Below are 57671 nucleotides of genomic sequence, written 5' to 3'. Positions count from 1 at the left end.
CCATGGGCGTCACCCGGTGGAACGTGATGGCGGGACTGTCCGGCATGTACCTGGTCCGTGACGAGGAGGAGGACGCCCTCGGCCTTCCCGGCGGGGCGTACGAGATTCCCCTGATGCTCGCGGACCGCAATCTGGAGACCGACAACGAGGGCCGCCTCACCGGCCGGCTGCTGCACAAGACGATCGTCGTGCACAGTGAACCCCTCGTGCAGATGCGGGCGTTCACCGGCCCGTTCACCACCGTCAACGGGGTGATCTGGCCGTATCTGCGGGTCGAGCCGCGCTGGTACCGCTTCCGGGTCGTCAACGCCGCCAACACCCGCCAGTACCGGCTGACGCTCACCGACGAGAACGGGCGTGCCGTGCCGTCCGGCAGCGTGTACCAGATCGGCACAGATCACGGACTGCTGGCGGAACCGGTGCCGGTGGACGGCACCGACGGGCTGACGCTGGGCTCCGCCGAGCGGGCCGACCTGCTGATCGACTTCTCGTCGTTCCGCGGTCGCCGGCTGCGGCTGACGAACACCAACCCCAATCCCGACCCCGGGCCGTGGCCGCAGGTGATGGAGTTCCGGGTGGACGAGCGTCCCGTCCACGACCCCTTCACCCTGCCGCGGCGGCTGAGCGACGGCTCCCTCGGGGACGACGGAACCGGCACCCCGGCCGCCCCTCGGTCGCCGACCGAGCGCCTGGTGGTGCTGACGCCGATGGGCCCCGGTCAGGCCCTGTGCTGGGAGATGGTGAAGACGGAGGCGCCGCCGGGTGGGCTTCCGGCCGACGGCATCGTGCAGATCAAGGAGGACGACGGCACCCTGACCACGTACCGCCGCGCGGCGGCGGACTTCCACGACCCGGTGCGCTTCTTCGTCCGTACCCGCGGCTGGGAGCGGTGGCGGTTCCTGCACGTGGCGCCGTCGGGCTGGCCGCATCCGATGCACATCCACGCCACGAGTTTCCGGGTGGTGAGCCGGGAGTCGTACGACGTCAGCGGGTTCACGCCGTTCCCGATGCCGGACGGCGGCATCGGCTGCGGCACCGCTGCCCCGCTGCGCCGGACCGGCGCCACGGCCGTGCCGCCCGGCGAACGGGGCTGGAAGGACACGGTGCGGGTCGCAGCGGGTGAACTGGTCACGGTGGACGGCTACTTCGGGGACTCCGCCGGCAGGTTCGTCTACCACTGCCACATGCTCGAACACGAGGACATGGGCATGATGCGCCAGTTCGTCGTCGTTCCCGGGCAGATCCAGGACATCGGCATGCCGTCGTCGGGTGAGCACTCCACGGAGACACACCAGTGAGCGACGGGGGCGGCCGGAAGGCCGGGGAAGCGGGCGGCCGGGGACTGGCGCTGCTGGTCGCCGGGGCCTTCTTCATGGAGTACCTGGACGGCACGATCATCTCGACGGCCGCCCCCGACATGGCCGCCTCCTTCGGGGTGCGGCCGGCCGACATCGGCGTCGCCATGACGGCGTACTTCGTCGCGCTGGCCGTGTTCATCCCGGTGAGCGGATGGGCCGCCGACCGCTACGGCGCACGCCGGGTCTTCGTCTGGGCGATCGCCGTGTTCACCCTCGCCTCGGCGCTCTGCGCGGCGGCGGACGGGTTGCCCGAGCTGGTCGTGACGCGCGTCGTGCAGGGCATCGGCGGGGCGATGATGGTGCCCGTCGGCAGGCTGGCGGTGCTGCGCACCACAAGGAAGTCCGATCTGCTGCGGGCGATCGCCTGGCTTACCTGGCCCGGTCTGCTGGCCCCGGTCCTGGCACCCGCGCTCGGCGGGCTGTTCACGACGTATGCCTCCTGGCACTGGATCTTCCTGGTGAACGTGCCGTTGGGCGTGCTGGCGCTGCCGTTCGCCCTGCGGCTCGTCCCCGATCTCCGGCAGCCGGAGCGACCACGGCTCGACTGGGTGGGCTTCGGGGCCGGCGGGGCAGGGCTGGCGGCGCTGGTGCTGGGCCTGGAGCGGCTCGGCGATGCGCCCGCCGCCTGGGGAGCAGGCGCGTCCTGGCTGACCGCGGGAGCCGTCCTCTGCCTGGTGACGGTACGTCACTTCCGGTGCAGCCGTCGTCCGTTGCTCGACCTCGGCGCCCTGAAGGTGGACACCTTCCGGGTGTCGACCGCGGGTGGCGCCCTGTTCCGCGCGGCGATCACCGCCGTTCCGTTCCTGCTGCCGCTGATGTTCCAGGAGGGCTTCGGCTGGAGTGCCGCGACCGCCGGCGTGGTGCTCATCGCGGTGTTCGCGGGCAACGTCGCCGTCAAGCCCTTCACCACCCCGCTGCTGCGCCGCTTCGGCTTCCGTACGGTGCTGATGGTGAACGGGGTCGCCACGGCGGTGACCTTCGTGCTGTGCGGGCTGCTCGGCCCGCACACCCCGCCGGCCGTGGTGGTGTCCGTGCTGTTCGTCAGCGGTGTGTGCCGGTCCGTCTCGCTCAGCGCGTACACGACGATCGGCTTCGCCGACATCGACCCGGACCGCACCAGCGACGCCAACGCGCTGTCCAGCACGGTGCAACAGCTCGCCACCGGCCTCGGAGTCGCCTTCGGCGCCCTCGCACTGCGCGCGGCGGGCCCGGTCGCGCCACTCCTCGGCCTGACGGGCCCCACGGCCCCCTACCGGGTGGCGTTCGCGCTGCTCGCCGTGCTTCCCCTGGTCGCGGAGGCGGCACGGCTACGGCGGGACGCCGGGGCGGTGGTCACCGGTGCGGCCCATGCACCTCACGCAGGAGCTGGTACAGCTGTTCGCTGAGGCCACGGGTTTCCGCCAGCCGCCGTGCCGCCACCGGATCGGGGGTCACGGTGCGGTGGGCGCGTGCGCGGAGCAACGGAGCCGTCAGCGAGGGCAGGGCGCCGAGCGCGTGCCGGGCGAGCAGCGCGGCGCCGAAGCCGGAGCCCGCGGTGTCGTCGGTGATCTCCAGCGGCATGTCGAGCGCGGCGGCGACGATCTCCGCCCACAAGGTGGAGCGCAGGGCGCCCCCGGTGGCCCGCACCGAGGTGATCGGGGCGTCGGCGGCCAGCAAGGAGTCACGTACCAGAGCGAGTTGCTGCCCCACTCCTTCGATCATGGCCCGGGTCATGTGGGCCCTGCCGTGGCCGCGGCGCAGTCCGATCAGGGCGCCGCGCGCGTCCGGGTCCCACCAGGGTGCGCGTTCCCCGAGCAGGTGCGGCAGGGCGATCAGCCCCTCGGCGCCGGGCTCGACCTCACGCGCCTCCTTCAGAAGGTCGCCCACGTCGACGCCGCCGAAGGACTCGGCCGCCCACTGCGCGACGACCCCGGCGTTGCTGACCGCCCCGCCGAGTACCCACAGCCCGTCCGCGAGGTGGTAGCAGAACACCCGGCAGCGTTCGTCCACGCCGGGCCGGTCGCGTACGACACGGAGGGCACCGCTGGTGCCGAGCGACAGCGCGGCCGTGGCCGGCGCGGTGGCTCCGACGGCGAGATTGGCGAGGGGGCCGTCCCCGGCGCCCGCCACCACGGGCAGCCCGGCGGGCAGTCCCAGGGCGGCGGCGACTTCGGGCAGCAGCGTGAACGCGGCGGTCGGCGGCACCAGTTCGGGCAGCCGGTCGGCGCTCACCCCTGCGATGTCGAGCGCCGGTCCGTGCCATCGGGTGGTGCGCATGTCCAGCAGGCCGGTGGCGGAGGCGCAGGACAGGTCGGTGACGAGGCTGCCGGTGAACCGCGAGAGGACGTAGTCCTTCAGGCCGCACCAGGTGGCCGTACGCCGGACGAGTTCCGGCTTGTGTGCCGTGAACCAGGCGAGTTTGGTGAGCGGGGCCATGGAGTGCACGGGGGTTCCGGTCGCCCTGTGCAGGGCGTCGGCGCTCCCGGCCGCCCGCAGGCCTCGGGCGATGCCGGCGGCCCGCGTGTCCGCCCAGCTCAGCGCCGGGGTCAGCGGTTCGCCGGAGGAGTCCAGGGCGAGCAGAGTGTGCAGGGCCGCGCTGAAGGACAGGGCGACGACCGTGAGACCGCGCCCGGCGCAGACACCGGCGCTCTCCCTGACCGCTTCGACCGCTCCCGCCAGCACCGTCTCCGGGTCGTGGACGGCCTCCCCGTGCCGTCCGGTGCGCAGAGGCGCGGGACGCTCGACGGTCGAGACCACGCGGTGGGCGCCGTCCACCGCGACCACCTTGGTCGCGGTGGTACCCAGGTCGATCGCGAGCACCACCTGGGCCTCGTCCTTCATCACTGTCTCCGTCTCCGTTTCCGTGGCTGTCCCGACTCGGCGTGCTGTCGCGTGGGTTCGGATGGATGCCGGCCCCGCGCCCAGGGGCAGGGGGGCAGGACGCGGGGCCGGCTGCCTGAGAGCCCGCCGTCCGGGGGCCGGGCCGCCGAAGGGCGGCCGCATCGCTCAGCGGGCGGGGTAACACGACGTACATCTGCGGATGCCGAGGACCGTAACAGCATGTGGGACTCAAGCCAATATGTTGCACACGCAAGCCTGCATATCCCCGAACAGTTGCACAGCATCATCATCGTGGTTCAGTATGTTGTTCTGCGTACAGTATTTGGTTCAGAAGGTAGGTCAACGTGTCAGGTCATCCGGAGGTGGGCGTCGCCGGCCTCGGAGTCATGGGTTCGGCCATCGCCCGCAGACTGCTGCGGCGTGAACGCACTGTGCGGGTCTACGACGTCCGCCAGGACGCGGTGGCGGAGCTCGTCGGGGACGGGGCGGCCCCGGCGGACTCGGCGGCGCAGCTCGCCTCGTCCTCCGCGGTGATCCTCTCCCTCAACACCGCCGACGTCGTCGAGCAGGTGGTCTTCGGCCCCGAGGGGGTCCTGACCGCCGCACCCGAGGGCGTACTCGTCATCGACATGTCCAGCATCGACCCCGGGCGCACCCGCGACTTCGCCGAACGCGCGGCGAAGCTCGGCGCCGGCTGGGTCGACGCTCCTCTGTCGGGCGGCGCGCCGGGCGTGGAACGCGGCGAGCTCACGCTGTTCCTCGGCGGCGAGGACGATCAGGTGGCACGGGCGCTGCCCGTACTCGGCGCCCTCTCCTCCCAGCTCACCCACCTCGGCCCGGCCGGCTCGGGACAGCTGGTCAAGTCCGTCAACCAGGTGCTGGTCGGCTGCGGATTCGCCGCCCTCGCCGAGGCCGCCGCGCTGACCCGGGCGGCCGGCCTGCCACCACGACAGGTACGGGCGGCGCTCAGCGGGGGCAGGGCCGACTCGGCGCTGCTCCAGGAGTTCTTCGTGAAGTTCGCCGAGATCGATCTCACGCCCACCGGACGGGTCAGCAACATGGTCAAGGACCTGGAGGCGGCCCGCGACTACGCGCGCTCGCAAGGAGTGCCGCTGCCGGTCACCACCGCCGTCTCCGAACTCCACCGCTGGCTGTCCGCGGCGGGCCACGCCGACGCCGACAACGCCGCGCTCATGCACTACTACGGAACCGACACCGAGAACGGAACCGGAAACGGTCCGAGGGAAGGCCAGTCATGACGGTTTCAGCCAAGGGGCCTTCCCTGTTCGACCTCTCCGGGCGGCTGGCCCTGGTGACCGGCTCCAGCAAGGGCATCGGATTCGCCCTGGCCGCGGGGCTGGCCGAGGCGGGCGCCGAACTCGTCCTCAACGGCCGCGACCCCGAGGCCCTGGAACGCGCTCGTGCCGCACTCGCCGAACGCACCGGAACCAAGGTGCACGCCGTGCCCTTCGACGTCACCGAAGAGACGGCCGTACAGGCGGCGGTCCAGGAGATCGAGAACGGGATCGGCCCGCTGGACATCCTGGTCAACAACACCGGCGTACAGCACCGCGAACCGCTCCTGGAGGTCTCCGCCGAGAACTTCGAGCGGGTCCTGCACACCAACCTCACCAGCGCCTTCCTGGTCGGCCGCACGGTGGCCGCGGGCATGGTCGGGCGCGGCCGCGGAAAGATCGTCAACATATGTTCCGTACAGACCTGGCTCGCCCGCCCCGGCATCGCCGCCTACGCGGCCTCCAAGGGCGGCCTCGCGATGCTGACCCGGGGCATGTGCGCGGAGTGGGCCGGATCGGGACTGTCGGTCAACGGGCTGGCACCCGGCTATGTGGTCACCGAGCTGACCCGCCCCCTCGTCGACGACCCCGCGTTCGGCTCCTGGATCCGGGGCCGCACCCCGGCCGGACGCTGGGCCTCGGTCGAGGATCTCGTCGGCACGCTGGTGTGGCTGTCCGCCCCCGCGTCGGACTTCGTCAACGGCCAGGTGATCGCCGTCGACGGCGGCCTGACCGCGGTCATCTGAGAAGGACCGAGAACATGAACGCAGCAACCTCATCGAGCTCGAACTCATCCAACTCGACCTCATCGACCTCATCGAACTCATCCACGATGCGAGCGGTCGTGGCTCACGCGGCGGGCGACCTGCGCCTGGAGGAGCGGCCGGTGCCGGATCCCGGCCCCGGCGAGGTGGCCGTCGACATCCGCTACGGCGGGATCTGCGGCTCCGACCTGCACTACTGGCGACACGGGGCGGTCGGCGAGTTCCGGCTGCGCGAACCACTGGTCCTCGGTCACGAGATCGTCGGCCGGGTACGCGCGGCAGGCCCCGGCACGCAGGCCCCACCGCCCGGCACCCCGGTGGCCGTGCACCCGTTGGCCTCCTGCGGCACGTGCCGGCAGTGCGCGGCGGGACGGCGCAACACCTGTCTGGACACCGGCTATCTCGGCAGCGCCGCCCGCAACCCCCACGTCCAGGGCGGATTCGCCGATGTCCTGGTCGTGCCCGCGGAACGGGTCCTGCCCCTGCCCGAGGGCCTTGACCTGCGGCTGGCCGCGGTCGCCGAGCCCGCGGCGGTCGCCTGGCACGCGGTACGGCAGGCCGGCGACGTACGCGGCAAGCGGGTCCTGGTCACCGGCGCCGGACCGATCGGCTGCCTGGTGGTCGCCGCCCTGCGCGCCGCCGGTGCCGGTGAGATCACCGTGACCGACGTCCACGAGGCGCCGCTGGCGGTCGCCAAGCAGGTGGGCGCCGACGCGACCGTCCGGATCGGCGGCACCTCGAGTGCCGTGGACGGGCTGGAAGAACTCGCGGCGGACATCGCCATCGAGTCCTCGGGCAACCCCGCCGGGCTGCGCACATGCGTGTACGGCGTGGACCGGGGCGGTCTGGTGGTGGGTCTCGGCCTGCTCCCGCCCGGGGACACCCCGGTCGCCGCGAACGCGGTGATCACGCGGGAGCTGCGGCTGGTCGGTTCCTTCCGCTTCGACACCGAACTCGGCGAGGTGCTCCATGCGCTGGCCGACGGCCGCCTCCCGGTCGACCCGGTGGTGACGTCCGTACTGCCCGTGACGCGCGTCGGCGAAGCGTTCGCACTGGCAGCCGACCCGGCGCGATCCTGCAAGGTGCTCCTGGACTTCGCGGATCCGACGACGCTCTGAGGGCGAGGCAGGCATGGGCCGGCCCGCGGGAAGTGACGACAGTGGGGCCCACCGCCCGGCGGCGGCCCCGCCCCTCCCGCGCCGGTTCCACGTCGCAGTCGGGCGAGGCGAGCGGACGCTCTGTCCCGCCGGGCCACCTCCTGGCCTGCCCGGACCGACTCCGCTTACCCGCCACCGCCCCTTCCCACCAAGGGAGTTCAGCATGTCCGACACCCCCGTCCCCGCTCCGCGCGTCGCCGTCAGCCGCGCCGGCCTGCCCGGGCCCGCCGTCCGGCGGCTCGCCTCGCGGTACGACGTCACCGCATGGGCGGGGACGGCACCGCCCACCCCCGCCGAGCTGGGCGCACTGGTCCAGGGCTGCGAAGGGCTGCTCGTCCTCGGCAGTGACCGGGTGGACGCCGCCCTGCTGGACGCGGCCGGCCCCGGCCTCCGTGTCGTGGCGCTGGCGTCGATGGGTTACGACGGCGTGGACGTCGACGCCGCGGTCGCGCGCGGCGTGGTGGTCACCCACACCCCCGACGTACTCGCCGAGACCACCGCCGACGTGGCGATGGCACTGATCCTGATGGCACGGCGACGCCTCGGGGCGAGCATGGACGCGTTGCGGCGCGGCGAGTGGGGCGCCTTCAGGATGGACGCCTTCCTGGGGCTGGACGTCCAGGGCGCGACGCTCGGGCTGATCGGCTACGGGCAGATCGCCAAGGCCCTCGCGCGCCGGGCGGCCGGATTCGGGATGCGGATCCAGCACCACCATCCGCGCCGCAAGGAGGACGACGAGCTGTCCCACTGGGTCACCTTCGAGGAACTGCTGCGGACCAGCGACGTGGTGTCCGTGCACACTCCGCTGACACCCGAGACCACCGGCATGATCGGCGCCCCGGAGCTCGCTCTGATGAAACCGACGGCGACGCTCGTCAACACCGGACGGGGCGGGGTCGTCGACGAGGCGGCCCTGCTCACCGCGCTGCGCGACGGGAGCCTGCACTCGGCGGGGCTGGACGTGATGACCAACGAGCCGCGAACGGACCCTGCCGATCCGTTGTTCGCCGAACCGCACCTGGTGGTGCTGCCGCACGTGGGCTCGGCAACGGAGGCCACGCGGGCGGCGATGGTGGAACTGGCGGCGCGCAACATCGAGGCCGTACTGGACGGGCAAGGGGCGTCGACCCCGCTGCCGGGGACCAGCGGGCGGCCCGCGCGATGAACAGCGCGGCCCGGCCCGTCGCCTGTCGGCGGTGAGGGGACCTGCGGGTAGGGGGTTGGCCGCGCGCCTCACGGGTACTCCGACGATCTTCCGATACGAGCCGTGGGGAAGAGGAAGGTGCCGGTGCCTGAGAAGAACGTGAACGATACGAAGAACATCTTTGTGATCGGCCTCGACGAGGCCAACCTGCCGACACTCCAAGCGGTGCCGGGTGCGAAGTCACTGCGTTACCACCCCTTGCTGTCGACGGAGGAGCTGCAGGGCGGCGAGGTGTCGGTGCCGGAACTGATCGACAAGGCGCAGGGGGTGCTGGACGCCTTCGACGGAAGCATCGACGCGATCGTCGGCTACTGGGACTTCCCGGTCAGCACGCTCGTACCCATCCTCAGCCGGCGCTACGGCACCCGCAGCACCAGCCTGGAGTCGGTGGTCAAGTGCGAGCACAAGTACTGGAGTCGACTCGAGCAGCAGAAGGCCACCGACAGGATTCCGCGGTTCGGCAAGGTCGATCTGGAGTCTGACGATCCGCGGCCTCCCGAGGGCGTGCGGTTCCCCATGTGGCTCAAGCCCGCCCTCTCGTACTCCTCCGAACTCGCCTTCGGCGTCAAGGACATGGACGAGTTCCGTGCCGCCGTGGCCGAGATCCGTGAGGGCATCGCCCGGGTCGGCCGGCCCTTCGAGTACATCCTCGACCGGATCGAGCTGCCGCCCGAGATGGACGGCGTCGGCGGCCAGGTCTGCCTCGCCGAGGAAGCGATGTCAGGGATCCAGGTCGCCGTCGAGGGCTATGTGCATCAGGGCGAGGTGACCGTCTACGGCACGTTGGACTCCATCAACTACCCCGACACCTCCTGCTTCCTGCGCCACCAGTACCCCTCGACGCTGCCGCCGCCGGTGATCGACCAGCTCCGCGACGTCACCGAGCGGGTGATGCGCCGGATCGGCTTCGACTCGGCCACCTTCAGCGTGGAGTATTTCTACGACCCGCAGACCCAGGAGGTCAGTCTCCTGGAGATCAACCCCCGGCACTCCCAGTCCCACGCCGAACTGTTCCAGTACGTCGACGGCGTACCGAACCACCACTGCATGGTCAGCCTCGCCCTCGGCGACGACCCGCACATGCCGCACCGTGAGGGCCCGTACGCGATGGCCGCGAAGTGGTACTACCGCTGGTTCACCGACGGTGTGGTGGGCCATGTGCCCTCGCCCGAGGACATCGCCCGCATCGAGCGTGAGACCGACGGCCTACGCGTGGACGTCACGCCCCACGAGGGGCAGCCCCTGTCGGGTCTGTCCCAACAGGACAGCTACAGCTTCGAGTTGGCCCACGTCTTCACCGGCGGCAACGGCGAGGAGGAGCTGCGGGAGAAGTACGACCACTGCGTGGCCGCACTGGGATTCACCTTCGACGAGAGCCCGCAAGAGTAAGGAGCGCGTCGGCCTTATGCGTTACGTGACCAACCTGCCGTACGCCACGAAGGAAGAGGAGCACGTCAGCATCCCCATGCCCGACGGCGTACAGCTGTCGGCACGCGTCTGGCGTCCCACGTCCTCGGACAACGAGCCCGTGCCCGCGGTGCTGGAGTACATCCCCTACCGCAAACGCGATCTCACCTCCGTTCGGGACTCCATCCACCACCCGTACATCGCCGGGCACGGCTATGCCTGCGTCCGCGTCGACGTGCGCGGCACCGGTGACTCGGAGGGGGTGCTGAAGGACGAGTACCTGGAACAGGAACAGGCCGACGCCGAAGAGGTCCTCGCCTGGCTGGCCGAGCAGCCCTGGTGTGACGGCACCACCGGCATGATGGGCATCTCCTGGGGTGCCTTCGCCGCTCTCCAGGTGGCCGCCCGGCGGCCGCCGAGCCTGCGCGCCATCGCCATCGCGTCCTTCACCGACGACCGGCACGCCGACGACATGCACTACATGGGCGGGGCCATGCTCTCGGACAACCTCGCCGAGGCGGGCACCATGTTCGCCTACGCCACGTGCCCGCCCGACCCCGCCGTGGTCGGCGACCGCTGGCGCGACATGTGGCACGAGCGCCTGGACAACACCGGCCCCTGGGTCCTTCCATGGCTGCGCCACCAGCGCCGCGACGACTACTGGCGGCACGCCTCGATCTCCGAGAACTACCAGGACGTGCGCTGTCCCGTCCTCGCCTCCAGCGGCTGGGCGGACGGCTACTCCAACGCCGTGACCCGCCTGCTCGGCAACCTGGACGTGCCCCGCAAGGGACTGATCGGCCCCTGGTCGCACAAGTTCCCCCACCTCGGAGAACCCGGGCCGGCCATCGGCTACCTCCAGGAAGTGGTGCGGTGGTGGGACCACTGGCTCAAGGGCGTCGACAACGGCGTCATGGACGGCCCCATGCTGCAGACGTGGATGCAGGACAGCGTTCCCCCGTCCACGTCGTACGAGGAGCGGCCGGGTCGTTGGGTGGCGGAACCCACGTGGCCGTCTCCGCAGATCCACCCGGTCACGTACCCGCTGACCCGGCACCGGATCGGCTCTCCGGGCGAGGACGGGGCGGTCGGCGAAGGGGACGGCGCCGCGATGACCGTGCGCTCCCCTCTGTCGGTCGGCCAGTTCGCGGGCAAGTGGGCCTCGTACAACGCACCCCCGGACCTGCCCTACGACCAGCGGGAAGAGGACGGCGGCTCACTTGTCTTCGAGACCGACGCCCTGACCGAACGGCTGGAGATCCTGGGCTCCCCGGCCGTGGAACTCGACATCTCGGCCGACGAGCCGGTCGCGATGGTGGCCGCGCGCCTGTCCGACGTAAGCCCCGATGGCGCCGCCACCCGAGTCACGTACGGTCTGCTCAATCTCACCCGGCGGGACAGCACCGAGGACCCCGAGCCGCTGGAGCCGGGCCGGCGCTACCGCGCGACCGTCCACCTCAACGCAGTGGCGCAGGCGTTCCCGCCCGGACACCGCATCCGCCTCTCCCTGTCCACGTCGTACTGGCCACTCGCCTGGCCGCCGCCCAAACCGGCCCTGCTGAGCGTCCACGAGGGCTCCAGCACCCTCATGCTCCCCGTCCGCCCGACGGACGAACCCGACGAGGTGCCCGCCAAGCCGTTCGAGGAGCCCGAAGGGACGCCGCCCCTGGCCGTGTCCCGGCTGACGCCCCCGGAGCAGCGGTGGGACGTGAAACGTGACCTGATCGGCTATCACGCCGAACTGGAGATCGTGAAGGACCAGGGTCTGGTCCGCTTCGACGAGATCGGCCTCGATGCCGGCCGTCGCGCCTACGAGCGCTACGCGACAGTCGCCGACGACTTCACGTCGGTGCGCGGCGAGTCCACGTGGACCATGCGGTTCCGGCGCGAGGACTGGGACGTTCGCGTGGTGACCCACACCCGGCTCAGTTGCGACGAGCGGGACTTCTTCGTGGACGCCACCCTGGACGGCTACGAGGGTGACCGCCGGGTGTTCTCCCGCACGTGGAACGAGACGGTGCCGCGCGACTTGCTCTAGGCGGGTCGACCTCTCGCGTGTCACGCGGCAGCCGGCGTGCTGCCGATAGGCCGGTCTTGACGGGGTATCCGGGAAACGACAGCGATGTCCCGTCGATGCCGAGGAGGTACGCGCCATGCGCGCTTTACAGCGCTGGCTCGACCGCAGTCTGACCGCGCAGACGATCGTGATCTTCCCGTTGGCGGTGGGGATCGCCGCCCTGTTCCGCCGGAACGAACATCCGGTCCTGTGGGTGGTTCATGGCGCGATCTACGCCGCCATCACCATCGCGTGCCTGGCCGTGCAGCGTCGCAGGGTCGGCCGGGCGGTCGGCACCGACCCGGGTGGAATCGCCGATCTGAACCGCAAGATCCGGCACCGCGAGGTGCCGACGGATCCCGAGGAGCGGGCGACCATGCGACGGCTGGTCGCCGAGCAGCTGGGGAAGATGGAGCGGGGAGGCCGGTGGCTGCCGTACTGGCTGGGCCTGATGGGCTTGATCGCGATCGGAATTCTTGCTCTCGGGGTGGCCGCCGACTCATTGACCTTTCCCTTGATCTTCGCGGTCGCCATGTCGGGGTTCTGTTACTGGGTCATCCGGATGCGTCGCCTCGCCATGGACCGTCATCGCCACATGCGGTCAGCCCTGCAGGGCGAGGGCGAACGGGTGTCGTAGGCCTGCTGCGCCCGGACACCCGTCGACGTATGCCGTCAGCGCATGGGAGGCAGGCCGGGCTCCGGTCGCACCTGCAGTGAGTTCAGAGTGAACGCCAGCAGGTGGTAGTGGCCCACCAGCATCGGCAGTTCGATCAGCTGACGCTCAGTAAGATGCCTGGCCAGCCCTTCCCACGTCGGCCGACTGATGCGTGCCCCGGAGCGCAACTCGTCCGTCGCCCGCAACAGCAGCGACTGCCGTTCCGTCCAGCCCTCAGCGTCGGGACCCGCCGTCACACGGTCCATGTCGTCCGGTGACAACCCGGCCTTCTCGGCGATCCTCACGTGCTGGCCCCACTCGTAGGGCGAATCGCAGTTGCGTGCCACCCGGAGAATCACCAACTCGCGGTCGGCGAACGGGAGTTCGCCCGCGAGCAGCAGTTGGCTGCTGAACGGAAGCCAGGCGGCGAACAACTCCGGATGACGGGCGATCGTGGCGAAGACATGTGCCTCGCCGAGCGAAGACACCCCGAGCCCGAGTGAGCCGATGTCGGCGGACAACGTCTCCCGCACGGACTCGTCCCACTCCTCGGCAGGCTGCGGAGGAATCCTGGGCGCGGCGGGCGACAGCGGCGACTCTGGCACGCGGCCACGCTACGCCACACACGGGCCGGAGGAAACGCCGACGACAAGCCACCTCGCCTGACGACAAGTGGCGTACGCGCGGGACTGGTTGGGTCCGGCGGTACGAGACGCGGATCGGCGACCGGCCCTCGGAGTCCGGCTGGATCGGCCCCGAATCGGGCCGACTCGTGCAGATGCATTGACCCCTGGCAGGCGGCGCGCTTTCATCGCCTGCATCCTCGTGAGTCCTCCGCGCAGGGCCGGGGCACGGGGGTAGTAGTGGGACGGCTGCGGCCGTCCCCGGCCGAAGGGGGAACCACCCGATGAGACCTTGCTTACGCCTCTCCACGACCGCCGCCCTGGCGGTCGCCCTCACCTGTCTCGTCCAGCCCGCGGGGGCGGCGAGCGACGATCAGGTCCCGCGTACGGAACGGATCAGTGTGGCCCCCGACGGCACCAGCGGCAACGGCCACTCGGTGGACCCGGTGGTCAGCGCGGACGGACGCGTCGTGGCCTTCCAGTCGTCGGCGACCAATCTGGTGCCCGGCACAGACGTGCGGAACAGCGTCTTCTACCGCACCGCTCCCGGCGCACCCTTGCAGCGTGTGGCGGTGCCGGGCGAGACGACGTCGACGCCCCAGCTGTCCGAGTCGGGGCGCTACCTGACCTTCACCTCGTACTCGGCCACGACCGGGACCTCCTCCGTGCACGTGACGGACCTGCGCACCGGGTCCACCGAACGTCTGGCGCCCGCGATGGACGAGGGCTACCACGTGTCGTACGGCATCGCGCCGATCAGCGCGAGTGGACGGTACGTCGCCTTCGTCGCCCGACCCACCGTCGACGAGAACGGCGCGTTCGCCTGCCGCGTCATGCTGCTGGANGTACGGCATCGCGCCGATCAGCGCGAGTGGACGGTACGTCGCCTTCGTCGCCCGACCCACCGTCGACGAGAACGGCGCGTTCGCCTGCCGCGTCATGCTGCTGGACCGACGGACCCAGCACGTACGGCGGGTCAGCCGGCCCTCGGACGGATCGAAGAACTTCCACCAGTGCCAGCAGATCTCCATAAGCGCCGACGGCCGCAAAGTCGCCTATCTGGAGGGCTACTCCGGGCCGGCCGCCGACGACCAGGGCGACATCCTGGTGTACGACCGGGTGACCGGGCACACCGTGCAGGCCGATGCCACTCATGACGATGCGCCGGCCGACATGTCGGCGATCGCCCCGGTGCTCAGTGCCGACGGCTCCAAGGTCGGCTTCAACTCGCAGGCCACCAACCTGGTCCCGGACGCCGATACGAACAACGGCTGGAACGCCTTCGTCCGTGATCTGCGCACCGGCACCCTGCGGCGGTACGAGGGCCACTCCCCCACGGATCTCACCCTGGTGTCGGACCTGTCGGTGAACGGCTCGAAACTGCTCCTCAACACGGCGGACGCGGACCGCAGGACACTGGGGCTGATCCTGCGCGATCTGCGCACCGGCGACGAGCAGTTGCTGTCACCGGGACAGGACGGCAAACCCGTCACCGTGGGGCGAGCGGCACTGAGCGCCGACGAGTCGACGGCCGTCTTCGACTCCTACTACCCCGGCCTGGTGCCCGACGACACGAACCTGATCGGGGACGTGTTCGTCCGCACCTTGCGCTGAGCCGCCGGGCCGCAAGGGGGACGGCTACGGCCACAGCGGCGACCTCGGCCGGTGACCGGGTCTGCGGTATCGCCGGTGGTACCGCGGACCGGTCGCGTCGTCTGCGTACGTCCGGCATGGTTCGGCCGGGACCGCCCCACCCGCCGACAACCCGTGCCGTCTTGGCACGGTGGAACGACGCACCGATCCTTCAGACTGTCGGCATCGGCGGGACCGTCGGAGCAAGAGGAGGCGTGCAGCGCTTGGATCACGACGCCATCGCGGAGGTGCTGCGGCAGCGGATCCTGCACGGGGAGCTCGCCCCGGGAGACCGGCTGCCCACCCAGGCGCAGCTGTCCGAGGAGTTCGGGGCGGAGCGCGGCACGGTGCGCAAAGCCGTGGACCTGCTGAGGGAAGAGGGGCTCCTGACCCGGGCCACCAGAGGCTCCCAGCCCTACATCGCCGAGCAGCCTGGACCCGGGCAGCCGGGCCAGGCACCCTCCACGACCAGGCTGAACGGTCCCCTCATGGCCGCCTTCGAGGCGCCGCACGTCACGGTGGAGGCGTTCACGCTCACCGGGGAATCGCTCAGCCCGCACCTGTCGCTGTGCGCCGAGCGTTTCAGAAACGGGACGATGCCACCCCCTCGTTCGGTCACCGTACGGATCCTGCTGCCCGTCGTCGCGGACAGCCTCCCCCTGTTGCGGGCCGTCGGCGCCCCGCGGGACGCGCGCCCCAGACAACGACTGGCCGAGCTGAGGCGCCGCCAAGCCGCCCACCTACAGGGCACCGTGTCCGGCATTCGGGACGACGGCCTGACCGAGTCCGCGACCTTCGAGGTCCGACAGGCGCCGATCGCGCCCTTCCAAAAGCTCTACATCCTGAACGAGTCGGAAGCACTGTCCGGCCATTACCAGGCCGTCCGCCGCCCGTACGAGTTCGGAGACGACGACGTCCTCGATGTGCACGACCTCATGCGACTCGGGGCAACCCTGTTCCATCACACCGCGGGAAGTCCCTTCGTCGAGAAGGCACGTGACTGGTTCGCCTACCACTGGTCGAGCACCGATACCGTCCCGTTCGAGACCCCTGCCTGATCTCCACGCTATCGTCGGATACCGGAAGTGCCGTACAGGCAAAGGGTGGTGGGGGATTGCGCATCCTGTTCGTCCACGGGACCGGTGTACGACGCGAGCGCTTCGACGCCCTGTGCGCTCTCATCGGCGACCGTCTCGCACCGCTCCTTCCCGACGCCGAACTGGTCCCCGCCTACTGGGGCGACGATCACGGCGCCAACCTCACCGGCGTGCGGTCCCTGCCGGGCACGCTGACGACCAGGGGCGCCCCACTGCCGGACCCGCTCGCACAGGACGTGGCCCAGTGGGCCCTTCTCCTCGCGGACCCACTGTGCGAACTACGCGCCGTCGCGACCGCCCTCGACCCCGAGGACGGACTCGGCACGCCCGGGGTGCAGGCGCAGGGCCGGACCGTCGCCGACCTCCTCGCCTACGGGCCCTCGTCTGAGGAGCTGTCGGATCTGCTCCGCGCGACGGAACTGATCGAGCACTACCCGGGCGCCGTTCACCTCGTGGCGCAGGCCGATGAGTTCCAGGAGGCCTGCACCCGCGCCCGCCACGCGTACGACGCGCGCGAGGTGGCGGAGTGCGCCGCGCGTGCGGTGGTCGCCCGCATGCTCGACTCCTCGGGCGAGGCCGCCTTGTGCACGGGCGACGAGCGCGACCGCGTGGTGGTCCTCCTCACCGCACTGCTCGGCGGCACGGCCCGAGTGCCCGGCGGCAGGGCGACTGCCGCCCTCGGCACCCTGGCGCTGCGCCTGTTCACGCAACCCGCCCTGAACCATTGGCGCCGGCCTCTCACCACCGGATCCTTACCGGCCGTCGGTGACATCCTCCGCTACCAGGCGCGCGGGGCGGCCCTGCGCACCTTCCTGCACCAGCAGGTGACCCTCAGCAGCGAGCCGACCGTCCTGATCGGGCACAGCCTCGGTGGCATCGCCCTGGTCGATCTGCTCGCGCTGACCGCCGGGCGTGGTGAACGCCTCTCGCAGGTACGCCTGTTGGTGACCGTCGGCTCGCAGGCACCGTTCCTGCACGAGATCGGGGCGCTGACCGGGCTACCACCCGGCGCCCCGCTCCCGGAGGGCTTCCCGGCCTGGCTGAACCTCTACGACCGCCACGACCTGCTCGCGTTCCGCGCCACGCCCGTCTTCCCGGACGACACCCGGGTGAGCGATCACGAAATCGGCAGCCGCCAGCCCTTCCCGGTCTCCCACAGCGCGTACTGGAAGCTGCCCGCCACCTACGAGCGGATCGCGGCCGCCGTGCGGTCGTCTGTCGGCGCTTCGGAGGTACTTGAGTGAGCGCGGACACCACCCCTTTGTCCGTCGTCTCGCCCACCAGGACATACGCCTTGATCGTGGGCATCGAGAGCTACGAGGTGGCCTCGTCCTGGGACCTGCCGGGAGCGGCTCGCGACGCCGTGCGCATCGCCGACTGGCTGACCGGTCCTGGCGGGGTCCCTCAGGGCAACGTGCACCTGTTCACCTCGCCGATCGAGGCCGGCCGACACCGTTGCCGCGTTCCGGGCAAGGCGGCCACGGCGCAGAACATCCAGCGGGCCCTCTTCGACGAACTGCCCGAATGTGACGGGGACCTGCTCTGGATCTTCTGGGCCGGCCACGGCTACCAGGACGGCGCGAGCCAGCTCCTGCTGCCCTACAGCGACGCCACCGCCCGAAGAACCGTGCATCTCAATCTCGACGCCGCACTGCGCTGGCTGAACGGACTGCCGGGCGGCTGCTTCCGCCACCAGATCGCCATCGCCGACGCCTGCCGGGTGGACGAACGCCTCGCCCGGGGACTGACGCTGGGATCCGTCGACTACGGCAGCAGTGCGGCCCGCTCCGACCGCAGGCAGTTCCGGCTGTACGCGGCCAGACCCGGAGAGGCCGCGCAGAACCTGGCGGATCGCGGGGCCGGTCTGTTCACCGAGCACCTCCTGGAGGAACTCTCCGAGTTGACGGCGGGGCAGGGCGCGGAGCAGCTGCCCCACCTCGCCCGCCGCCTGCGGGGAAGGTTCCTGAGGCTCAAAGCGGACCAGCGTGCCTGGCAAGTGCCACAGTTCATCATCGACCGCGACTGGGACGGCTCGTCCCTCTTCGGCAACCACTGGGGCGATGCCCCGGCCGAGCGTGTCCCCCGCCTCGACGACGCCGCTTGGCGCGAGCTGGCCACGCTGGCCGCCGAACAGGACCTGCCCGCCTACACCTACGACGCGATTTCGTGGGCGTTCGCCACCGCCGAATGCGCCGCACCACCGATCAGTACCCTGCCGCCGCCCGACGACGGTCTGACCGAGCTCGTCCGCGATCTGGAGCAACGCCAGGGGCGGTCCCGGCTGCCCTTCTCCCTGCTGTTCGCCCGCTGTCTGGCCGCCTACGCCGAGAACCGCGACTGGGGCGAACGCCTGGACTCCTGGGTGGACCGCACGTCCGCCCGGCTCCGCGTCGGCGCTGTACCTCCCGCGCCCGCCCGTCGCACGACGGCACCCGAACTGCACGTACAACTGCGCAAATCCAGTGTGGAGGCAGCCTATTGGGTGGACGTGTGGCTGCACCACGACAGTTTCGACGCGGTGTGGTGCTCGCAGGACCCGCTGGACGTGCCATCCGCCCAGCTGGAACTGGGCCGTCAACTCGGCACGCTTCTCGACCGGTTCTCCGCGAACGGTGCCGAGCAGACCTGCATCGGCCGTATCGAGTTCCATCTGCCCTTCGAGCTGCTGCCCGAGCACGTGGAGGACTGGGAGCTGCCGATCGGGCGGCGGGGCCGACCGCAGCGCCTCGGCTTGCAGTTCGAGGTAGTGGTGCGCTGCCCGGAGGAGCGCACGGGGGCGGCCTACCACCTGTGGAAGCGCAAGTGGGCCTGGTTCAAGGCGTACGGCGGCGGCGAATGGGCGCTGTTCACCCCGGGCACGGGACTGCCGTCCCAGCCCATCTGGCTGGTCGGTCGGCACGCGCTGTCCACCCACCTCGGCGTGGAGCTGCAGGCCGACCGACATCTGCCGGTGTGCGTCCTGGCCGGGGTGTCCGAGGCGCAACTGCCGGACGCCCTCGACGCGGTTCTCGACGCGGGGGTTCCGATCGCCGTGTGGCGGCGCGACGGCCCGCCGCACGGCGATGCGTTCAGCGCCGACGCAGCGGGCCTCGACCGGGCGCTCGGTCCCGCGGGCACACACGTCGACCTGCGCGAACTACCGTACAAACTACGTCGGTTGCGGATCGAGGGAATCGCGGTGCAGCCGCAGGAACAGACGTGGCAGCACGGTCTCGCGCTGCTCTGGGACGATCCGGACCGCAGGCCCGAACGCCAGCGGCTCGGCTAGAACGCGGCGGGGACCCATCCGGACGAGGCCCTAGGAAGGAACGAGGACACCGTGCAGGACTGGTGGATCTACCAGGGGCCGGGCACCGCCGCACAGCGGCTCGAGCGGCTCGGACTCAGTGCGCCCCCGTGGCGGCGGTTCCCGGGGGTAGGCGCGCAGTACAGGCCGCCGGTCGGCGGAGCCGCCTGGGAGGAAACCCTGGAGCGCGGCAACGGGTTCGTGCCCGATGACCACGAGATCGACGTGGTCAACACCGCGCTGTATCTGCGCCGCCCGCTCCTGATCACCGGCAAACCCGGGGTCGGAAAGTCCACCATGGCGTACAGCATCGCGGCGGATCTGGATCTCGGGCCGGTGCTCCGCTGGCCGATCACCAGCCGCAGCAGTCTCCGGGACGGCCTCTACGCATACGACGCCATCGGGCGGTTGCACGACTCCTCGCTGCGCCGGTCACCGCAGGAGGCAGCAGGCCACGACGCCGCGGAGCCGCTGCCCATCTCGACGTATCTGCGCCTGGGGCCGCTCGGCACCGCCTTGCTCCCCCAGTCGCGTCCCCGCGTCCTGTTGATCGACGAGATCGACAAGTGCGACCTCGACCTTCCCGGCGATCTGCTGACCGTCTTCGAGGAGGGGGCGTTCGAGGTCCCCGAGCTGGCCCGAATCGCCGCCCAGGACGCGGCTCCCCCGATCGGCACCGCGGACGGACCGGAACCCTCGGCCCGGATCGACGGCGGGCGGGCCCAGTGCAGCGCCTTCCCGGTGGTGGTTCTGACCAGCAACGGCGAGCGGGAGTTTCCCCCGCCGTTCCTGCGACGCTGCATCAGGTTGCACATCGCACCTCCGGGGCGGGACCGCCTCGAGGAAATCGTGCGCAAGCGGCTAGGCGTCGACCCCGGTGCGGACCCCTCGAGCGCTCTGATCGACGACTTCCTCGGCCGCCGCGAGACCGGCGACCTCGCGACCGACCAGCTCCTGAACGCCATCCAACTACGCCTGAGCGGCGCCTGGCCGAACCCCGCCGACAACGAGCGGCTGCTCTCCGTCGCCCTGGAACGGCTCACCGACAACCCGAGCGCGTGAGCCGGCGGTGCTGGACGAGGTACGGGACGCCATCGCGACGGCAGGAGTCGACACCGGGCCCGAGGAGCTGGCCGACATCCTCTGGCTCGCCCGGTGCATGAGCGGTCCGCCGACGCCCGCCCCCGAGCCGCATGCCGCGACGGCGTTCCCACCGCCTCCTTCCGCACCCGTCCCGACCGGACCCTCCGCTCCCCCACCCCGGGGCGCCGCCCTCTTCCCCGCGCCCCCGCTCGCCGCTCCACCGGATGTACCGGGGAGGCGTCCGGCTGTGCGGCCGGCCACGCGGCGCAGCGGCGAGTACGTCCGCGTACGGCGGGCAGCACCGCTCGCTGACCCGCTCGCCCTGATGCGCGCGCTGCGCCCACTCGGCCGACGCCGACTCCCGGGCAACCGGCTCGAGTTGGACGAGGAAGCGACTGTCTCGGCCAGCATCGGACACCGGACGCTGCTCCCCGTCCTGCGACCGGCGAAGGAGCGCTGGCTGGAGCTGACGGTGGTCGTAGACACGCACCCCTCCATGCTGCTGTGGCACGACCTCGTCACGCAGTGGCACCGGGCGCTCGTACAGACCGGCCTGTTCCGCACCACTCAGCTGTGGTACCTGCACACGGACACCGAAGACGTCACGTTGTCCCGCACCCCACACGGGCGGCGCCGGCCCGCCTCTTCGCTCGTCCGGCCCCGGGAGAGGGGCCTGGTGCTCCTGCTCAGCGACGCGGTGTCGACCGCGTGGGACGCCCGTGGCCTGCATCAAGCCCTGCTCACGTGGACGGCGCACAGCGTTGTCGCACTCCTGGACATCCTGCCCGAACGCCTGTGGGACCAGAGCGCCATCAAGGCCGCACCGCACTGGATCCGCACGCCCGGACCGGCCGCACCGAACGTCAACTGGTCGCTGTCCGCGGCCGGTGACCGTGCACGCCGCCACCCGACGGACCACCGAACCGGCCTACCCGTCCTGGACTTCTCTCCGCATTCGCTGGCCGAACTCGCCCGGCTGATCTCCGGCGACGGCCGGCGCCGGCATCTGCCGTGCGTGCTGCTCAGTGACGCGCCGCGGCCCGGTGCGGAGGAGCGACCGGGGGTTGCGCGCGCGTTCCAGGCCGTCCAGCGCTTCCAGCACAGCGCGTCCCCGCAGGCCAGGCAGCTTGCCGGCTATCTGTCCGCGGTGCCGCTCACCCTGCCGGTGATGAATCTGGTGCGGCGGGTGATGCTGCCGGACGGGGACCACGGACACCTCGCCGAAGTGGCGCTCGGAGGTCTGTTCACGCCGTGGGAGGTCACGGCCCGGACCGACCCGGCCAGGGCCCTGTTCCATTTCCGTCCCGGGGTACGGGAGGCGCTGCTCGGTGCACAGTTGAGGCAGGACGTGACCGCCGTGCAGGAGGTCGTCAGGCAGGAGATCTCCGCGTTCCTGCGGCAATCGCCGGGCAGCGCCGGGGACTTCCTCGCCCTCCGGCTCATTGAGGACGATCCGGCCGCGCAGCCGATCCCGCCCGAGTCCGACGCCTTCGCCTACGATCAAGTGGTCACACGGAGGCCCGGCGGCGCTGAACAACAGCGGATCATCGATGCGCTGCTCGCACGGATCGCGTCCGGTGAACTCCGACTCGGCGCGTCGTTGCCTCCCCAGCGGGCGCTGGCCGAAGAGTTCCGTGTCTCCCGGGAGACCGTGCAGCGCGCCCTGCGACGGCTGTCGGACGACGGATACATCATCAGTCGGCAGGGCTCCGGCTCCATCGTGACCCGAATTCCCCAACAAGAGGCGGAAGTCGGCCAGGAGGCGGACCTGACCCAGGCGCTCGCCGAGGCCTTCGCGACGCCCCGCGTCGCCATCGACGTCGTCGCCCCCGGCCTCGACCAGCTCCTGCAGGCGCTCGTACCCCGCCTCGAAGACGTCAGGCAAAGGGGTCGGGCCCCCCTCACGCTCCAGATCCGGGTACTGCTCACCGTCGCCCCCTCGGAAGACCTGGACTCCGCGGCCCGTATCCGGACGCAGGAACTGCGCACCCGGCTCGATCGCATCCGCGACCTGGTCCCCGACATACGTCTGGAAGTCCGCCCCCTGCCCTCCCACCCGCTCACCGTTCTGTATCACCTGAACAACGACCGCGGCCTCGCATCCCTTTTCCTCACCCCGGACGGCCTGCCGGACCCGCCCCTGTTCACCCAACCGCCCACCGAACTGGCCGAAACCCAGGCATGGTTCACCGGGTGGTGGGACATGCTCGGGGACGACGCCCAGCAGGGCCCCTGACCATCGGCCCTCACCGGGAACGAGTACCGCTTCTCAGGGAGCTCGGCGAGTGTCGGTCTTCCTGACAGGACCTCCGTCTGCTGCCCGGAACGCCTACGCCGTACCCCCGGCAAGTGACAGGCATACCAGCCGCTCCCCGGACGGTGCCGCATCGGGGTTGAGCAGGACCGTCACGTGAACGACCTCCACCGTCGGCGGCCCACGCCGGCCATCTCTGAGCTGCCTGGGGGAGCCCAACTGACCCGGCCGTTCGCGAACACGGGCCCGAGCAGCCAGGCGCTGAACCCGGTGGTGGCCGGGCCGTTGCGGCTGCCGGCGAATACTCGGCTGCGGGTGACACCCCCTCACCCTTAGGCTGCCGTTCGAGGGGCTGCCGAGGCGCCCTGCCGACAGCGGTCAGTCACTGGATCGGAGATCGCAGGGTAATGACTTGTCAACTGTTCGCGATCTGCTTCGATGCGAGCGAGCCGCTGGGTCTGGCGCGGTTCTGGTCCGGGGTCCTGGGTCGGGAGATGGCCGACGATCCACGCGACGGCGTCTTGATCCTGCCCGGTGTGGACACCGAGTTCCGGGTCCGTTTCCTTCCGACCGAGGAGCGGAAGGTCGGCCAGAACCGGATGCACTTCGATCTGACGAGTACATCCCTGGAGGACCAGCAGCAGACGGTGGCCAGGGCGCTCGGACTCGGCGGACAGCACATCGACGTCGGCCAACTCCCGGAGGAGGGGCACGTGGTGCTCGCCGACCCCGACGGCAACGAGTTCTGCGTCATCGGGCCGGGCAACGAGTTCCTCGCCGACTGCGGATTCGTCGGAGCGCTGGCCTGCGACGGTTCGCAGGAAGTCGGGTACTTCTGGAGCGAGGCGCTGGGGTGGCCGTTGGTCTGGGACCAGGACCAGGAGACCGCGATCCAGTCGCCGCGCGGCGGTACGAAGATCACGTGGGGTGGTCCACCGGTCGCGCCGAAGACGGGCAGGAATCGGCTGCGTCTCGACCTCGCTCCACCTGGCCACGGTGATCGGCAGGCCGAGGTCGACCGTCTTCTCTCCCTGGGCGCGACCCGAATCGACACCGGCCAGGGCGAGGACAGTTGGGTGGAGATGCTCGATCCCGACGGCAACGAGTTCCGCGTGTTGACGCCCCGACGCACACCTCAAGACCCGCCCGCCTACACGTGAGCCGAGATCCGTGACGTACGGCCCACGTCCTTGCGGGAGGTGGCCAGATAGCCGACGAAGCCCACAATGGCCACCGTCCAGGACAGGGTGACCGGACCCAGGCCCAGGTTCAGTCCGCCTCGGTGGTGGCTGACGGCCATCCAGTCCGCGAGGGAGGCACCGAGCGGGCGGGTGAGGACGTACGCGGCCCAGAAGGCGGTCACCGCGTTCAGGCTGCCCCGGCGGTGGGCGACGGCCGGGACGGCGATCGCGGCGGCGTACAGGACGGCGGAGCCCAGGTAGCCGAGGCCCATGGAGGCGGTGAGGTCCCCGGCGGCGGTGCCCAGGGCGAACGTGGCCAGCACGGCGGCCCAGTAGAAGGTCTCGCGGCGCCGGGAGTGGATGCTGTGGATGGACAGGGTGCGTTCGCCGCGGTGCCAGAGGGCGAAGACGGCGGCCAGCGCGGCCATGAAGAACGGGGTCGAGAGGGCGTACGGCACGCCGAGGCCGACGTGCAGGACGTCGGCGGCCATCGTGCCGAACACGCTGATCACGACGATCGTCGTCCAGTAGATCCACGCCACGTACCGGCGGGCGGCGAACTGCGCCGCCAGGGCGGCCACCAGGGCGAGGCCGCCAAGTCCGACGGCGGGGATCGGTCCGAGCCGGTGGGCCAGGAAGTCGGAGGCCGTCTCACCCATGCCGGTCGTCAGCACCTTGATGATCCAGAAATAGACGGTCACCTCCGGCACCTTGCTCGCCGCGTGCCGTACCGGGCCCAGTGGCCGGTCGTGAGTGAGGTGATCTGTCGTCATGGCAGGCACGATGGCACGGTGCCGGGCAGTTGCCCCAGACCCCTTTGCCAGGCTTTTGGCGCTTCTGGTACGTGAGTTGCCCAAGGCGCACCCATGACCATGCGTCGCCCTGTGGGACGTAAAGGATCAGTGGACGATCCGGTAGCGGTGTTCGGGCCGGCCCGTGGCCCCGTACCGGAGTTCGAGCCGGACCAGGCCTTCCTTGACGAGGTAGGACAGGTATCGCTGGGCGGTGGCGCGGGAGACGCCGGTGAGTTCGGCGGCCTCGGCCGCGGAGAGTGCGCTGTGGGCGGTGCGCAGGATCTGGTGCAGGAGGGCGAGGGTCGGCGCCGAGTGGCCCTTGGCCGGGACGCGGGGGACGGTGGGCGGGTGGGCGGCGCTGAAGAGGGCGTCCACGTCGGCCTGGTCGGTTTCCGGGGTCGAGCCGAGTGCCTCCATGCGGTGCTGGAGTTCCCGGTAGGCCATCAGCCGCTTGGCCAGGTCGCCGGAGCCGAAGGGCTTGACCAGGTACCCCACGGCGCCGAGTTTCATGGCGACGCGCACCGAGGTGATGTCCCGGTCGGCGGTGATCATGATGGCGTCGGGGCGGTCCCCGCCCTCGTCCCCGCTGAGCTGTCGCAGCACGTCGAGTCCGCTGCCGTCGGGCAGGAAGATGTCGAGCAGCACCAGGTCGGGGCGCAGGGTGCGGACCGCCTCCAGCGCGTCGGCCACGGTGGCCGCCTCGCCGACCACTTCGAAGCCCTCGACACGGGACACGTAGTCGCAGTGGATGTGGCTCACCCGGAAGTCGTCGTCCACCACCAGGGTCCGGATCATCCTCGTTCACCTCCTGTCGGCAGGATCGTGGTGAACAGCGCTCCCTGGGTCGCGGGGGCGACGTCCGGCAGGGGCAGTACGACGGTGAAGACCGCGCCCGGGCCCTCGGTCACCGTGATGGTGCCGCCGTGGCGCTGCACCAGCCGGTGCACTATGGCCAGGCCCAGACCCCGCCGGGCGGTGCCCCGGTCGGGGCGGGTGGTCCAGCCGTCCTGGAAGATGGCGTCGGCGGCGCCCGGTGGGATGCCGGCACCGCTGTCCGCCACCCGCACGGTCACCTCGTCGACGTCCTCGATCAGGGAGAGCCGCACCTCGCGGCCGCTCGTCGGGGGCGGCCCGCCGGCCGTCGCGTCGATCGCGTTGTCCAGCAGGTTGCCGACGATGGTCAGCAGCCGTTGCAGATGTGGTGGGTGCTGGCCGAGTGCGGAGTCGTCGCTCAGTACGATCCGCACCCCGCGTTCCGCACCGACCGTGGTCTTGGCCACGATCAGCCCGACCATCAGCGCGTTGCCGATCCGCCCGCGTACGGACTCGGTCAGCGCCTGCTCGGCGCCGGCCGACTCGACGGCGAACTCGAAGGCGGCGTCGTGGTCGCCGATGTCCAGCAGTCCGGCCACCGTGTGCATGCGGTTGGTGAACTCGTGCTGCTGGGCGCGCAGGGCGTCGGTCAGGCCGCGCACCGAGTCCAGTTCGCGCAGCAGGCCGACGAGTTCGGTGCGGTCGCGGACGGTGACGACGGCGCCCAGCTCCCGGCCGTGCAGCGCCACCGGCATGCGGTTGACGACCAGGCAGTGGTCGTCGGTCAGCACGCTGATGTCGGTGCCGGTCACGGTGCCGTCCAGGGCGCGGCGCAGCCGCCCGTCCGGCAGGACGTCCGCCAGCTCGCTGCCGAGTGCGGTGCCGAGGCCGAGGAGGTGCCGGGCCTCGTCGTTGACCACGGTGATCCTGCCGTCGGGGTCGAAGGCGACGACCCCTTCGCGGATGCCGTGGAGCATCGCCTCGCGGTCCTGGAGCAGCCCGGCGATCTCCTCCAGTTCCAGTCCGAACGTCGACCGTTTCAGCCGTTTGGCCAGCAGCAACGCGGCCGCCGATCCGAGCGCGACGGCGATCGCGGCGTACAGGCCGAAGGTGGGCAGCTCCCGCCACAGCTCACCGAGCACATCGCGCTCCGGCAGGCCCGCCGACACCTCGCCGACCAGCGTGCCGGTGGGCCCGTACAACGGGGCCTGGCCGTTGGCGGACCGTCCGGTGGCCCCTACGTCGATGCCGACGTGCGGACGTCCGTCGCGGGCGGCGAGGGGGTCGGTCACGGTCTTGCCGATCAGTGACGGCATCGGGTGCGAGTGGCGCACCCCGTGCAGGTCGGTCACCACGACGTACGACGCTCCCGACGCCTTGCGGATCCGTTCGGCGACGGTCTGGACCACGTCCCCGCCGCCGCCGTACTCCATGGCCTGCTGGATCTGCGGTTCGGCGGCCATGGTCTGTGCGATGGCCAGGGCGCGCTGTTCGTAGGCGCGGTCGAGTTCGGCCCGCTGCGCGACGGCGAACAGTACGAAGCCGGCGAGTCCGGTGAGCGCGAGGATGAGCAGCTGGTTGGCCAGGATCCGCGCGGAGAGTCTCCCCGTCCCGCCGCGGCCGATCCGGATTCGGATGGGTATCACAGGTGCGTTCGCCCCGGTCGTGCCTCGTTCGGGACCGGCCCCTGCGCCGTACCCGTGGTGGCGTGATTGTGCCTGTCCGCGGGCGCTCTGCCCACCCCCTGGATCACTGAGCAGAACGCGCAGAACCCCGTTCAACGTGGGAAACCCGCGCAACCTTCGGAAGTCTCGCCCCGCCGTGGACGGGGGCCTACGTTCTCGTCACCCGCCGGAAACACCGGCGCAACGTACTTCTCCGACATCTTCCGAAGGCGGTGCGAAGCAGTGCCCGAACCAGTGACCGGTACGGCTCCGGCGATCGAGCTGCGCCAGGCGACCAAGCGGTTCCGCACCCCGTCAGGCGGGGTCTACACCGCTCTGCGTGACCTCGACATGACGGTGGCCCCCGGCGAGTTCTGCGCGGTGGTCGGCCCGACCGGCTGCGGCAAGTCGACCACCCTCTCGCTGATCTCCGGCCTGGAGCAGGCGAACGCGGGCCAAACCCTGATCCATGGCGAAGCGGTCACCGGGATCGACCCCCGGGTCGGCTTCATGTTCCAGACCGACGCCGTCTTCCCGTGGAAGTCGGTGCTGGACAACGTGGCGGCCGGACCGCAGTTCCGCGGCACACCGAAGAAGGAGGCCGTCACCAAGGCCCGTGACTGGCTGCGCCGGATCGGCCTGTCCGGCTTCGAGGACCGCCTGCCGCACCAGCTGTCCGGCGGCATGCGCAAAAGGGTTGCGCTGGCGCAAACGCTGATCAACGAGCCCGAGATCCTGCTGATGGACGAGCCGTTCTCCGCGCTCGACGTCCAGACCCGGCAGATCGTCCAGGACGAGCTGCTGTCCCTGTGGGAGCTGACCCGCCCGGCCGTCGTCTTCGTCACCCACGACCTGGAGGAGGCCATCGCGCTCGCCGACAAGGTCGTGGTCCTCACCGTCGGCCCCGGCACGGTCAAGGACACCTTCCGCGTCGACCTGCCCCGCCCCCGCAAGGTCCAGGAGATCCGCTTCGACCCGCACTTCATCGAGATCTACGAGCAGATCTGGGAGACCCTCCGCGACGAGGTCACGCTCGCCTACGCCCGCACGTCGGGCGCCCAGACCACCCCCGCCACCGCCTCGGTCTAGGAGACCCGTGATGACCGACCTCCTCGTCAACAAGGACCCCGGCCCCGCCGCTCCCCCGCTCCCCGCCGACGAGGCCGCGCTGATCCGCACCGCCAGGTCCCGCACACGCCGCCGCCGGCTGCTCATCCTGCTCGCGCAGATCGGGCTGGTCGTGCTGGTGCTCGGCGGCTGGCAGCTCGGCGCCTCCAGCGGCTCGCTCGACAAGTTCACCTACGGATCGCCCGACGGTGTCGTCGCCCAGCTGAAGACCTGGTTCACCGACGGCACCTCGCTCGGCTCCATCTGGCACAACATCGGCGTCACCATGCAGGAGACCGTCCTCGGCTTCCTCATCGGCACCGTCGCCGGAGTCGTCCTGGGGATCGCCCTGGGCCGGATCCGGGCGCTGGCGGACGTGATGGCACCGTTCATCAAGGCGGCCAACTCCATCCCGCGCATCGTGCTCGGCTCGATGTTCATCATCTGGTTCGGCCTCGGCCCGTCCGGCAAGGTCGCGCTCGCCGTGGTCCTGGTCTTCTTCTCGGTCTTCTTCAACGCCTTCCAGGGCACCCGCGAGGTCGACCGCAACCTGATCGCCAACGCCCGCATCCTGGGCGCCTCCGAATGGCGGGTGACCTCCCAGGTCGTCCTTCCCTCGGCGATGACATGGATCGTCGCCTCCCTCCACGCGGCCTTCGGCTTCGCCCTCATCGGCGCCATCGTCGGCGAGATGCTCGGCGCCCAGGCCGGCCTCGGCCAGCTGATAGCCCAGGCCCAGGGCAACTTCAACGCCGACGGCGTCTACGCCGGAACCCTGATCATCGCCGTCCTCGCCCTGATCGCGGAGTTCCTCGTCACCCGCTTCGAGAAGAAGGTGCTGCGCTGGCGGCCCACCCAGCTGTCCGCCGACAGCGGCCTGTAGTCCCCCTCCCGGCCTTCACCACGCACTCCGCACACCACACACCACGAAGGAGACCAGCGATGAAGCTGGCCAAGCACACCCTGATCCCCGCCGCCGCCTGCACGGTCCTGGCCCTCACCCTGTCCGCCTGCTCCGGCGGTTCGAGCACCCAGTCCGTCGCCAAGGGCTCCGGTGGAACGCCCACCGTCAGAATCATGGTCGGCGGCCTGGACAAGCAGATCTACCTGCCGGTGATGCTGGCCGAGAAGCTCGGCTACTACAAGGCTCAGGGCATCAACGTGAAGCTCTCCGACGAACCCGCCGGAGTCGAGGCCGAGACCGCCATGATCTCCGGCCAGATCGACGCGGTCGTCGGCTTCTACGACCACAACATCGACCTGCAGTCCAAGGGCAAGTCCACCGAGTCCGTGGTCCAGCTGCTCCAGGCGCCCGGCGAGGTGGAGATGGTCCGCAGCGACGAGGCCGGCAGCGTCAAGAGCCCGGCCGACTTCTCCGGCAAGCACCTCGGCGTGACGGGCCTCGGCTCCTCCACCAACTTCCTCACCGAGTACCTGGCGACCAAGAACGGGGTCAAGCCGGGCAAGGCCACCTCGGTGGCCGTCGGCGCGGGCTCCACCTTCGTCGCCGCCATGCAGAACAAGCAGATCGACGCCGGCATGACCACCGAGCCCACCATCTCCATGCTGGAGCAGAAGAAGCTGGCCACTCCGCTGATCGACATGCGCACCGCGGCCGGCGCCAAGGCGGCGCTGGGCGGCACTTACCCGGCGTCCTGTCTCTACATGACCAGCGCCTTCGTCCAGAAGAACCCGGCCACCGTGCAGAAGCTCGTCAACGCCTATGTCGAGACGCTCAAGTGGATCCAGACGCACACCGCCGCCCAGATCGCCGACAAGATGCCGGCGGACTACTACGCGGGCGTCGGCAAGGACGTCTACGCCAAGGCCTTGCAGAACGAGAAGGGCATGTACTCGCCGACCGGCCTGATGCCCGCCGACGGTCCCAAGACCGTCCTCAAGGTCCTCTCCGCCTTCGACCCCACGGTCAAGGGCCACACCGTCGACTTGTCGAAGACCTACACCGACGACTTCGTCAACAAGGCCAGGTGATGCCCGCGTCCCTCGTCCCGGGCCCGCTCCTGCGGCCCGAGGACGAGGGACGTCCGGTGTCACCACGCCGCCGGCACGGACCGCGACCGCCTTGTCCGCCGAGCACCGGACAGACGCCCTCACTGCGTGAGGCCGGCCTCGTCGCAGGCGGGCCGGAGTTTGCGGGTGCAGATCTGGTCGATGGTGTACACGCCCTGCTTGACGAGGGTCTCGTCGATGTCGCCGACCGTCACCGCGGTGGGAGTGAGCAGCACGGACGGGATGTCCCGGGTGGTGGGACTGTCGGTAGCCGTCCTGGCGACGTCGCGGGCCTCCTCGCCGCGTCCCAGGGCGACAGCCATGGCGGCGGCCGCTGCGGCTTCCGCCTTGAAGGGTTTGTACACCGTCATGTACTGCTCGCCTCGGACGATGCGCTGCACCGCCGCGAGTTCGGCGTCCTGACCGGTGACCGGAGGAAGGTCCCGCACACCAGCGCGTTTGAGGGCGGAGATGACGCCTGCCGCCATGGCGTCGTTGGCGGCGAGGACCCCTCCGATGCGGTCCGGGCCGAGAGCCGACAGGGCGGCAGACATGTGGGCGTGGGCGTTCTCCGTGCTCCACCCGAGGGTGTCGTACGATCTGGCGATCTTCGCCTTGCCCTGGAGAACGGACAGGGCGCCCTTGCGGTACGACGCCGCGTTGGGGCTGGTGGGATCGCCGTTCATCATGACGACGTTCGCGTCGTCCGCTGCGGCCCCCATGGCCTTCAGGAGCGCCTCGCCCTGGAGCTTGCCGACCTGCTCACCGTCGAAGCTGACGTAGCCGGAGATCGGTCCCTCGGCGAGCCGGTCGTAGGCGACGACGGGGATGTCCGCCTTTCGTGCCTCCCGGATCGAGGAGCGCAGCGCCCTGGTGTCGGCGGCGTCCAGGATCAGGACCCGGACCCCTTTGGTGATCATGGACGTCATCTGTTGCGCCTGCGTCGTCGCGTCGTTCTCGGCATTGGCGTACTGCATCGTGCAGCCGGGGCACAGCTTCTTCAACTGCTGCTCGATGAAGGGCTTGTCGGAGTGCTCCCAGCGCGGGAGCGCTCGGCTGGGCAGCAGCAGTCCGATGGTGAAGCTGTCCGCGCCCGCCTCGCCGTCTTCTCCGCAGGCGGCCAGAGGCATCGCCAGCAGGCCGGCGACGACCACCGCCACGACATACCGGATACGTGTCCTCATGGCATGCCCCCTCGTCCTGCCCGCGGTTCCGGGTCCGCGGGTGCGGACTCGCGGCGCGGCACGGTGATCTCGCTCCACACCTGCTTGCCGCCGGCGACGGGCATCGAGCCGAAGGAGTCCGACATCGCCTCGACCAGAAGCAGGCCCCGGCCGCCGGTCGACTCCCAGTCCACGATCACCGGTTTGGCGGGCGCCCGTGGCGAGGAGTCGCTCACACTGACGCGCACCCGGTCACCGCGCAGCGTCAGATCCACGCGGACCGGGCCCTGGGTGTGCACCAGCGCGTTGGTGACGAGTTCGGACACGACCAGGAGCACCGCGTCGGCCGCTTCCTCGGTCTTCCAGCGGCGCAGCGTGCGCGCGGTGAAACGGCGGGCGTGCATGACGGCGTCGGGCAGCCGCCACACCACCCAGTCGGCCCGGATCGGCCGGGTCTGCAGGCCGTCGTAGCGCAGCAGCAACAGCGCCACGTCGTCCTCACGGCGGCCGACGTCGCCGAGCAGCGCGTCGGCCATGCCCCCAGGGTCCACCGGATCGGCCGCGGCGAGTGCGGTGCGCGTGCGGCGCATGCCCTCGTCCAAGGGCAGGTCGGAGGCCTCGACCAGGCCGTCGGTGACCAGGGCGAGCACCGTCCCGGGCTCCAGCGCGACCGCGGTCATGGGGAACTCCGCCTCCGCGAGGATGCCGAGCGGAAGCCCGCCCTCGACCTGCACCTCCTCGGTACGTCCGTCGGGATGGCGCACCAGCGGGGCGAGGTGGCCGGCCCGGACGAACAGGGTGTTGCCCTCCTCCAGGTCCAGTTCGACATAGCAACAGGTGGCGAACAGGTCGGTCTCCATGCCGACCAGGAGGCGGTTGGCGTGGGACACGACCACGTCGGGCGGATGGCCCTCCACCGCGTACGCCCTGACCGCGGTACGCATCTGGCCCATGATCGTGGCGGCCCCGGCGCTGTGTCCCTGCACGTCACCGATGACGAGCGCGACCCGCTCCTCGGACAGGGCGATGACGTCGTACCAGTCGCCGCCCACCTGCAACCCCCGCATGGCCGGCAGATAACGTGCCACGGCCGTGCACCCGGGCAGTTCCGGAAGGCGTCGAGGCAGCAGACTGCGCTGGAGCATCGTCGCGAGTTCCTGCTCGGCGTCGTGCGCGTGGGCCCGCTTGAGGGCCTGTCCGACCAGCGCGGCGGTGGCGGTCAGCAGGGTTCGTTCCTCGGGGACGAACTCGTGCGGCTGCTGCCAGCCGACCAGACACACGCCGGCCACCCCACCCTTGGCGGGGAGCGGGAGCACGGCCAGGCCTCCGCCGCCGATGCCCGCGAGTCCGTCTTCGAGGGCCGAACCGGCGGGCCACAGGTCCATGCGTCCGTCCTGCAGGGCCAACTGCAGGGTGGGCAGAGCGCTGACCGGCGCGTCGGGCCATTCCGAACGCCACTGGGAACGCCAGATCTCCGGCCAGGCGGTGGGCTGCGGCGGATCCAGCACGGTGACCATGAGCCGGTCGTCCTGCAGCTCGGCGAGCGCCACCCGGTCGGCGCCCAACGGCTCACGCAGCGCGGTGACGGCGACCCGGCCGACGTCACGGACCGTCGCGGCGCCATCGAGCGCGGCGGTCAGCCACTGGATCCTGGAGACGTCATCGGCACTCCGGCTCAGCACCGAGGTCGCCGTCACCACGCCCAGCACCTGCTCCGGCCTGACCTCGGTGCCCGCCGCCACCCGGCAGCTCAGACTCAGCCAGCGCATTTCCCCGGTGGGGCGCCGGACCCGGAACTCCAACTCCCGCCGCCCGTACGCCTGGCCTCGCGGTTCCAGGACCGACATCAGCGCGTGCATGTCCTCGGGGAAGGCGTGCGCGAGCAGGGTGTCGGCCTTGCCGTCGAAGTCGTCCGGCGTGATGCCGACCAGTTCGAGCAGCGTCTCGTCCGCCTCGATCACCCCGGTGTCCGGCACCAGAACGAAGGAGCCGACGCACAGACCCCGCAGCGCGGGATACAGCACCGCCGAAGGCTCGGACCGACCGGTCCTGGACTGCACCATGTCGGCGATCGCGCCGGCGTAGCGCTCCAGGAAGCGCCGCTGCTCGGCCGCGAAGCCTTCCACGGACCCGCCCATCACGACGAGGCAGCCCAGTCGTCCGCCCCCGGACGCGAGAGGCAGCGCGCCGAGCGCCATATCCGCCCGCGGCGGCGTCGGCACGTTCTCGAATGAGGAGGTGAGCACGGCGGGAGTGAGCCACACCGGCCGGTCGGTGTGGAAGGCGTGCGCCGCGGGCGAGCCACCGGACAGTGACAGCCGCTCCGGCACCCCGTGCTGAGGAGTGACGCGTCCGGCGGTCTCCACCAGCCGAAGCTCTTCGTTCGCGGCATCGGGCACATAGACCGCTGCCAGCTCCACGCCGGCGAACGTCAGGGCCCGGTCGCTCACGGCGACCTCCGGCATCGGAGGCTGAGGAGAACCCGTGCCTGCCGTGCCGGCCTCGGCTGCCCGCAGCTCGGTGACTCCGGCCCGGGCCCGGCCGTCATGAGGCATGTCCGCAACGTACCTCCCGCCCATGGCGCAGGTGCCGACGCGCTGGGAGACCCAGGCACCCACCTACCCAGAGTCTCATACGCGAACGAAACGGACAGATCCACTTCTGTGGTCACTGGCCGCGGACCGCCGGTGCGCTCGCAGATCACCGCCCCCGGTGCCACACTGACGACGTGGTCGTCTTGCTACTTCCACGCGGTGCGGTTCATCCCGAGGTTCGGCTTCGGCATCGCGGCAGCCCGCCGACTGCCGACGCCGGGACAATCGGGCGGAGGCCCCTGCGCGCCGGCACCAGGCCACCTTCGCGTCGGCCGGGGTCTCAGCCGCGCGTGAGGGTGCCGGCCGCTGTTCGCCCAGGTCCCCCGGTTGGCGTGGCGAACCGACTCGACATGGCGAGTGCCGTCGCACCGCGTCACGCACGGCCGATACGACCCCTGCCTCGCGTAGGCCGGCGGGGCGCAGCCGTCGGACCTCAGGCCCGTCGAAGGCCGGTCACGGGCAGCCGACGAAGGAGGTCCCGCGCATGAAGGCCCGCACACGGGAGGCGGCCCTCGCCATGACCGCCGTCTCCACAGCCATGGCCCTGGCGGCCTGCGGCGCCGACGCCGGGAAGGACGGCGACGGATCCGACGCGCCCAGGATCGGCCTGCTCCTGCCGGACGCCACCACGGCCCGTTGGGAGGGGCAGGACAGGCCCCTGCTCGAAGAGAAGATCGGCGAGCTGTGCGCCGACTGCGCGGTGGAGCACACCAACGCCAAGAACGATGTGGCCGTCCAGCAGGAACAGATGAACTCGATGATCACCAAGGGTGTCGATGCCATCGTGCTCGTGGCCGTCGACGCCCGATCGCTCGGCGCCGCGGTCAAGAAGGCCGACGAGGCGGACATCCCGGTCATCGCCTACGACCGTCTCGCCGAGGGCCCGATCGCGGGCTATGTCTCCTTCGACGGCGAGGAGGTCGGCAAGCTCCAGGGCAGGTCACTCCTCAAGGCCATGGGTGACACGGTGAGCGAGGAGCAGATCGTCATGATGAACGGCGATCCCAGTGACCCCAACGCGGTGTCGTTCAAGAAGGGCGCGCTGTCCGTGCTCGAGGGGAGAGTCAGGATCGGCAAGGCGTACGACACGCTCCAGTGGCGGACGGAGGCGGCGAACATGAACATGTCCGGCGCCATCTCGGCCCTCGGCGTCGGCAACATCAACGGTGTCTATGCCGCCAACGACGGCCTCGCCGCCGGCAGCATCGCCGCCCTCAAGGCGAACAAGGTCGATCCGCTGCCCCCCGTCACCGGGCAGGACGCCGAACTCGCGGCCGTACAGCGCATCGTGGACGGCGATCAGTACATGACCGTCTACAAGCCCTTCGGCCCCGAGGCGTCCGCCGGAGCCGCGTTGGCCGTGGCGGCGGCCCGCGGTGAAAGCCTCACCGGGGTCGCCAGGGACAAGGTGCGGACCAGTACCGGCGCGGAGGTCCCGGCCGTGATGCTCGCCCCCGTCTCCGTGACGGTCGACAACATCAAGGACACCTTGGTGAAGGACGGCGTGTACACGATCCCGCAGATCTGTACGCCCCGGCTGGGTGCCGCCTGCGACGAGGCCGGGCTGACCTGACAGGCCGGCTGCTCACGAGGCCCGGTCCGGGAAGGAGATGTTCTCCGTGCCGACTCCCCCCTTGCTGGCCATGCACGGCGTGTGCAAGCGCTTCGGCGTCGTCGAGGTCCTCACCGACATCGAGCTGGAGATCCGCGCCGGGGAGGTCGTGGCCCTTCTGGGCGACAACGGGGCCGGCAAGTCCACCCTGGTCAAAGCGATCTCCGGAGTGTCGCCCGCGGACAGGGGAGTCATCGAGTGGGAGGGCCGGACGGTCCACATCAGGCGCCCCCACGACGCCCGGGACCTCGGCATCGCCACCGTCTACCAGGACCTCGCACTGTGCGGAAACCTCGACGTCGTGGGCAATGTCTACCTCGGGCGGGAGATCCGCCGGTTCGGCTTCCTGGACGAGGTGGAGATGGAGCGCCGCACCCGACACCTGCTGGAGGGCCTGACCAGGGGCATCCCCGACCTGCGCGCCCCCCTCGTCTCACTGTCCAGCGGTCAGCGGCAGACGGTCGCCATCGCCCGCTCCCTCCTCGGTGACCCGCGGCTGCTCCTGCTGGACGAACCGACCGCGGCGCTGGGATTCGACCAGACGACCGAGGTCCTGGACCTCGTCGACCAGTTCCGTGACCGCGGTCTGGGAGTACTGCTCATCAGCCACAACATGGGGGACGTCAAAGCGCTCGCGGACCGGGCCGCCGTCCTTCGGCTCGGTCGCAACAACGGCTTCTTCAACGTGAACACCGCTTCGCAGGAACAGATCATCTCCTCCGTCACCGGCGCCACGGAAAACGTGCCCCGCCGGGTGGCCCACCGGGAGGCGGGATGGTGAAAGGGACGCGCAACATGGCGGACGGCAGACGGCCCGAACCCGCCGCGCCCACCGTCAGGACCCGTCAGCCACGTCCCGGGCAGGCCGTCACCCGTGCGGTGCAGGGCTGGGGTGCCGTCCTGCGGCGCAAGCTGAGCGCCGGCGAACTGGGCTCGCTCCCTGTCCTCCTCGTCCTCGCCACGGTCTGGATCATCTTCCAGGCCCTCAACGAGAACTTCCTTTCCCCCCGGAACCTGTCCAATCTCAGCGTGGACATCGTCGGCACGGGACTGATCGCGGTCGGTATCGTCTTCGTGCTGCTGCTCGGTGAACTCGACCTGTCGGTCGGCTCGATCAGCGGCCTCGCGGCTGCTGTCTTCGCCGTCCTGAACGTGAACAACGGCGTACCGGAATGGCTCGCCCTCATCATCGCGGTGCTCGCGGGCACCGCGGCGGGAACCGTCCAGGGCTTCTCCTTCGCCAGGACCCGGGTACCGGCCTTCGTCGTCACCCTCGCCGGACTGCTCACGTGGAACGGCTTCATGCTCTCCATCCTCGGGGACAGCGGCACGATCAACCTCGACGAGAACGGGCTCGTGGCCAAGCTGACGAGTCACTACTTCACCCATGACAGCGCGGCCTACGGTCTGGCGGCGGGCGCTGCAGGTGTGGTCTTCCTCGTGTCCCACCAGGACAGACGGCGGCGCAGGGCCGTCGGCATGCCACACCGCTCGCTCCGGGGAATCGCGGCACGCACGGGAGCGTTGGCGGTGATCGCTTTCGCGGCCGCGTACGTGCTCAACCGGTTCCAGGGCCTGCCGCTCGCCCTCCTGGTCTTCCTCGTCCTCGTGGCCGGCCTCGACGTCGTTCTCCGCCGCACGCACTACGGGCGGCAGGTCTACGCACTGGGCGGCGGCGTCGAGGCGGCCCGACGCGCCAGCCTCAGCGTGACCCGGGTACAGACCGCGGTACTCGCGGTCTCGGGCACCATGGCCGCGATCGGCGGCATGTTCCTGGCCTCGCGGATCACCTCCGTGAGCCAGAACTCCGGCTCCGGCATCCTGCTGCTCAACGCCATCGCCGCGGCCGTCATCGGCGGCGCCAGCCTGTTCGGGGGACGCGGATCGACCTGGAACGCGGTGCTCGGCATCCTGGTCATCCAGTCGATCGCCTCAGGCATGGCGATCACGGACACTCCCACCGCCGTCCAGTTCATCATCACGGGCGGAGTGCTCTTCGCCGCGGTGGTCATCGACTCCGTGTCCCGACGCTCACACGAGGCACACGGGCGGGCTTGACACATCCGTGTCCCGGTACGGCGACCTCGTGCCGGCCGGCGGTTGATGTCCGGCCGGATGCCCTGCTCGACTTCGGGAGGGGCCGGCGGGAGTGCCCCCAGTCGTCGGAGCCGTCGGCCTCCTCGTCACCCTCCGGCACGCGTCGGGTGCGCTCGTCGGCCTCGACACCCTCCAGCGGCTTGCCCGCCGTCGTACCGTGCTCCGGCTGGTAGCCCTCTTCGGCGCTTGCCGTACCCGGTACGGATCGCTCCCGCGCCTGGCTCTCCGCCCCCGAGTGCGCCCCGGGCCCGTCGTGGCTGCGTGCCCGGTCGTAGCGGTCCTCGCGGTGGTCCTTCTTGCCGGTCATGCCCGCCCTCCCATCGGCGTCGGGACCGTCCAAGTCCCTGGGACGGGAGACCGCAACCGGCGACGCGTCATGTCGCCGACCGGTCCTTCCCCGGCATGCGCACCACTGTGAGCAGGCCGTCTCGGGTGGCCGGCGCGTCGAGGGACAGCGTGTGGTAACCCGCGTGGTCGAACAGCACGGTGATGCGGTCCCGTCCTCGCTCAGCACCGTGCCCTCGCCCCATTGCAAGCAACGGCGACACCACCACGACCGGTCCGGACAGCATCAGGGCGGGTACCTGGTAGACGGCGGACTTGCCGGAGCCGGTCGGCATGACGACGAGGACGTCCTCACCCTCCAGCACCCCTTCCATGGCCCTGACCTGCTCGGGCAGGAGAGTGTCCCAGCCGAACACGTCCGCGGCGATGTCACGCAGGCGCGCGGCTCCACCCCTTCCTGTCCGCGGTCCGCTGCGTCCCATGGCCGGCTCCCTCGATGCTCGTGCGGACGCGTTCGGAAGGCCGCGCCCATGGCGCCCCCTGGGTACCCGCGGGACCGGCGGAGATGCCGCGGCCCGCCCACCCACCGTCACGCCGTGAAGCCGTCACGCCGTCACGCGTTGCCCTGGCTCAGGGCGTCGGCAGCGGAGTCCGCGCGTGTCACCTCAGCGACCGGCCCTCCGAGGCCGCCCGCTGCCAGGCCGCGTCCCTCAGCAGCCGCAGCCCGTTGAGGCCGACGATGACGGTGGATCCCTCGTGGCCCGCCACGCCGAGCGGCAGGGGCAGGGTGCCCGCGAGGTCCCAGACGACGAGGCCGGCGATGAACACTCCGGCGATCACCAGGTTCTGCACGACCAGCTGCCGGGCGCGGCGGGAGAGGGCGATCACGGCGGGCACGGTGGCGAGTTCGTCGCGGACGATCACCGCGTCGGCGGTCTCCAGCGCCAGGTCGGAGCCGGCCCGGCCCATGGCGACGCCGATGTGGGCGGCCGCCAGTGCCGGGGCGTCGTTGACACCGTCCCCGACGACCAGGACCCTGCGGCCGGCGTCCTGAAGCTCCTTGACCGCCTCCACCTTGTGCTGCGGCAGCAGTCCGGCCCGGACGTCCCCGATACCGACCTCGGTGGCCAGGCGCGCCGCCGCCCGCGGATTGTCACCGGTCAGCAGCACGGGGGTGGCGCCGGTGAGGGCCGTGAGGGATACGACCGTGGCGGCGGCGTCCGGGCGCAGGCGGTCGGCGATTCCCAGGACACCGACCGGAGCACCGTCGGCCGTGACCAGGACGGCGGTACGCCCGTCCTCCTCCAACTCGGCGGCCAGGGTCACCGCGTGAGCGGCGGTCACCTCGGTCGCCCGGTCGAGGACCCGGGCGGGTGCGCCCACCGCGACCACTCGTCCGTCGACGGTGGCGGTCACTCCCACGCCGGGCGTGGAACCGAAGTCCTCCGCGGGCGACAGCCGCAGGCCGCGCTCTCGCGCCGCGTCCACCACGGCGCGCGCCAGCGGGTGCTCACTCGGATGCTCGGCCGCCGCCGCGAGCGCCAGCAACTCCCGCTCCGTCAGGCCCGATCCGGCCAGCGGCCGGACATCGGTGACCCTCGGCACGCCCTCGGTCAGCGTGCCGGTCTTGTCCAGGGCCACCGCGTCGACCTGCCCGAGCCGCTCCATCACCACCGCCGACTTGACCAGCACGCCGCGCCGTCCGGCGTTGGCGATGGCGGAGAGCAGGGGTGGCATGGTGGCCAGCACGACCGCGCACGGCGACGCCACGATCATGAAGGTCATGGCCCGCAGCAGCGCCTCGCTCAGCTCCTCACCGAAGGTGAGCGGGACGAGGAAGACGGCGAGCGTCGCCGCGACCATGCCGAGCGAGTAGCGCTGTTCGACCTTCTCGATGAACAACTGGGTGGGTGCCTTGGTCTCGGACGCCTCCTCCACCATCCGCACGATCCTGGCGATCACCGTGTCGGAGGCGTCGCGTTCGACGCGGACGCGCAGCGCGCCGGTGCCGTTGAGGGTGCCCGCGAACACCTCGTCGCCGGGCTCCTTGGCGACCGGGAGCGGTTCGCCGGTGATGGTCGCCTGGTCGACCTCGCTGGTCCCGTCCAGGACGCGGCCGTCGCTGCCGACGCGTTCGCCGGGTCGTACGAGAATGGTGTCGCCGACCGCCAACTCCGCGGCGGGAACGGTCTGTTCGCCGCCGTCCGGGGTGAGCCGGGTGGCGGTGGCGGGGGCCAGGTCCAGCAGGCCGCGGACCGAGTCGGCGGTACGGGCCGTGGCCAGCGCCTCCAGGGCGCCGGAGGTGGCGAAGATGACGATCAGCAGGGCGCCGTCCATCGCCTGACCGATCGCCGCGGCACCGAGCGCGGCGACGACCATCAGGAGGTCCACGTCGAGGGTCTTGTCCCTCAGTGCCTTCAGGCCCTCCCAGCCCGGTTCCCACCCGCCGGTGACGTACGCCAGCGCGTACAGCGGCCCCCACAGCCAGGCCGGCGTGCCGGTCAGGTGCAGTGGCAGCGCGAGCAGGAAGAAGACGGTGGCCGCGACGGCCCAGCGCACCTCGGGCAACGCCAGGATCCGCGTGCGCCGCCGGGGAACACCCGCTTCCCGCGCGGGCGCGGGCGCGCCGACCGGAGACGGACTGAGGGTGGAGGTCATCGGAGTCGAAGGTCCTTCACGAGGGGGTGTTCGGGGGCATCAGGACATGCGGCCGTCAGCCGCTCCCGTCTTCCTCCTCACCATACAGGAACACATGAATACCCATTCATTTCTTCATGAGCAGCGACCCTCGCACGACAGGGAGCGCGACCACCCGTCGCCGCGAGCGTCAAGCCTTGGCAATGGTTTTCATATGGATCGGATTCGGCCATGTTCTGACATTCATTTTCATCTAGCGTGGCGCATGTCCGGTCCACTTCCGGACTGACCAGTTCCGGGAACGTCCCTGTTCCCGCCCGTTCGTTAAGGACCACCCATGCCCATGCCCCCGTCCCGGCGCATCGCCCTGATCACCGGGGCCTCCATGGTCCTTCTCGCGGGCTGCGGCAGTTCGTCGGACTCCGGCAGCGACGGGAACGCCTCCCAGAGCCCGGTCTCCTCATCCGTGATCCCGGTGGTCGCCTCGACGAACGTCTACGGCGACATCGTCGAGCAGATAGGCGGGGCGAAGGTCGACGTCACGTCGGTCATCAGCGACCCCGACCAGGACCCGCACTCCTACGAGGCCAACACCCAGAACCAACTGGCGCTGTCCAAAGCGAAGGTCGTCGTCGAGAACGGCGGCGGCTACGACGACTTCATCGACCGCATGTCGAAGAGCAGCGACTCCTCCGCCGAAGTGATCAACGCCGTCAAGGTCTCCGGCAAGACCGCGCCCAAGGGCGGAGAGCTGAACGAGCACGTCTGGTACGACTTCCCCACCGTGCGCAAGATCGCCGACAGCGTGGCCGCCGCCCTGGGCAAGGCCGACCCCGGCAGCGCTGCCGCCTTCACCAAGAACGCCGAGACCTTCAAGGCGAAGCTCCAGCCGCTGGAGACCAAGGAAGCCCAGATCAAGAAGGACCACGGCGGCGAAGCGGTAGCCATCACCGAGCCCGTGCCGCTGTACATGATCGACGCGAGCGGTCTGGTGAACAAGACGCCCGCGGAGTTCAGCGAGGCCATCGAGGAGGGAGACGACGTCTCCCCCAAGATCCTGCAGGCGACGCTGGCACAGTTCACGGACAAGCAGGTCAAGGCCCTCGTCTACAACGAGCAAACCTCCGGACCGCAGACCGAGAAGGCCGAGGCCGCCGCCAAGGCGGCCTCGATCCCCGTCGTACCGGTGACCGAGACCCTCCCGCAGGGCAAGGACTACCTCGGCTGGATGACCGCCAACGTCGACGCGCTCGCGAGCGCGCTGGACAAGTGAGGCAGCCGGGCGTGGCCTCCGTACCTCAGGCCCGCCGAGGCGGGACCGACACCGGCGCGGTGATCGCTCTGCGCGGGGCGGCCGTGTCCTACGGCGAGCGCGTGGTGTGGCAGGGCCTCGACCTGGACGTACAGCCCGGGGAGTTCGTGGCCGTCCTCGGGCCGAACGGCTCGGGCAAGACCAGTTTCGTACGGGCTCTGCTGGGCCGGCAGCCCCTGTCCGCCGGAACGCTCACCGTCCTCGGCCGACCCCCGCGTGAGGCGCGCCGGCATCTCGGCTACGTCCCCCAGCAGGCGGAACTCTCCGCTCAGGCCATGCTGCGCGCCCGCGACCTCGTGCGCTTCGGGATCGACGGGCACCTGTTCGGACCACGACTGCGCACAGTCGCCGTCCGCCGTCGGGTGGACGAGATCCTGGAGTCGGTCGGCGCCTCGGCGTACGCCGACGTCCCCCTCGCACTCCTGTCCGGAGGCGAGCGCCAGCGCGTGCGCATCGGCCAGGCGTTGGCGACCGATCCGCGGATCCTGCTGTGCGACGAACCGCTGCTCTCCCTCGACCTGAACCACCAACGGGCCGTCACCGAACTCGTGGACGCCCGCCGCCGCTCCCACGACACCGCGGTGATCTTCGTGACCCACGAGATCAACCCCGTCCTCGGCATGGTCGACCGGGTGCTGTACCTGGCACGCGGCGGTCACCGGGTCGGCACACCGGAGGAGGTGCTGACCTCCGAGTCGCTGTCGCGGCTGTACGGCACGCGGGTCGACGTCGTCCGCGTCCAGGGGCGCGTCGTGGTCGTCGGAGCCCCCGACGAGACGGCCGCACCCCCGCACCACCCCCATGAGACCGAGGAATCGCGCACATGACGTTCGCCGACGGAGCCTGGCACCAGATCTTCAGCTTCGAGAACTACGGCGAACTCCTGGCCCTGGTGCGCAACTCCCTCGTCGCCGGTGCCGCGCTCGGCCTCGTCGGCGGCCTGGCCGGGGTCTTCGTCATCATGCGCGACCTGCCCTTCGCGGTACACGGCATCAGCGAGCTGTCCTTCGCGGGCGCGTCGGCGGCACTGCTGCTGGGCGTGAACATCGCGGGAGGCTCGATCGTCGGCTCTCTCCTGGCGGCCGGCGTGATCGGCGTCCTGGGTGCGCGCGCCCGCGACCGCAACTCGGTGATCGGCATCATCATGCCGTTCGGCCTCGGACTCGGCGTGCTCTTCCTCGCCCTTTACAAGGGCCGGGCGGCCAACAAGTTCGGTCTCCTGACCGGCCAGATCGTCGCCGTCGACACGCCGCAGATGACGTGGCTGCTCGGCACCTCCGCCGTCGTCCTGCTCGCCCTGGCGACCATGTGGCGGCCGCTCACCTTCGCCAGCGCCGACCCGGACGTCGCCGAGGCCCGCGGCGTACCCGTGCGCGCGCTGTCCTTCGCCTTCATGCTCGTGCTCGGCCTCGCGGTCGCCCTGTCGGTGCAGATCGTCGGCGCCCTGCTCGTCCTCAGCCTCCTAGTCACCCCGGCCGCGGCCGCCGCCCGCGTCACCGCCTCGCCGGTACTGCTGCCACTGCTCAGTGTGGTCTTCGCCGTGCTCTCGATCGAGGGCGGCATCCTGCTCGCCCTGGGCAGCAGCATCCCCATCAGCCCCTACGTCACGACGATCTCCTTCACGATCTACGCCGTCTGCCGTCTGGCCGGCGGCTACCGCACCCAGCGCCGGGGAGCCAGGACAACGGCACCCCGGCCCGCCTGACGGACCCGCGGAACGCTCCCGCCCACAACCGGAAGCGCACCGGCACCTCCGTCGACTGACTGACCATGTGTCCGGCCGCCCTTCCGCACCCACCGCACGGCGCGCGAACGGCACGGCGGTGCACTCGTGCAGTGCGCGCCGCTCGGTGCCTGAGTCGGCAGGTCGGCAGGTCGGCATTCGGCGATTCGGCGTGAGCACCGGTGCGCGGGTTGGGAAGAGATCGATCGGCTGGATCATGTGGCCGGGCGACGTAAGGCTTCCGTCATCTCCGCCGGGTTACGGGGCGGCCACCCTCCTGCGTTGAATGGGGCAGAGATCAGCGAACTCTCACGAGACGGGGCGGGGATGGGGCGCGTGCGAAAGGTACCGACCAGGCGGTTGGCCGTCGGAGCACTGGTGATGGCGATCGCCACGGCCGGCTTCGGGCTGTACTGGTTCCAGCCGTGGAAGCTGTGGCAGGACGAGACCGTCGACGAGGCCTTGCCCGGGGTCGTGGAGCCCTCCGCGCCTCCCGCGGCGGCGTCCTCGGAAAGCCCCGCCACGCCGCCTTCCCCGGCCGCTCGGCCCCAGGCGCTGGCAAGCGGCGAGCTGATCAGCCACGAGCACGCGACATCGGGCAGTGTGAAGCTCGTACGGCTGGCGGACGGCTCCCACGTCGTCCGGCTGGAGAACCTGGACACCAGCAACGGGCCTGATCTGCGTGTGTGGTTGACCGACGCACCGGTGAAGGAGGGGCAGGCGGGCTGGCACGTCTTCGACGACGGGGAGTACGTCAGCCTCGGCAAGCTCAAGGGCAACAAGGGAAGCCAGAACTACACCCTGCCCGACGACATCGACCCCGCCCGCTACACCAGCGTCAGCATCTGGTGCGACCGCTTCGACGTGTCCTTCGGTGCCGCCGAACTCGTGCGCGCCTGACAGGGGGCACAGCGGAAAGCGATCGGGGCGATGCCGGGCCGGTCCGGCACGGGTGCGGGTGGCGGTGGCGGTGGCACGTCACTGAGGCCGGTCAACGCACCACGGTTTCCCGCCCGCTGCCGACCAGGGCGCGCCCCCTGCCCCTCACCCGGCCACGTCGGTCAGCATCCGCCATCCCGGCGCGTAATTGCCGTGCAACACCAGTGAGGCGGCGCCGACCGCGCCCACCGTGTCGCCGATCAGGCTCTGTTCGACGGCGACCGCGCGGATCGTACGGGCCACGGAGGTGCGGTTGACGGCGGCCTCGATCTCCTCGCGCATGATCGGCTCGATGCCGCGCAGGGCCTCGCCGCCGAGCACGATGCGGCCGACGTCGAGCAGGCTGGCGGCGCCACGGGCCGCCTGGCCGATCCGGCGGGCGGCGCTGCGTACGACGTCGCGGGCGTCCGGGTCGCCGGCGCGGGCGGCGCGGCGCAGGGCCTTCCAGTCGTCGTGCACGGAGTCGGGTGTGCCGGTCAGGCCGATGCGGTCGGCGGCGGGCCGCCCGTGGCGGCGCAGCAGGTCGTCGATGATCGCGGGTGGGCTGCAGTAGGGGCCGAGGCAGTCTGTGGCGCCGCAGTGGCAGACGCGGTCCCCGGGTTCGACGGCCATGTGGCCGAACTCGCCGGCGTTACCGGAATCGCCGTGCAGCACGGTGTCGTTGAGGACGATGCCGGCCCCGATGCCGGTGCCCAGGTAGATGAAGAGGAAGCTGCCCGCCCGGTCGGCGCCGCCGATCCAGCGCTCGCCGATGGCGGCGGCGGTCGCGTCGTTGTCGAGGGCGACGGGCAGGCCGGTGGCCTCGACGAACATCTCCGTCAAAGGGACGCGCCCCCAGCCGGGAAAGTTCGGCGGGGACACCACGGCGCCGGAGGTGCCGTCGACCGGCCCGGGGGCGGCGACGCCCAGGCCGAGCAGGCGGGCGCGGTCCACGCCGCTCCGGTCGACGAGCCGCCCGGCCGCGCGGGCGACCCGGTCCACGACGTCTGCGGGGTCGCCGGGGTCGGTGAGGCGCAGCCGGCGGGTGCCGATCACGTCGCCGGCCAGGTCGACCACCACGATCACCGCGGCCTCGGGGTCGAGGTGGACGCCGACCGCGCAGGCGCCGTCGGCGCGCAGGGACAGCAGGGTGCGGCGTTTTCCGCCGCTGGAGGGTGCCTGGCCGGACTCCGCCACCAGGCCGGCGTCGAGCAGTTTGCGGACGACGTTCGAGACGGTCTGGTTGGTCAGGCCGGTGAGCACGGCGAGCTCGACCCGGCTCACCTGGCCTCTGGTACGGATGGCGTCCAGGACGACGGCCTGGTTGTAGCCGCCGACCCGCGGCAGATTCGTACCGCTGCGCGTCGTCACCTGTTGGTCACCTGAACCCCTCACATCAGCCCTTGTCCTGGAGGCCGGCCCTGTGTGGCCGCGGGTGCCCGCGCCCCCTCACCGCCGGCCCGGGATGGTCCCCCACGGGCGCCCCAGGGCGAAAGTTTACAGGGTGGAAGCATTGACTTAATCCATCAATTGGATTTAGCTGACGCCACCAAAATCGGCCACACAGGCCAGGCAGCGCAAGGTGGCGCCCAGCTTGGGGCGCCGTCCGGCCTGGCCTTCTTGGCCGGAACTCGCGGCTTCCCCTCAGGTTTCGCGTCCCGGAGGAACCACTGTGCGCTCAAGACTCATCACTGCCGCGGCCCTCACCGCCGCCACCTCTCTGGCCCTCACCGGCTGCGGTTCGGGCTCCTCAGGCAGCTCGGCCAAATCGATCAAGGTCGTCTACTGGCAGAACCTGGACAGCACGAACAAGCTCCAGGCCAACTACCTCGCCTCGATGGTGAAGGAATTCACCGCGGCCAACCCGGGCACCAAGGTCAACCTGGTGCCGGTGACCGCCTCCGAGAACGACTACTACACGAAGATCCAGCTCATGATGCGCTCCCCCGCGACCGCTCCCGACCTGGTCTATGAGGACACCGCGCTGATCAACTCCGACATCGCGGGCGGTTACCTCAAGCCCCTCGACACGTACACCGCGAAATGGGCCGACTGGTCGCAGTACGCCGCCGCCGCCAAGGGCGCGGTGAGCGGCGCCTCCGACGGCAAGGTCTACGGCGTCCCGATCGACACCGACACCCGGGGGATCTGGTACAACAAGCAGCTCTTCCAGAAGGCCGGGATCCCCGTGCCCTGGCAGCCGAAGACCTGGGCCGACGTCCTGAGTGCCGCGAGGTCGGTCAAGGACAAGCTCCCGGGTGTCACCCCGATGAACCTGTACACCGGCGCGGCGGGCGGCGAGGCGTCGTCCATGCAGGGCTTCGAGATGCTCCTGTACGGCACCCCGGCCGGCGACAAGTCCCTCTACGACGCCTCGCAGAAGAAGTGGGTCGTGGGCAGCAAGGGCTTCAAGGACGCGCTGGACTTCGTGCACACCGTCTACAGCCAAGGGCTCGGCCCGGCCAAGGAGCAGGCGCTCGGCGCCAACTTCGGCACCACCGTGGGCACGGAGCTGATCCCCGAGGGCAAGCTGGCGATCGACATCGACGGCTCCTGGATGCCCAACAACTGGAGCTCCTCCAGCGCCAAGCCGTGGCCCCAGTGGCAGTCCACGATGGGCACCGCGGCCATGCCCACCCAGAACGGCCAGGCGCCCGGCCGGACCAGCATGTCCGGCGGCTGGGCCTGGTCGGTCCCGGCGAAGGCCAAGAACCCCGATCTGGCCTGGAAGTTCCTGTCGACCTCCCTCGCGACGAAGACCAACAACGCGAAGTGGAACGCGCTCAACGCGAACATCGCGGTACGCACGGACGTCGCGGCCGACCCCTCGTACCTGAAGTCGGTGCCCACCAACGAGTTCTTCACCGAGCTGGTGGCCGACACGCACTACCGGCCCGGGCTGCCCGCCTACAACCAGGTCTCGACCGCGATCCAGAAGGCCATGGAGTCCGTGACCACCGGTCAGTCCTCGGTCGACAAGGCCGCCGAGACGTTCGACAACGATGTCAAGTCCGCGGTGGGTGACGACAAGACCGTCGAGGGAACCTCGTGACCGCGCTCGCCCCGGCGCCCCGCGGGACCGGCGGCCACCGCCGGTCCCGCGGGGCGCCCACCCCCGCCGTCCGCGCGCTGCTGCGCGGCCTGCCGACGCTGCCGGCCGTGTTCCTGCTGGCCGTCTTCCTGGGCGGTCCGATCCTGTACTGCGTCTACTACGCGTTCACCGACATGCAGCTCACCGGCGCCGCCGGTACCCGTTTCGTCGGGCTGGACAACTTCACCAGGGCGTTCGGGGACACCGACTTCGTCAACTCGGTCAAGCTGACCCTGGTGTTCGTCGTCGGCTCCGCGGTCGTCGGCCAGAACACGCTCGGGCTCGCGCTGGCCGTCCTGATGCAGAAGGCCACCAAGCCGGTGCGCTCGCTCGTCAACGGCGTGGTCATCGCCGCCTGGGTGCTGCCCGAGGTGGTCGCCGGCTACCTGATGTACGCGTTCTTCTACGACCAGGGTTCGCTCAACTCGCTCCTGGACGCCCTGCACCTGCCGCGGCAGAACTGGCTGTACACGATGCCGATCCTGGCGGTGTGTCTGGCGAACGTCTGGCGCGGCACCGCGTTCTCGATGATGGTCTTCACCGCCGCCATCAACGACGTGCCCCAGGAGCTGGAGGAGGCCGCCGAGATGGACGGCGCGGGCCCCTGGCAGCGGCTGTGGCGGGTCGTGCTGCCGGTGATCAGGCCGTCGGTCCTCACCAACCTGATGCTGATCACCCTGCAGACGCTCTCCGTCTTCGGGCTGATCTACACCATGACCCGCGGCGGCCCCGGCAACAAGAGCGAGACCCTGCCGATCTTCATGTACCAGCAGGCCTTCCAGAACAGCCTGATCGGCTACGGCACCGCCATCGCCCTGGTCCTGCTGGTGGTCGGCGCCCTGTTCTCCGTCGTGTACATCCGGCTCCTGAAACTGGAGGACGACTGATGGCCGCCGTCGCCACGCCGCCGCCCCTCACCTCCGCCGGGCGCACCGCCGCCGTGCCCGCCACGCGGCGACGCCGCCTGCGGCCCGGCCGCGTCGCGGTCAACGCCGTCCTGCTGGTGGTGTCGGTGCTCTACGTGCTGCCGCTGCTGTGGATGGTCCTCGCCTCGGTGAGCGACACCAACTCCTTCCGGCTGAAGCTGCCCTCGTCGCTCACCCTCGACAACTTCGACGCGGTCCTCAACGTCGACACCACCTACCGGCCGATGCTCAACAGCCTGCTCCTGTGCGGCTTCGGTACGGCGGTGACCGTGGTGGTGTCGGTGTTCGCCGCCTATCCGCTCTCGCGCTACCGCTCGCGGCTGCGGCGGCCCTTCCTGTACACCATCCTGTTCTCCACCGGGCTGCCCATCACCGCCGTGATGATCCCCGTCTACAGCATGTTCGTGCAGGTCGACCTGATCGACTCGGCGCCCGGCACCACCCTGTTCCTGGCCGCCTCCGCGCTGCCGTTCGGGATCTGGCTGATGAAGAACTTCATGGACGGCGTACCCGTCGTCCTGGAGGAGGCCGCCCGGATCGACGGCGCGAACACGATGCAGGTGCTGTGGCGGGTGGTGCTGCCGCTGATGCGTCCCGGTGTCGTCGTGGTCACCATCTTCACCTTCATCGGCATGTGGGGGAACTTCTTCGTCCCCTTCATCCTGCTGCTGTCCCCGGAGAAACTCCCCGCCTCCGTCAGCGTGTTCACCTTTCTCAGCGCCCACGACCAGACCCAGTACGGGCAGTTGTCCGCGTTCTCGCTGCTGTACTCGATGCCCGTCGTCCTGTTGTACCTGCTGCTGGCTCGCAAGCTCGGCGGAGGCTTCGCACTGGGCGGCGCGCTCAAGGGCTGACCCCACGCGCACGGCCGTACCCCCACCTGCCCCGCCACCACGGAGAAGACACCCCATGCACAACGACCGTGACGTCACCGAACAGCGGCTCGCCCGCGTCCTCAACGAGCGGCTGCGGCCCGCGGTCCACGCCCGGTCCGTCCCGCTCGACGTAGAGGTCTGGAACGTGCCCGGCGAACCGGTGCCGGTCCATGAGGGATTGAGCGCGCCCTACCGCCCGGCCCGCGTCGGCGACCGGTGGGGCCCCGCCTGGACCACGAGCTGGTTCAAGGTCAGCGGCCGGATCCCCGCGCAGTGGGCGGGCGCGACCGTCGAAGCCGTACTGGACCTCGGCTTCTCCCCCCACTCCCCCGGCTTCTCCGCCGAGGGACTGGTCTACCGGGCCGACGGCACCGCCGTGAAGGCGCTCAACCCGCGCAACACCTGGCTGCCGGTCGCCGAAGAAGCGGCCGGAGGCGAGGAGTTCGTGGCCTTCGTCGAGGCCGCCGCCAACCCGGTCGTCATGCACACCGGCCCCGACGAACTCACCTTCGGGCCCACCGCGGTCGGCGGCCGCGCACCCTGGCTCGGCGACCCGTCCCGCGACCCCGGCGAACCCCTGTACCGGCTGCGACGACTGGACCTCGCCGTCTTCGACCGGGACGTCCACGAGCTCGTCCAGGACCTGGACGTCCTGGGTCAGCTGATGCACGAGCTGTCCCCCGAGTCGCCGCGCCGCTGGCAGATCCTGCGGGCCGTCGCACAGGCCCTGGACGCCATCGACCTGCAGGACGTCAGCGGCGGCGCGACCGCGGCGCGAGCAGTCCTCGCCCCGGTACTGGCGGCTCCCGCGCACGCGAGCGCGCACCGGCTCTCGGCGGTGGGACACGCCCACATCGACACCGCCTGGCTGTGGCCGCTGCGCGAGACCGTCCGCAAGGTGGCCCGCACCGTCTCCAACGTCACCCAGCTCATGGATGACCATCCCGAGTTCACGTTCGTCATGTCCCAGGCGCAGCAGCTCGCGTGGCTGAAGGAGCACCGGCCCGAGGTGTACGCGCGGGCGCAGGAGAAGGCGAAGACCGGGCAGTTCCTGCCCACCGGCAGCCTGTGGGTGGAGCCCGACACCAACATCACGGGCGGTGAGGCCCTGGTGCGCCAGTTCGTCCACGGCAAGCGGTTCTACCTGGAGGAGTTCGGCGTCGAGACCGAGGAGATGTGGCTGCCGGACACCTTCGGCTACAACGCGGCGCTGCCGCAGCTGATGAAGCTGGCCGGGGTGCGCTGGTTCCTGACCCAGAAGATCTCCTGGAACACCACCAACAAGTTCCCGCACCACACCTTCTGGTGGGAGGGCATCGACGGCACCCGGATCTTCAGCCACTTCCCGCCCGTCGACACCTACAACAGCGACCTGTCCGGCGCCGAAGTCGCCCACAGCGTACGGAACTTCCAGGACAAGGCCGCCGTCAACCAGTCGCTGATCCCGTTCGGCTACGGCGACGGCGGCGGCGGCCCCACCCGCGAGATGCTCGCCCGCGCCTCCCGGCTCAGGAACCTGGAGGGCTCCGCCCGGGTCGAGATGGACAAGCCCGCCGACTTCTTCGAGCGCGCGCACGCGGAGTACGAGGAGAACGGCGGCGCCCCGGTCTGGTCCGGGGAGCTGTACCTGGAGTTCCACCGCGGCACCCTGACCAGCCAGCTCGCCACCAAGCAGGGCAACCGGCGTAGCGAACACCTGCTGCGCGAGGCGGAGTTGTGGGCGGCGACGGCGGCCGTGCGGCACGGGCTCCCCTACCCGTACGAGGCACTGGACCGGCTGTGGAAGACGGTTCTCCTGCACCAGTTCCACGACATCCTGCCCGGGACCTCGATCGCCTGGGTGCACCGGGAGGCCGAGGAGACCTATGCGGCCGTCGGCCGGGAGCTGACCGAGCTGATCGGCTCGGCCCAGCGTGCGCTCGCCGGTCCGCCCGGAGCAACGGTCGTCTTCAACGCCGCGCCACACGCCCGTGGCGGCGTCCCGGCGTTGGGCGCCGACCTGCGCGCCGAGCCGGCCGACACGCCCATGCCGCCGGTGGCGGACGGTGACGGGTTCGTCCTGGACAACGGTCTGGTCCGGGTGACGGTGGACGGCCGCGGCCTGATCACCTCCGCCTACGACATCGCCGCGGGCCGGGAGGCGCTGGCGCCCGGCGAGGTCGGCAACCTGCTCCAGCTCCATCAGGACTTCCCGAATCAGTGGGACGCGTGGGACGTCGACGTCTTCTACCGCAACACCGTCCGCGACCTCACCGAGGCCGACTCGGTCACTGCGACCAGTGACGGCATCCGTGTGGTCCGCGGTTTCGGCGATTCGAGGATCGAGCAGACCCTGACCCTGCCGGCCGGCTCCCGGCGGCTCGTGGTCGACACCGTCGTCGACTGGCACGAGCGGGAGAAGCTCCTCAAGGCGGCCTTCCCGCTGGACGTGCGGGCCACGCACTCGACCGCCGAGATCCCCTTCGGGCACGTGCAACGGCCCACCCACACCAACACCAGCTGGGACGCGGCCAAGTTCGAGGTCTGCGCCCACCGCTTCCTGCACGTCGGCGAACCCGACTGGGGCGCCGCGCTGGTCAACGACTCCTCCTACGGTCACGACGTCACCCGTGACGTCCGCGTTGACGGCGGTACGACCACCACGGTCCGGCTCTCCCTGCTGCGTGCCGCCCGTTTCCCCGACCCCGACGCCGACCAGGGCGCCCACCGGCTGGCCTACGCCCTGGTGATCGGCGCCGACATCACCGACGCCGTACGCGAGGGCTACCGCTTCAACCTGTCCGAGCGCGCCCTGCCGGGCAGCACGGCCGTCACTCCTCTGGTCTCCGTGGACCATGAAGGGGTGGTCGTCGAGGCCGTCAAGCTCGCCGACGACCGCACCGGCGACATCATCGTCCGTCTCTACGAGTCCCGCGGCACCCGCGCCCGCGCCACCCTCACCCCCGGGTTCCAGGTGGCCTCGGTCACCACGACCGATCTGCTCGAACGCCCCCTCGACGACCCGACGAGCCATCAACACACCGATGGAGGCGTGGGGTTGGCGTTGCGTCCTTTCCAGATCCTCACCTTGCGGCTGCGGCCCCTGCCGGTGGACTGACGGGACAGGAGCGACCCGGCTGCGGCCGACGCACCGATGACGAAGGAGAGCGGGCGGAGGAACGGGACAGGGGACACCGGGGACGGCCCGGGGTGCTCAGTGCGCGCTCTTCTGCCGTGCCGCACGGTCGAGTTCGCGGGTGAGCGCGTCGTCGCCCTCACCGAACAGCGACTTCTCGAGACTGTGGTCGTCGCGCCGTGAGATCCGCTCCCCCTGGGCGAAGCCGTCGGTGTCCAGGACCTCCCCGCACCACTCCCCACGGCCCACGACATGGTCGTCGAAGGGGACCACCGCGCCCTCGCCGAGGGCCACCCAGCGGTCGTCCTGCCAGCGCAGGGCGAGGATGTAGGTGTGGCCGGGGACCACGCGCGGGGCGTCTCCGACGAGTTCGTCGACGCGGGTGGTGCCGTCGGAGCGGAGGATCTTCCAGCCGGGGGCGATGTAGTCGAGGGTGGAGCCGACGGCGGGGTGCGCACGGGTGCGGGAGGTGAAGGGGACGGATTCCCGGGTCAGTTCGACGGTGCGCTCGAGCCGGTAGCGGTAGGCGCCGGCGGCCAGCTCCCGGCGGCCGCTCTCCCGTTCCCGCACGGCACGTCCCACGATCACGACGTCGGCGTGGCGGACCCAGTCCCGGGCCGTTTCGGACGGGTACGGGTTGGCGGGGAACCCGCAGCCGTTGACGGTGTCGAGGGCCGGCCAGCCCGTCAGGACACCGGCGACGAGGCCGACCGCGGCGAGAAACGCGACGACGGGGCGGCCCGGTGCGACGAGTAAGGGACGTCTGGGGCCGGTGAGGTCTCTGGACATCCGTTGATCTTGGTCCGGGGGTGATCGATCCGATGTGGTGGAGGCCACACCTCCGGCCACAGTCGTGTCACAGCCCGGAACACCTCGCGGAGCGGACAACCGAGGCGGCGTCCGTCACATCCGTCCCGCCGCGCGGCTGCGTCTCGGCGGCAGAACCGCAGTTCAGACACTCGAATGCCGTCAGGTCATGGATGACGTTGAGTCCAGGCATTGGACGCATGTATCCGTGATCTCGCAGGCTGGTCGGTGTCCCCAGTTCCCGACCGTTGAGGAGTAGTCATGGGCAGGCGGAGGAACGCCGTCGAAGGTCTGATCCGCACGACCGCCCGCGGACATGCCGTGCTGAACAATCCGCGTCTGAACCGGGGCACCGCCTTCACCCGGCAGGAGCGACAGGACCTGGGGCTGGAGGGTTTGGTGCCGCCGCAGGTGCTGACGCAGGACCAGCAGGCCGCCCGCGCCTACACGCAGTTCCGTTCCCAGCCCGACGACCTCGCCAAGAACGTCTATCTGACGGCGCTGCGCGACCGCAACGAGGTGCTGTTCCACCGGCTGCTCGCCGACCACCTCGCCGAGATGCTGCCGATCGTGTACACCCCGACCGTCGGCACCGCGATCGAGCGCTACAGCTACGAGTACCGCCGCCCGCGCGGCGTGTACCTGTCGGTGGACGCGCCCGAGGACATCGAGCGCTCGCTGCGCGCGTCCGGGCTGGGCGCCGGCGACGTCGACCTGATCGTGGCGACCGACGGCGAGGCGATCCTCGGCATCGGCGACTGGGGTGTGGGCGGAATCGACATCGCGGTGGGCAAGCTCGCCGTCTACACCGCCGCCGCGGGCGTGGACCCGGCCCGCACCCTGGCGGTGATGCTGGACGTCGGCACCAACCGGCAGGAACTGCTGGACGACCCGCTCTACCTGGGCAACCGGCACCCGCGCGCGGACCGCGAGAGCTACGACGCCTTCATCGACGCGTACGTCACCGCGGCCACCGAGCTGTTCCCCGACGCCCTTCTGCACTGGGAGGACTTCGGGCCGGCCAACGCCCGTCGCATCCTGGACCGGTACCAGGAGAAGGTCTTCACCTTCAACGACGACATCCAGGGCACCGGCGCGGTCAACCTGGCCGCCGTACTCTCCGGTGTGCGCGCCGGCGGTGTCCCGCTGCGCGAGAACCGCATCGTGCTCTTCGGCGCCGGCACCGCCGGCATCGGCATCGCCGACCAGCTCCGCGACGCGCTGATCGCCGACGGGCTGACGCCACAGGAAGCAACCGGTCGCATCTGGGCCGTCGACCGCCACGGCCTGCTCACCGAGGGCCAGCGGGATCTTCGCGACTTCCAGACGCGCTACGTCCGCCGCGGCACCGAGGTCGCCGACTGGCGGCGCGACGACACCGTCGGCGGCATCCCGCTGTCCGAGGTCGTCGACCGCGTGCGCCCCACCGTCCTCATCGGGGCCTCGGGGCAGGGCGGCGCCTTCACCGAGGACATCGTCCGCGCCATGGCCGCGCACACCGACCGCCCGATCATCCTGCCCCTGTCCAACCCCACGCGGCTGGCCGAGGCCGTCCCCGCCGACCTTCTTCACTGGACCGCCGGCCGGGCCCTGATCGCCACCGGCAGCCCCTTCGAGCCGGTCGAGGTCGACGGCGTCACCCACCACATCGGGCAGGCCAACAACGCGCTGGTCTTTCCCGGCCTGGGGCTGGGCGCCGTGGTCGCCCGGGCCGAACGCATCACCGACGGCATGCTCGTCGCCGCGGCGCGCGCCGTCGCGGACCAGACCGACGCCGCCGCGCCGGGTGCGCCGGTGCTGCCTCTGATCGACCGGCTGCGCGACACCTCCACCGCCGTGGCCGTGGCCGTGGCCCGCGCCGCCTCCGAGGACGGCGTCGCCCGGGAGAGCGTCGACGACACCGTCGAGGAGCGCGTCCGCGCCGCCATGTGGCAGCCGGTGTACCCGCCGATCGAGGCCGTCTGACGGCCGCCTGCCGCGGATCGGTCCACCTCCGCGGCGATCAACAACCGTAAGGACTCGGCTCTCTGACCTGTCGTCACCGGCCCTGTGGCCGAGCCCCCTTTCCAAAGGATTGACGCAGTCATGTCTTTCGCCGAGATCTTCACCGTCGTGGTGCCGGTCTTCCTCATCATCGCGGTCGGCTACGGCACCGGGCGCCGCGCGCTCTTCGACGCCGGCGGAGCACAGGCGCTGCGCGAGCTGACCATGCAACTCGCGCTGCCCGCAGCCCTGTTGCTCAGTATCTGGAAGACGCCACGGCACGTGCTGGTCGAGCAACTGCCCCTGGTGGGCCTGCTCGCGTTCGGGCTGCTCGGTGTGTACGCCGTTCTGCTCGGCGTCCTGCGCCTCGCGGCCCGCCGTCCGCTCCGGCGGGCGGCCCTGTTCGCCCTGGCGTGCGTCCAGCCGCAGTACGCCTTCATGGGTACGTCCATCCTCGGGGGTCTGTTCGGCAGTGCGGAGGCCGCCGTGCCGATCGCCGTCGCGGGCATCCTCGTCAACGTCGTCCTCGACCCGGTCGTCCTGATCCTGCTCGGCATGCCGGAACACCCGGCGCGTGGGACGGCCGCCGTCACGGCGGACTCCGCCTCCGCGCTCCGGCAGCCGGCCCTGGTGACGGTCGGCGGCGGCGCGCCCGCGGAAGCCGCCGCGCCGGTCGCCTCCGGGAGCGGGGCGGACGAGCACCGGCCCTCCGTGCTGCGCACCGTCGGACACGCGCTGCGCGAGCCGTTCTGCTGGGGTCCGGTCCTGGGACTGATCCTGTCGGTGAGCGGGGTCGGCCTGCCGGAGGTCGCCGACGCCTCGCTGACCCTGCTCGCCGGGGCCTCGTCGGCCGCCGCGCTGCTGTACGTCGGTGTCTCCGTGTCCCGCATCGGCCGCCCGAAGCTGAGCCCGGTGGTGTGGGCGATCTCCCTCACCAGCGTCGTCGTCCTGCCGCTGCTCGTCTACGGTGTCGGTCTGACCGTGGCCTCCGCGGCCGACGCCGCCCAGGCCGCGCTGATCGTCGCCTTCCCCGTCTCCCCCGTCCCTCTTATGTTCGCCGCCCGTCATGGCTCGAAGGCCGACATCCAGGCCATCGGCTCCGCCGTCGTACTGAGCCTGCTCCTCTCCTTCGTCACCCTCCCGCTCCTCATCGAGCTGGTCGGCTGACTCGCCCCCGGGGCACCTGGGAACGAAGCAGGCCCCGCGAGTGAAGGCAGCCCCCACCCACGCGACAGTCCGCCCCCGCGACCGAAAGGACAAGGCCGCATGACGCCGGCAGCAAACGCGCGACCGCACCGTCCGTCCCGTACGCCCCGTCTGCGGTGGTCGCGTTCCCTCACCGGCGTCGCGCCCGTACCCCTGCCGCTCGCCGCGGCCGCGCGGGGCGCCGTCGCCCTCGCGCTGCCGCTGCTCGTCGGGCTGCGTACGGGGTGGGTGGTGCCGTCGGTGATCGCGGCGATCGGCGCCCTGTGGGGCGTGAGCCAGGACGGTTCCGATCCCTACCGGGTGCGGGTGCGGCGGCTGGGCTGGACCGGCGTGTCCAGCGCGCTCGGCCTGCTCGCCGGTGAACTCGCCCTGCGCAGCGGGGAACTGGTGGCCGTGGCGGGATGCCTGGTGGCTGCCGCGCTCGTGGCGGGCAGCGTCGGCCTGCGGGGGCGGATCCCGTCCGTGTCGGGCATGCACCTGCTGCTCGGCGTCACGGTCGGCAGTGGCATTCCCGTGCCGGGGCCGTGGTGGCAGCCGCCGCTGGCCCTGCTCGCCGGTGTCGCCCTGGTCCTCGTGCTGTCCGCGGCCCCGTGGCTGTGGCGCCGGCACCACGCCGAGCGGGCCGCCGTGCTCGCCGTGTACCGGAGCGCGGGCGAGGCGCTGGCCGCGGCCGGCACCCACGACGCCGAGGAGGCCCGTCGCAGGATGACGCTGGCCCTCAACCACGCCCACGAGGTGATGGCCGCCCATCTCGCCCCGCGGGCCCGGCAGCGACAGCAGGCGGAGGTCCGGGAGCTGGTCCGGGCGTTCCACAGTGCCGTACAGCTGGGCGAGGCGGTGACGGCGCTGATGTGGGAGGCGCGTCCGCTCCCGCCCGCCGTGACCGGCGTACCGCTGCACCTGGCCGACCGCCTGCTGCCGGGCCGCGAGTCGGCTCCGGCCGCGGCCGTCCCGTCGGCCGAGCAGGCGGTGTCCGCACGCGACGGCGACTCGCCGGGCAGGCGTGCCCTGGCCGAGGTGTGCGCGGCCGTGGGCGGCGAAGCCGGCGCCGCCGATCCGGCGCTGCG

Annotated in this window: 44 protein-coding genes and 1 pseudogene (1 of these 45 running past the window's edge); 33 read left to right on the top strand and 12 right to left on the bottom strand. The window is 70.9% G+C overall.

Annotated elements, in window-relative coordinates:
* Together ACWBNA_RS40085 and ACWBNA_RS40080 are read left to right on the top strand one after the other, a co-directional pair.
* Nucleotides 1-1298, top strand: the 3' portion of a protein-coding gene (locus tag ACWBNA_RS40085) for a multicopper oxidase family protein (protein WP_482709488.1). The gene continues 790 nt to the left of window position 1, outside the view; 1298 of the gene's 2088 nt are visible here — the last part of the coding sequence; the start codon falls outside the window, past its left edge; it ends in the stop codon at nucleotides 1296-1298.
* Nucleotides 1295-2743: an MDR family MFS transporter gene (locus tag ACWBNA_RS40080; RefSeq protein ID WP_482709487.1), complete on the top strand. Its 1449-nt coding sequence runs from the start codon at nucleotides 1295-1297 to the stop codon at nucleotides 2741-2743. The genes ACWBNA_RS40085 and ACWBNA_RS40080 overlap by 4 nt, the downstream gene beginning before the upstream one ends.
* On the opposite strand, the gene ACWBNA_RS40075 is transcribed toward ACWBNA_RS40080, so the two are convergent.
* Complete coding sequence (locus ACWBNA_RS40075) at nucleotides 2691-4178, bottom strand: gluconokinase (protein ID WP_482709486.1); 1488 nt, start codon at nucleotides 4176-4178, stop codon at nucleotides 2691-2693. The two genes, ACWBNA_RS40080 and ACWBNA_RS40075, sit on opposite strands and share 53 nt — an antisense overlap.
* A 344-nt stretch (nucleotides 4179-4522) precedes the next feature.
* Here ACWBNA_RS40075 and ACWBNA_RS40070 point away from each other — a divergent pair, with 344 nt between their 5' ends.
* From ACWBNA_RS40070 to ACWBNA_RS40040, 7 genes are all read left to right on the top strand, one after another.
* Nucleotides 4523-5437, top strand: a complete 915-nt coding sequence (locus ACWBNA_RS40070; RefSeq protein ID WP_482709485.1) for an NAD(P)-dependent oxidoreductase — start codon at nucleotides 4523-4525, stop codon at nucleotides 5435-5437.
* Nucleotides 5434-6219 carry an SDR family NAD(P)-dependent oxidoreductase gene (locus ACWBNA_RS40065; protein WP_482709484.1) on the top strand — a complete coding sequence of 262 codons (786 nt, stop codon included), beginning with the start codon at nucleotides 5434-5436 and terminating at the stop codon, nucleotides 6217-6219. The genes ACWBNA_RS40070 and ACWBNA_RS40065 overlap by 4 nt, the downstream gene beginning before the upstream one ends.
* Before the next feature lie 86 nt (nucleotides 6220-6305).
* Complete coding sequence (locus tag ACWBNA_RS40060; RefSeq protein WP_482709483.1) at nucleotides 6306-7355, top strand: L-idonate 5-dehydrogenase; 1050 nt, start codon at nucleotides 6306-6308, stop codon at nucleotides 7353-7355.
* Between the two features lie 202 nt (nucleotides 7356-7557).
* Entirely contained in the window at nucleotides 7558-8559 is a 1002-nt protein-coding gene (locus ACWBNA_RS40055) for a 2-hydroxyacid dehydrogenase (RefSeq protein WP_482709482.1), read from the top strand.
* Nucleotides 8560-8682: 123 nt separating this feature from the next.
* On the top strand, nucleotides 8683-9987 hold the full coding sequence (locus tag ACWBNA_RS40050; RefSeq protein ID WP_482709481.1) for an ATP-grasp domain-containing protein: 1305 nt from the start codon (nucleotides 8683-8685) through the stop codon (nucleotides 9985-9987).
* Nucleotides 9988-10003: 16 nt separating this feature from the next.
* Nucleotides 10004-12043, top strand: a complete 2040-nt coding sequence (locus ACWBNA_RS40045; RefSeq protein ID WP_482709480.1) for a CocE/NonD family hydrolase — start codon at nucleotides 10004-10006, stop codon at nucleotides 12041-12043.
* A 115-nt stretch (nucleotides 12044-12158) separates the two neighbouring features.
* Nucleotides 12159-12698, top strand: coding sequence for a hypothetical protein (locus ACWBNA_RS40040; RefSeq protein ID WP_482709479.1), 540 nt, complete (start codon nucleotides 12159-12161; stop codon nucleotides 12696-12698).
* 35 nt (nucleotides 12699-12733) lie between these two features.
* Here the strand turns inward: ACWBNA_RS40040 and ACWBNA_RS40035 are convergent, their stop codons facing one another.
* Nucleotides 12734-13321: a carboxymuconolactone decarboxylase family protein gene (locus ACWBNA_RS40035; RefSeq protein ID WP_482709478.1), complete on the bottom strand. Its 588-nt coding sequence runs from the start codon at nucleotides 13319-13321 to the stop codon at nucleotides 12734-12736.
* Between the two features lie 957 nt (nucleotides 13322-14278).
* On the opposite strand from ACWBNA_RS40035, the gene ACWBNA_RS40030 reads away from it, so the two are divergent.
* From ACWBNA_RS40030 to ACWBNA_RS40000, 7 genes are all read left to right on the top strand, one after another.
* Complete coding sequence (locus ACWBNA_RS40030) at nucleotides 14279-14953, top strand: TolB-like translocation protein (protein WP_482709477.1); 675 nt, start codon at nucleotides 14279-14281, stop codon at nucleotides 14951-14953.
* A 242-nt stretch (nucleotides 14954-15195) separates the two neighbouring features.
* The gene (locus ACWBNA_RS40025; protein ID WP_482709476.1) at nucleotides 15196-16029 is read left to right on the top strand and encodes a GntR family transcriptional regulator; all 834 of its coding nucleotides are present in this window, start codon (nucleotides 15196-15198) and stop codon (nucleotides 16027-16029) included.
* 56 nt (nucleotides 16030-16085) lie between these two features.
* Complete coding sequence (locus ACWBNA_RS40020) at nucleotides 16086-17312, top strand: hypothetical protein (protein WP_482709475.1); 1227 nt, start codon at nucleotides 16086-16088, stop codon at nucleotides 17310-17312.
* The gene (locus ACWBNA_RS40015; RefSeq protein WP_482709474.1) at nucleotides 17309-19336 is read left to right on the top strand and encodes a VMAP-C domain-containing protein; all 2028 of its coding nucleotides are present in this window, start codon (nucleotides 17309-17311) and stop codon (nucleotides 19334-19336) included. Before ACWBNA_RS40020 ends, ACWBNA_RS40015 begins: the two co-directional genes overlap by 4 nt.
* A 51-nt stretch (nucleotides 19337-19387) precedes the next feature.
* On the top strand, nucleotides 19388-20416 hold the full coding sequence (locus tag ACWBNA_RS40010; RefSeq protein WP_482709473.1) for an AAA family ATPase: 1029 nt from the start codon (nucleotides 19388-19390) through the stop codon (nucleotides 20414-20416).
* Between the two features lie 7 nt (nucleotides 20417-20423).
* Nucleotides 20424-22673, top strand: coding sequence for an SAV_2336 N-terminal domain-related protein (locus tag ACWBNA_RS40005; RefSeq protein WP_482709472.1), 2250 nt, complete (start codon nucleotides 20424-20426; stop codon nucleotides 22671-22673).
* A gap of 425 nt (nucleotides 22674-23098) precedes the next feature.
* Nucleotides 23099-23851, top strand: a complete 753-nt coding sequence (locus ACWBNA_RS40000; RefSeq protein WP_482709471.1) for a VOC family protein — start codon at nucleotides 23099-23101, stop codon at nucleotides 23849-23851.
* Here ACWBNA_RS40000 and ACWBNA_RS39995 read toward each other — a convergent pair.
* The 3 genes from ACWBNA_RS39995 to ACWBNA_RS39985 all read right to left on the bottom strand — a co-directional run bounded on the left by ACWBNA_RS39995 (nucleotide 23842) and on the right by ACWBNA_RS39985 (nucleotide 27125).
* Nucleotides 23842-24645, bottom strand: coding sequence for a COG4705 family protein (locus tag ACWBNA_RS39995; protein ID WP_482709470.1), 804 nt, complete (start codon nucleotides 24643-24645; stop codon nucleotides 23842-23844). The genes ACWBNA_RS40000 and ACWBNA_RS39995 overlap by 10 nt on opposite strands.
* 126 nt (nucleotides 24646-24771) lie before the next feature.
* Entirely contained in the window at nucleotides 24772-25461 is a 690-nt protein-coding gene (locus ACWBNA_RS39990) for a response regulator (protein WP_482709469.1), read from the bottom strand.
* On the bottom strand, nucleotides 25458-27125 hold the full coding sequence (locus ACWBNA_RS39985) for a sensor histidine kinase (protein WP_482709468.1): 1668 nt from the start codon (nucleotides 27123-27125) through the stop codon (nucleotides 25458-25460). The genes ACWBNA_RS39990 and ACWBNA_RS39985 overlap by 4 nt, the downstream gene beginning before the upstream one ends.
* Nucleotides 27126-27386: 261 nt before the next feature.
* Here ACWBNA_RS39985 and ACWBNA_RS39980 point away from each other — a divergent pair, with 261 nt between their 5' ends.
* From ACWBNA_RS39980 to ACWBNA_RS39970, 3 genes are read left to right on the top strand one after another with little or no spacing between them, the layout of a single operon-like run.
* Nucleotides 27387-28232, top strand: coding sequence for an ABC transporter ATP-binding protein (locus ACWBNA_RS39980; protein ID WP_482709467.1), 846 nt, complete (start codon nucleotides 27387-27389; stop codon nucleotides 28230-28232).
* Nucleotides 28233-28242: 10 nt separating this feature from the next.
* Entirely contained in the window at nucleotides 28243-29133 is an 891-nt protein-coding gene (locus ACWBNA_RS39975) for an ABC transporter permease (protein WP_482709466.1), read from the top strand.
* Between the two features lie 59 nt (nucleotides 29134-29192).
* Complete coding sequence (locus tag ACWBNA_RS39970; protein ID WP_482709465.1) at nucleotides 29193-30242, top strand: ABC transporter substrate-binding protein; 1050 nt, start codon at nucleotides 29193-29195, stop codon at nucleotides 30240-30242.
* A 119-nt stretch (nucleotides 30243-30361) separates the two neighbouring features.
* Here the strand turns inward: ACWBNA_RS39970 and ACWBNA_RS39965 are convergent, their stop codons facing one another.
* Together ACWBNA_RS39965 and ACWBNA_RS39960 are read right to left on the bottom strand one after the other, a co-directional pair.
* Nucleotides 30362-31444, bottom strand: coding sequence for a sugar ABC transporter substrate-binding protein (locus ACWBNA_RS39965; RefSeq protein ID WP_482709464.1), 1083 nt, complete (start codon nucleotides 31442-31444; stop codon nucleotides 30362-30364).
* Nucleotides 31441-33978: a SpoIIE family protein phosphatase gene (locus ACWBNA_RS39960; RefSeq protein ID WP_482709463.1), complete on the bottom strand. Its 2538-nt coding sequence runs from the start codon at nucleotides 33976-33978 to the stop codon at nucleotides 31441-31443. Before ACWBNA_RS39960 ends, ACWBNA_RS39965 begins: the two co-directional genes overlap by 4 nt.
* A gap of 523 nt (nucleotides 33979-34501) precedes the next feature.
* Here ACWBNA_RS39960 and ACWBNA_RS39955 point away from each other — a divergent pair.
* Genes ACWBNA_RS39955 through ACWBNA_RS39945 form a run of 3 tightly spaced genes read left to right on the top strand, consistent with a single transcriptional unit; the run spans nucleotide 34502 to nucleotide 37687 of the window.
* Complete coding sequence (locus tag ACWBNA_RS39955) at nucleotides 34502-35590, top strand: substrate-binding domain-containing protein (protein ID WP_482709462.1); 1089 nt, start codon at nucleotides 34502-34504, stop codon at nucleotides 35588-35590.
* A gap of 37 nt (nucleotides 35591-35627) precedes the next feature.
* A complete protein-coding gene (locus tag ACWBNA_RS39950) occupies nucleotides 35628-36410 on the top strand; it encodes an ATP-binding cassette domain-containing protein (protein ID WP_482709461.1) in 783 nt (260 codons plus the stop codon).
* The gene (locus ACWBNA_RS39945) at nucleotides 36404-37687 is read left to right on the top strand and encodes a sugar ABC transporter permease (protein WP_482709460.1); all 1284 of its coding nucleotides are present in this window, start codon (nucleotides 36404-36406) and stop codon (nucleotides 37685-37687) included. The genes ACWBNA_RS39950 and ACWBNA_RS39945 overlap by 7 nt, the downstream gene beginning before the upstream one ends.
* On the opposite strand, the gene ACWBNA_RS39940 is transcribed toward ACWBNA_RS39945, so the two are convergent.
* The 3 genes from ACWBNA_RS39940 to ACWBNA_RS39930 all read right to left on the bottom strand — a co-directional run bounded on the left by ACWBNA_RS39940 (nucleotide 37638) and on the right by ACWBNA_RS39930 (nucleotide 40669).
* Nucleotides 37638-38033, bottom strand: a complete 396-nt coding sequence (locus tag ACWBNA_RS39940) for a hypothetical protein (RefSeq protein ID WP_482709459.1) — start codon at nucleotides 38031-38033, stop codon at nucleotides 37638-37640. The genes ACWBNA_RS39945 and ACWBNA_RS39940 overlap by 50 nt on opposite strands.
* A 67-nt stretch (nucleotides 38034-38100) precedes the next feature.
* Nucleotides 38101-38493, bottom strand: a complete 393-nt coding sequence (locus ACWBNA_RS39935) for a DEAD/DEAH box helicase (protein WP_482709458.1) — start codon at nucleotides 38491-38493, stop codon at nucleotides 38101-38103.
* 178 nt (nucleotides 38494-38671) lie between these two features.
* Complete coding sequence (locus ACWBNA_RS39930) at nucleotides 38672-40669, bottom strand: heavy metal translocating P-type ATPase (RefSeq protein WP_482709457.1); 1998 nt, start codon at nucleotides 40667-40669, stop codon at nucleotides 38672-38674.
* A 316-nt stretch (nucleotides 40670-40985) separates the two neighbouring features.
* On the opposite strand from ACWBNA_RS39930, the gene ACWBNA_RS39925 reads away from it, so the two are divergent.
* From ACWBNA_RS39925 to ACWBNA_RS39910, 4 genes are all read left to right on the top strand, one after another.
* Entirely contained in the window at nucleotides 40986-41921 is a 936-nt protein-coding gene (locus tag ACWBNA_RS39925; protein WP_482709456.1) for a metal ABC transporter solute-binding protein, Zn/Mn family, read from the top strand.
* 11 nt (nucleotides 41922-41932) lie between these two features.
* Nucleotides 41933-42787, top strand: a complete 855-nt coding sequence (locus ACWBNA_RS39920) for a metal ABC transporter ATP-binding protein (protein ID WP_482709455.1) — start codon at nucleotides 41933-41935, stop codon at nucleotides 42785-42787.
* Nucleotides 42784-43665, top strand: coding sequence for a metal ABC transporter permease (locus ACWBNA_RS39915; protein ID WP_482709454.1), 882 nt, complete (start codon nucleotides 42784-42786; stop codon nucleotides 43663-43665). Before ACWBNA_RS39920 ends, ACWBNA_RS39915 begins: the two co-directional genes overlap by 4 nt.
* 345 nt (nucleotides 43666-44010) lie before the next feature.
* Entirely contained in the window at nucleotides 44011-44583 is a 573-nt protein-coding gene (locus tag ACWBNA_RS39910; protein ID WP_482709453.1) for a DM13 domain-containing protein, read from the top strand.
* 144 nt (nucleotides 44584-44727) lie between these two features.
* On the opposite strand, the gene ACWBNA_RS39905 is transcribed toward ACWBNA_RS39910, so the two are convergent.
* Nucleotides 44728-45972 (bottom strand): ROK family transcriptional regulator, encoded by a 1245-nt coding sequence (locus tag ACWBNA_RS39905; RefSeq protein WP_482709452.1) that lies wholly within the window; start codon nucleotides 45970-45972, stop codon nucleotides 44728-44730.
* A 301-nt stretch (nucleotides 45973-46273) separates the two neighbouring features.
* Between ACWBNA_RS39905 and ACWBNA_RS39900 the strand changes: the two genes are divergently transcribed.
* Genes ACWBNA_RS39900 through ACWBNA_RS39885 form a run of 4 tightly spaced genes read left to right on the top strand, consistent with a single transcriptional unit; the run spans nucleotide 46274 to nucleotide 52590 of the window.
* Nucleotides 46274-47653 carry an extracellular solute-binding protein gene (locus tag ACWBNA_RS39900; RefSeq protein WP_482709451.1) on the top strand — a complete coding sequence of 460 codons (1380 nt, stop codon included), beginning with the start codon at nucleotides 46274-46276 and terminating at the stop codon, nucleotides 47651-47653.
* Nucleotides 47650-48579, top strand: a complete 930-nt coding sequence (locus ACWBNA_RS39895; protein WP_482709450.1) for a carbohydrate ABC transporter permease — start codon at nucleotides 47650-47652, stop codon at nucleotides 48577-48579. The genes ACWBNA_RS39900 and ACWBNA_RS39895 overlap by 4 nt, the downstream gene beginning before the upstream one ends.
* Nucleotides 48579-49472, top strand: a complete 894-nt coding sequence (locus ACWBNA_RS39890) for a carbohydrate ABC transporter permease (protein ID WP_482709449.1) — start codon at nucleotides 48579-48581, stop codon at nucleotides 49470-49472. Before ACWBNA_RS39895 ends, ACWBNA_RS39890 begins: the two co-directional genes overlap by 1 nt.
* 55 nt (nucleotides 49473-49527) lie before the next feature.
* Nucleotides 49528-52590, top strand: coding sequence for an alpha-mannosidase (locus ACWBNA_RS39885; RefSeq protein ID WP_482709448.1), 3063 nt, complete (start codon nucleotides 49528-49530; stop codon nucleotides 52588-52590).
* A 96-nt stretch (nucleotides 52591-52686) separates the two neighbouring features.
* Here the strand turns inward: ACWBNA_RS39885 and ACWBNA_RS39880 are convergent, their stop codons facing one another.
* The gene (locus tag ACWBNA_RS39880) at nucleotides 52687-53397 is read right to left on the bottom strand and encodes a hypothetical protein (RefSeq protein ID WP_482709447.1); all 711 of its coding nucleotides are present in this window, start codon (nucleotides 53395-53397) and stop codon (nucleotides 52687-52689) included.
* 279 nt (nucleotides 53398-53676) lie between these two features.
* Between ACWBNA_RS39880 and ACWBNA_RS39875 the strand changes: the two genes are divergently transcribed.
* From ACWBNA_RS39875 to ACWBNA_RS39865, 3 genes and pseudogenes are all read left to right on the top strand, one after another.
* On the top strand, nucleotides 53677-55380 hold the full coding sequence (locus ACWBNA_RS39875; protein WP_482709446.1) for an NAD-dependent malic enzyme: 1704 nt from the start codon (nucleotides 53677-53679) through the stop codon (nucleotides 55378-55380).
* A gap of 120 nt (nucleotides 55381-55500) precedes the next feature.
* Nucleotides 55501-56565, top strand: coding sequence for an AEC family transporter (locus tag ACWBNA_RS39870; protein ID WP_482709445.1), 1065 nt, complete (start codon nucleotides 55501-55503; stop codon nucleotides 56563-56565).
* A 99-nt stretch (nucleotides 56566-56664) separates the two neighbouring features.
* Nucleotides 56665-57671, top strand: a pseudogene (locus ACWBNA_RS39865) (FUSC family protein); the annotation flags it as partial.

It is taken from the genome of Streptomyces sp. Q2, from assembly GCF_056820935.1.
This window is presented reverse-complemented; position numbering and strand designations above follow the sequence as displayed.

What these genes read in the sequence shown, in the direction of transcription:
- ACWBNA_RS40030 (WP_482709477.1), top strand. Translation starts at nt 14,279, where the DNA reads ATGCTGCTGGACCGACGGACCCAGCACGTACGGCGGGTCAGCCGGCCC.
- ACWBNA_RS40000 (WP_482709471.1), top strand. Translation starts at nt 23,099, where the DNA reads ATGACTTGTCAACTGTTCGCGATCTGCTTCGATGCGAGCGAGCCGCTG.
- ACWBNA_RS40055 (WP_482709482.1), top strand. Translation starts at nt 7,558, where the DNA reads ATGTCCGACACCCCCGTCCCCGCTCCGCGCGTCGCCGTCAGCCGCGCC.
- ACWBNA_RS39940 (WP_482709459.1), bottom strand. Translation starts at nt 38,033, where the DNA reads ATGACCGGCAAGAAGGACCACCGCGAGGACCGCTACGACCGGGCACGC.
- ACWBNA_RS39885 (WP_482709448.1), top strand. Translation starts at nt 49,528, where the DNA reads ATGCACAACGACCGTGACGTCACCGAACAGCGGCTCGCCCGCGTCCTC.
- ACWBNA_RS39870 (WP_482709445.1), top strand. Translation starts at nt 55,501, where the DNA reads ATGTCTTTCGCCGAGATCTTCACCGTCGTGGTGCCGGTCTTCCTCATC.
- ACWBNA_RS40060 (WP_482709483.1), top strand. Translation starts at nt 6,306, where the DNA reads ATGCGAGCGGTCGTGGCTCACGCGGCGGGCGACCTGCGCCTGGAGGAG.
- ACWBNA_RS39930 (WP_482709457.1), bottom strand. Translation starts at nt 40,669, where the DNA reads ATGACCTCCACCCTCAGTCCGTCTCCGGTCGGCGCGCCCGCGCCCGCG.
- ACWBNA_RS39915 (WP_482709454.1), top strand. Translation starts at nt 42,784, where the DNA reads ATGACGTTCGCCGACGGAGCCTGGCACCAGATCTTCAGCTTCGAGAAC.
- ACWBNA_RS39890 (WP_482709449.1), top strand. Translation starts at nt 48,579, where the DNA reads ATGGCCGCCGTCGCCACGCCGCCGCCCCTCACCTCCGCCGGGCGCACC.
- ACWBNA_RS39935 (WP_482709458.1), bottom strand. Translation starts at nt 38,493, where the DNA reads ATGGGACGCAGCGGACCGCGGACAGGAAGGGGTGGAGCCGCGCGCCTG.
- ACWBNA_RS39875 (WP_482709446.1), top strand. Translation starts at nt 53,677, where the DNA reads ATGGGCAGGCGGAGGAACGCCGTCGAAGGTCTGATCCGCACGACCGCC.
- ACWBNA_RS39880 (WP_482709447.1), bottom strand. Translation starts at nt 53,397, where the DNA reads ATGTCCAGAGACCTCACCGGCCCCAGACGTCCCTTACTCGTCGCACCG.
- ACWBNA_RS39910 (WP_482709453.1), top strand. Translation starts at nt 44,011, where the DNA reads ATGGGGCGCGTGCGAAAGGTACCGACCAGGCGGTTGGCCGTCGGAGCA.
- ACWBNA_RS39990 (WP_482709469.1), bottom strand. Translation starts at nt 25,461, where the DNA reads ATGATCCGGACCCTGGTGGTGGACGACGACTTCCGGGTGAGCCACATC.
- ACWBNA_RS39995 (WP_482709470.1), bottom strand. Translation starts at nt 24,645, where the DNA reads ATGACGACAGATCACCTCACTCACGACCGGCCACTGGGCCCGGTACGG.
- ACWBNA_RS39960 (WP_482709463.1), bottom strand. Translation starts at nt 33,978, where the DNA reads ATGCCTCATGACGGCCGGGCCCGGGCCGGAGTCACCGAGCTGCGGGCA.
- ACWBNA_RS40040 (WP_482709479.1), top strand. Translation starts at nt 12,159, where the DNA reads ATGCGCGCTTTACAGCGCTGGCTCGACCGCAGTCTGACCGCGCAGACG.
- ACWBNA_RS40045 (WP_482709480.1), top strand. Translation starts at nt 10,004, where the DNA reads ATGCGTTACGTGACCAACCTGCCGTACGCCACGAAGGAAGAGGAGCAC.
- ACWBNA_RS39970 (WP_482709465.1), top strand. Translation starts at nt 29,193, where the DNA reads ATGAAGCTGGCCAAGCACACCCTGATCCCCGCCGCCGCCTGCACGGTC.
- ACWBNA_RS39945 (WP_482709460.1), top strand. Translation starts at nt 36,404, where the DNA reads ATGGTGAAAGGGACGCGCAACATGGCGGACGGCAGACGGCCCGAACCC.
- ACWBNA_RS39925 (WP_482709456.1), top strand. Translation starts at nt 40,986, where the DNA reads ATGCCCATGCCCCCGTCCCGGCGCATCGCCCTGATCACCGGGGCCTCC.
- ACWBNA_RS39955 (WP_482709462.1), top strand. Translation starts at nt 34,502, where the DNA reads ATGAAGGCCCGCACACGGGAGGCGGCCCTCGCCATGACCGCCGTCTCC.
- ACWBNA_RS40065 (WP_482709484.1), top strand. Translation starts at nt 5,434, where the DNA reads ATGACGGTTTCAGCCAAGGGGCCTTCCCTGTTCGACCTCTCCGGGCGG.
- ACWBNA_RS39950 (WP_482709461.1), top strand. Translation starts at nt 35,628, where the DNA reads ATGTTCTCCGTGCCGACTCCCCCCTTGCTGGCCATGCACGGCGTGTGC.
- ACWBNA_RS40075 (WP_482709486.1), bottom strand. Translation starts at nt 4,178, where the DNA reads ATGAAGGACGAGGCCCAGGTGGTGCTCGCGATCGACCTGGGTACCACC.
- ACWBNA_RS39965 (WP_482709464.1), bottom strand. Translation starts at nt 31,444, where the DNA reads ATGAGGACACGTATCCGGTATGTCGTGGCGGTGGTCGTCGCCGGCCTG.
- ACWBNA_RS39975 (WP_482709466.1), top strand. Translation starts at nt 28,243, where the DNA reads ATGACCGACCTCCTCGTCAACAAGGACCCCGGCCCCGCCGCTCCCCCG.